We start from the raw sequence: 57671 nt of genomic DNA on the forward strand, positions 1-57671 counted from the left end.
GCATTGTGTCCTCTGGCCTGAGTAAACGCCAACGCGTTGAACTGGGGATTGCAACTTAAGCCGGTTTGCCCCGGGAAAACCAGGGACAAACTGATTGGTTTGTGCTGCGCAGCAACGGCGTGTTGACTTGTTTGCGGTAAGTTTCATGTCAGCGAGCAGGCATTGCCAGAGCGGGCAGCGGGAGTTGTATCACCGAACTGCTAAGCGGCTTACTGCGCATAAACGCCTGAATTGTTTGGGTAACAGCGGGTGAACTCATAAACAAATTATGACCCGCGTTTGCAACCGTAACAAACTGCGCCGCCGACATGCCACGCAAGGCTTCTCGCTGCGACGTGGGATAGGTACGGCCATCAAGTGTGCCAGATAAAACCAGTACTGGTATATCGCTTTGCGGAATGCGGCGAAAGTGCTCACCCAGATCCATTCTGGGGTCCAGGTTGGCCAACAGTGGCATCGGAAAATTAAGCTGTAACCCAAGCACGGCATCGTTAGCCTGTTGTTCTACCATGGCAAGACGCTGAGCGGAAATACCCGATGAAATATCCATAGCCGTTGGCATCAGATCAAACATTAAGGGGCGGTCAGCGTAGCCAAATTGTTGCAACAGACCCTGTAGCATCCTTGAGTCGCCATGGCCAAGCGATTGGTATAGCTGTATCAATGTTGCCAGATATGGCCCCGGATCGGCAATCATAAAACTGGCCGTGCGTTGCAGGTGAGTGGCATTGACCGGCACAGAGACAGCAGTGCCGTCCTGGCGGGTAAGCGTCAGTTCTAGGGGAGCATCATTAAGAGTCTGATGTACACGGCGCATTAATTTAAGTAAATCAGGAACCTGTTCTCCCAGAGCCTGGGCATTGAGGACATCCTGTACGCGCTGAAAATAGGCATCTGTGCGAGCGGGTAACTTTACCGTTTGAGACAGTCCTTCGACGCTGGCCAACACCAGTTTATCAATATGCTCAGCAAATTCCTTTACTGCTGCGAGGGCTAAGTGGGAGCCATAGGATATCCCCCACAACGAGACTTTCTCAGCACCCAAATGAAGGCGCAGATCGTTAATATCGAGGGCATTCTGGGTGGTATTGTAGCCATAAATATCGATGCCTTGTTGTTGCCAGTGTACAAAGCATTGTCGCACCGCTTCGCGATAAAGCAATCGCCAGCTGGCTTCGTCATACAACCGGGATATGTCTGGTTGGTTGGTAGCCATGCATTGCTCAGGCTTTTGTGACTGACCGGTACCACGTTGATCCAGGGCGATCACGTCACCAAATTCACGCATCGCCATAAACAGTTCAAAGCGCCGGCCTTGTGCGGTGCGAATACCCGAGCCCCCTGGCCCCCCGGCGAGATAAATTATCGGTGGTCCGGCGTTGTCCCTGGTTGCAGGAAAACGGACATAGTTAATCCGAATATGCCGCGATGAGGGATTGTCGCGATTTTCCTTTACCATTAGCTGCCCCTGGTAGGCATCCACTTGTGTACCGTTATTTGCGGTAAAGATCATCGGGGTTTCATTTTCAATATTGGCGGCCAGTGGGCGGCCAATGCTGGTTAGATAAAAAAGTAAAAATGCTATTAATACGTAAATGCTTCGCATAGAATTTTCATCGCTGTTGGTTGAAGACAGCAATATTCAAACGTAACCACTGCAATAAACCTATGATAATTCGGTAAACGGTGGCGCTAAGGCAGTTGATCCGGCTAAAAGGTAGCAAATGTTCGATAAACGGCTTACAGATTATCCCGTTGTGTTAACTCTCATTATCGCAATTTTACTGGGTACAGCCGGTGGCACGTTTTATTGGCTGACCAGTCAGTCTACTGAGCCCGTAAGCAGGTTGACAACATTTGACTTTTCACGCCCCGTAGCAGTGTGTGAATTAGCTTCGGTGCCAGTATCTGTTAAGCAAATCAATTCCGCACAATGCACGGAGCAGCGGTTAGGCAGTATTGACACGCAGGGAAGATTGCTTGCAGTTCGGCTCAGTTTTGATGCTGAACCTCGCTGGCTTAATGCGCAAGATCCGGTTGGTTTGTGGTTATTTGCTAAAGCGGCATCCAGCGTATTTTTAAATGGGCAACTGCTTGGTCATAATGGCAGACCTGCAGCTGATAGTGCTGAAATTCCGGGTCGAATTGATTCATCATTTTTTATTCCGGCCAACCTGTTGCAACCAAGCGCGAATGAACTGGTATTAGTTATGTCCGCGCAACATGGATTGCTGAAACTAGGCTTTCCGCTTTACTTTTTGGCATTGGGCGACTATTCATCTCCAGGCGGCTTTTACGCGCAAAAAACGGTCAGTGGTTTAATACTGGTAGGCATGTTTTTGGTCGGTATGCTGTTCTTTTTTGCTCTCGGGCTGGGCCGTCACTATCAGCGTGGGTATCGCTATATGGCTTTACTTAGTCTGATTGCCGGATTACATCAGTTTGCGGAAATTTATCGTGGTCTGTACGGGTATGACTACCCTGTACATGACTTACGCTTACTCCTGGTAACAGCCTGTGCAGTTGCCTTTGGTTTAGTGCTACTGGGCTACAGTGCATCGCTGTTTAACCCTAAAAATCGTGGGTATGGGTAGTGGCCGGTTCACTCATCACGCTGGCCAGTGTAATTGTGGTGCCGGGATTTGATTTGAAAACCACAGTGGGATTGAGCCTGCCGGTCAGCATGAGTTTATATTTAACCGCACGTCGCTGGTTAAAAGACCGGCCAAAAACTGCTGGTACCTGGACACTGGTGCAAAGCCTGTTTGTCTGTTCTGCTCTGCTAGCCAGATCGGCGTTTCATGACACGGTGTACTTTTTGCTGCTGGCGGGTTTGCTGATTTATTTGTTTTTTCAACAAGCCGCGCTTATGCGACAGCAAATGCGTAAAAGTGAGGAAGACCGCCAGGTTATAACCAAACTGGAGTATCGTCTGGCTGAGACGCAACAGAGAAAAAGTCCAACGAAGTTAGAAATTAGCACTAACGGTAAAACCGAATTCGTGCGCAGTGAACAACTCGCATTTTGTCAGGCCGCTGGCGACTATGTTGAGCTCAACCTGTTGGATGGCAGTCAGAAACTGTTTACCGGGACACTCAGGCAACTCGAGTCATTGTTGCCCGAAACCTTTGTGCGTGTTCATCGCTCGTATATGGTGAACCTGGACAAAGTGGCAGCATTATCTGCCCAGTCCGAGACCACCACCGCTATGCTGAAGCTCGAAAACGCACAGACTGTGCCGGTAAGCCGGCGGCTGTTACCTGTGGTACGAGCAACCCTGAAAGCACGTTAGTCACACAACCGGCCCACCGCCCAGGTTACTGTTGTTTAATCTTGCCAAACAAGGCGCAATAAGTGTTAACACCTCGACAACAGGTGAATCGCAAAGTGAAAACGCGCTGCTTAGCATCGTGTAAGCCTTCCCGTGACGGCTTGTAAAAAGCATCGATCCCCTCCGGTCTAAACTCTCCACTTACTCAATGCAAATGATAATAGATATCATTTGCATTGACATTTGTTTTTATGGCCCTATTATTAGCAACCCTCAACACACAGCAACACAACGCATTCGCAATAAAAAAGGACTATCATGATTTCTCGTTACGCATACTCTTGTCTGGCAATAGCAATCCAGTTTGGTTTAGCGCAAAACGCTGTCGCAACAGCCGTGCCTGGTAATGATGACATTGAGCACCTGGTTGTTACCGCTACGGGGTTTGAACAAAAAATTACCGAGGCACCGGCCAGTATCTCGGTGATCACAGCCGAAGACTTAAAAACCCGCTCGTTTACCTCACTGCTCGATGCCGTGAAATATCAGGAAGGCATTGATATCGGCACCTCACGCGATAAAACCGGCCAGGGGAGCGTGAGTATGCGTGGGCTAACGGGGGAGTACACGCTGCTACTGATAGACGGTCGCCGGCAAAACAATCATGGTAATATTTACCCGAATAACTTTGGTGGTAATGCCTTTAATCACATGCCGCCGCTCGATACCATCGAACGCATCGAAGTCATCCGTGGCCCGGCATCAACCTTGTACGGTGCCGATGCGCTGGGCGGGGTAATTAACGTCATCACTAAAAAGCATCGCAGCGAATGGGGCGGCAATATCAGCTTTGGTCGCAGTGTTCAAACCAACGATGATTTTGGTAACGACATTACCACCGACTTCTCAGTGACCGGCCCGTTAATCGATAACGTATTAAGCTTAGGTATTCGCGGTAGCCTCTACGAGCAGCAGGCGTCCACGCCGCAGCTGGCACCTGCGGTCGATCCCAATGGCGTTGTGCATGTGCGCTCGCTGGGGTTTGGAAGTGGTGGACGCACCGTCGATAACAACAGTGAACACTATGGTTTCAGCCTTAACTATACACCAGCTAAAGGCCATGAGATTGCCTTTGACTACGATGACTCACACCAGGAATACGACAACACCCCTGAGTATAATCTTGAAACCGGTGAAATCGTTTATCCGCTCGGCACGCGTGACAGTATCGAAAGTTTATGGCAGGCACGCCGGGGCCAGGTTAACCCGCGGGCGGGGTACGCTGCCGAGCAACAATTTGACCGCCAGTGGTGGTCGGTGGCTTACGACGGGCAATGGAGCTTTGGTACCGTGGCGACGTCATTGGCCTACGTCGATACCCAGAACAATGGTCGAACGCTGCCACTGAGCGTTGCTGAGCGGTTATTATTACAAGCAATGTATGATGGCACCGGTGAGTACGCGGATATGAGTGAAGACGAACGTCGCGATTTGGCCGAGCAAACCTTTTTGCCGCGCCCGGCGCGTCCCCTTGATAGCAGTCAGTATACCTTTGATCTACGCTTTGATATTCCGGTCGAAGATTTCGCAGGCGATCACAATATTGTGCTCGGCGCACAGGTTATCGATGGTGAGCTAAAAGACGGTGTGTTTGGTCTGGAATCAGGACAGGCCGGTGCAGTGCAGGAGCAGAATATGTACTCACTGTTTGCCGAAGACAACTGGGGCATACTGGATAATATGACCCTGACTGCCGGCTTTCGCTATGACGACCATGAAGTGTTTGGCAGCCAAACCTCGCCGCGTATTTATGCGGTGTACAACCTGAGCGACTACTGGACGGTTAAAGGTGGGGTAAGTACCGGCTATAAAACCCCGCAAACTACCGATCTGTATGATGGCATTATCGGTTTTGGTGGCCAGGGCACCAGCCCGTTTGCCGGTAATCCCGAGTTGCAGCCTGAAACCAGCGTCAACTCAGAGATTGCGCTGTACTGGAGCCGCGGTGAGCACAACTTTAACATTACCTACTTCAGTACTGAGTTTGAAGATAAGATTGCGCGGGGCGATACGGTACAAAGCTGTAACACCACCGGTGGTGTGCGCCCTTGTGTTAACTTAGGTGAGTACGACGAACTTGGCTACGATACTTACAGCCAGAGCATTAATATTGATAAAGTCGAACTGCAGGGCATTGAGATGGCCGGTCGCTATGCGTTAACAACTGACTGGTCGGTGTATGCTAACTATACTTGGACTGACAGCGAGCAAAAAAGTGGTGCCAACGCCGGCTTGCCGTTAACCAATACGGCTGAACATATGGCGAACGTTAACATTACCTGGGATATCAGCGCCGATCTGAACGTGTACCTGCAAGGTGAGTTTCGTTCGGACAGATATCGTGGCTATGACTCAGTGTTAGAGCGCGAGCTGTATTTTAAAAATTACTCGCTGCTTAATTTGGGCGCACGCTGGACACTCAACGATTACGTTGTGGTTAACTTACGCATCAACAACCTGCTTGACCGCGACTTTACGACGTACTCGGTAACCTATGACGATCTCAATGATGATGGTCAGTTTGAGTATTTAACGGGCCGTGGGGTAACCAGCGAAGTGAACTTTACCGATGATTACAATGTTAAGGATAAAGCCCGTAACTTATGGGCGGGCGTAACCGTCAGTTTTTAATCTCTGAGCGATACGACTCACACCCCGCCTTGTTTCATGCAGGCGGGGTGTTTTTTATTGTGGAGTCTGTTTTTAAAAAAACGCGCGTTAACCGTAATTGGCATCGGTTTGCTTGGCTAGCCTTATAAAGTCGCTAATGTATTCTATTTTGGTATCACCGTTACGAATGCCAACGTGAATTTGCTTCATGATGCCCTGTTCGCCAAAACGCAGGCTGGTGAGGGGCATCTGTTGTGCATGTTGCTCAATCAACCAACCAGGCAGCGCAGCGACACCACGACCTGCTGTTACCATTTGCAGCATTATCTCGGTGGCTTCAATACGCTTGTGTTGCTTAACACCACAGCCCGCCGGAGATAAAAACTGACTGAACACATCGAGTCGCTGGGGTTCAACCGGATAGGTAATAAGTATTTCATCGGCCAAATCGGCAGGCGTAATGTGCGCGCGCGTTGCCAGCGGGTGGTCAGCGGCTACCACCAGACGGTGCTCGTAAGCAAATACCGGAATAAACTCTACGCCGCTAATAAACAGTGGGTCGGGCGTGATGAGCATATCAATATCGTAATCGAACAAAGCGCGCATGCCGCCAAACTGAAATGCCTGTTTAACATCAACATCGACATTCGGCCAGCGCTCTAAATAAGGGGCCACAACCTTGAGTAACCATTGATAGCAAGGGTGGCACTCCATGCCAATGCGTAACGTGCCTAATTGGCCTTTGGCAATTTGTTTAAGCAGTGCTTCGGTGTGTTCAAACTGCGGCAATATGCGCTTAGCGAGCAACAAAATTTGCTTGCCTGCGCGGGTTAAGCGCAGTTTTCGGCCATCCTTTTCCCACAGCGGCGTACCTAATTGCTGCTCCAGTTTTTTCATGCTGTGGCTGAGTGCTGACTGACTGAGGTGCAGGGATTCCGCCGCCTGCGTCAGCGTGCCCTGTTGTTCAATTGCCGTTAGTACGGCGAGGTGAAAGCGTTCAATCATAGTGATGATTAATATTCATGGATTTGTTAAATAATACCATTATTTTTAATCATTAGTGCTGGTCCTGAGGTTATAAGCCCGGTTTTACGCCTGATTTGCGCAAGTTAAGCGTAAGGCGGCTAGCGAGCGTCTCGAATAAGGCGAACCGCTCGCTGTTTCACGCGTTTAAATAATGGCTGTAGAGACGGGCGGCCAGCGGTTGTTAGAAATAAATAGTGGGAGGTTAAATAATAAACTAGGACATTTGGATAAAGGGTGATACTATTCGTCCCGCCTCAAAAAGGTTCTATTTTTATTTGATCACTGCTTCTTCCGTTCGTCCATGTAAGTCTCCTAACGCGATTCACATTAAGACAATTCCGATTCAAGCCTGGTAGAAAACTGATAGCCCGCGAGTGCATGAATGGGTCGATGATTGTCGACTCGCAAAAATTTAAAATATTTAGGAGTTACCCATGTCTAAGACGACTGGTACAGTAAAATGGTTTGACGAAGCAAAAGGTTTTGGTTTTATTACACAGGAAAATGGCGGCAAAGACGTATTTGTACATTTCCGTGCGATTAAATCTGACGGTTTCCGTTCTTTGAACGAAGGTCAAGCCGTGGAATTTGTTGTAGAACAAGGCAACAAAGGCCCTCAGGCTGCTGACGTAGTAGTACTGTAAATTAGAAATTTATCTAAGATCGCAGGCGCCTGTCGCCTGCTTATCCACCCCCTGTTATCCGCATTCCGCGTCTCCAATACCGAGGTATCAATGTCATTTAGCCAACTTGGGCTTTGCGCACCACTTCTTAAAGCTGTTACCGAAAAAGGTTACAGTGAACCTTCACCTATACAGCAAGAAGCGATTCCCGCAATCCTGACCGGTAAAGATGTCCTGGCGGCCGCGCAAACCGGTACCGGTAAAACCGCAGGCTTTGCCTTACCTGTATTGCAGCGTTTAGCGGCAGGGCCAAAAGCTCAGTCAAACTCAATTCGAGCGTTGATTTTAACCCCCACCCGTGAGCTTGCTGCGCAAGTAGAAGCGAACGTGCGTGAATACAAAACCCATCTGCATTTAAAAAGCGCAGTGGTATTTGGTGGCGTGGGCATTAACCCACAAATGCGTGCATTACGTTCAGGCGTTGATGTGCTGGTAGCCACACCCGGTCGTTTGCTCGATTTATATCAGCAAAATGCCGTTAAGTTTAACCAACTTGAAATTTTAGTGCTGGATGAAGCGGACCGTATGCTGGATATGGGCTTTATTCACGACATTAAACGTATTTTAAAACTGTTGCCTAAACAGCGACAGTCGCTGCTCTTTTCTGCCACGTTTTCACCGACGGTGACTGAATTAGCAGAGAGCATCACCAATAACCCGTTAAAGCTCTCTACTGCACCGGCCAATACGGCAGTAGAAATCATTGAGCAGCATTTAGTTGCGGTAGATAAGTCGCGTAAAATCCCCGCGCTTATCAGTCTGATTAAACAGCAGAACTGGAAACAGGTACTGGTATTTAGCCGCACTAAACATGGCGCTAACCGGATTACCACCAAGCTGTGCGCTGCCGGTATTCCCAGCGCCGCGATTCATGGTAATAAAAGCCAGGGCGCGAGAACGAAAGCCCTTAAAGAATTTAAAGACGGTACTATCGATGTGATGGTGGCGACCGATATCGCCGCCCGTGGTATCGATATCAGCGCTTTACCGGTCGTGATTAATCTGGACCTGCCGAATACGCCGGCTGATTATGTTCACCGTATCGGTCGTACCGGACGTGCCGGCGCAAGCGGTCAGGCATGGTCACTGGTGAGTGCTGATGAATTGGATCAGTTAAAAGATATCGAGCGATTAACCCAGCAACTGATTCCGCGTCAGGACTTGGCGGGCTTTGAGCCAAGCCAAAAATTGGCCGAAACCACGCTGCAGGCACCGAAGAAAATTAAAAAGCCTAAGAAGCCAAAAGCTGCGCAAGCTGAGCGCGGCGCGCCAAGAGCGGCTGGCGGGCCATCGCATAATGCGGATAAGCCTCGTCAACAGCGTCGTCGCCGGGTGCATACTGGTCAGTCTAAAGGCAATATCGCCATTGCATAATGGTAACTAAATAAGCCGCGCGAAGCTGAATTGCTAAGCGATAAAAAAGCCCCGCCGGGCAACTGTCCGGCGGGGCTTTTTGTTGTTGTGCGGGTATTTTCCTACTTCAGTCTCACGCTCACTGTGTTGCTATAGCCTGATACTTCAGCATTGTTATACGCCTGTACCCGATAAGAGTAGTTGCCGCTTGCCAGTGCATCAGCGTTATCGGTTGTAAAGGTCGTATCCGCCCCTGCCACGGCGATACGTTGAAACGACACCTGACCTTTTTGCTTTAGGCCACGTTCCACATAAAAGCCTAATTCACTGGTGCTGTTATCCGTCCAACTGAGGGTAACCGTACTGCCGCTTTGGCTGACTGTTAAATTCCCCGGGGCTGCTAGCGCATCAGGTTGCGGTTCCGGGTCAGGATCAAGCAGTGTACTGAGAAATGTTAAAAAAGCGAAACATAACAGTCGGGGCACGTATTGATTAGCGCAATGACGGCGTGACATGGGGAGTCAGTCACAAAAATCAATATTTGTTATCCTAAAGTTGCAAGGAGGCTGATCCCTTCTTAAACAGACCGCGTAATTGTCTTTGTCACAACACAATCATGAGGATCTACCAAATGAAGAGGATCAGTTCACTCCTTGCAGCAGTAAGTTTACCATTATTTTTAACCGGTTGTCTGTTCGATAATGACGACGATGCACCAACGGTCGAACCGCCACCACCACCTGAATTTGCCAATGTCAGAGTGATTCATGCCGCATCTGACGCGCCGCTGGTAAATATTACCGCTAACGACGCAATTTTAAACGGGTTGGAATCAGTCGATTATCAGGTTGCTTCATCGCGTTTTGAAGTCGAAACAGGCACCTATGATATCGGTGTAACGGCTATATTGCCGGGTGAAAATGCCGAAGTGTTGCAAGCAGATGTCACCCTGGAAGCAGACATGAATTACGATGTATTCGCTGTGGGCAGTGTAGCAGACGATAGTTTAATGTTGCTGCCGGTAACCAGCGAAGAGACCGCCGTTGAAGCGGGCAATGCGCAGGTGCAAATTGTGCACGCAGCGTCTGATGCGCCGACGGTCGATATTTATGTGACTGCGCCGGGAGCCGCACTGGCTGATGAGCAGCCTCTGGCTACCGCGGCCTTTATGGATGCTACAGGTTTGGTACAAGTGCCAGCCGGTGACTATCAGATTAGAATTACCCCGGCAGGTAGTACCGATGTGGTGTTCGATTCGGGTACGGTAGCTCTTGCCGATGGTGCCGACTTACTGGTGGCTGCCACTAATAACGTGGGAAGCGGTGATTCACCTGTTACATTATTGGTTGCTGATGGCACCAGTGCGGTGAAGCTGTGGGATGCTGACGCAACCGCCGATATTCGCGTTGTTCATGGTATTAGTGATGCGCCTGCGGTCGATGTGATTGCCAATAATGCGGTCACTCTGGTAGATGCTCTGGCGTTTCCAGCGGCTACAGGTTATCTGTCGGTTGCTCCGGACGACTACCTGGTTGACGTGGTCGCGGATGCCGATAACAGCGTGGTTGCTATTGATGATGCGGCGATTACACTTGAAACGGGCATGAGTTACACGGCGATTGCCAACAACACACTTGCCGCGCCGGAGCTGGATCTATTAGCAGACATGCCGCGTCGAGTGGCCACCGAAGCTCGGGTCAGAATTGTGCACGCGTCTCCGGATGCGGGCAGTGTCGACATTTATGTTACAGCTGACGGTAACATCGACAGTGTCGACCCGGCGTTTGCTGGCGTTGATTATACAACCGATGCACTGGCGGAAACTGGTTATGTAGGTTTAGCTGCGGGTGAATACGTGGTCACCGTGACTGCCGCCGGAACCAAGCAGCCAGCGATTGAAACGGGGTTGCTGATGCTTGAGGCGGGTAGCCTGTACACGGCGATTGCTGTCAATGGCTCCATGGAAGCTGCGCCGCCACAACTTATTCTAATGGATGACTTTTAAGTCCTTCAGGTCACATTATTTGGAATAATTGAAACCACGGTGCAGCCAGCACCGTGGTTTTTTCTTTTTAGCAACAATGCTGAGAGCAATGTTGTGACAGTCACTTTTAACGGCTATTAATGTGCTTTGCCTGGTCTGCTCATTCCGCCTGCTCGCTTAGAGACTTATCTCGGATTTATCGCGGAACTTGCAAAGGATTAGTGGAAAACATTCAACACGACGCTAAATACTGCAGGTTTGACATCCATTAATCCTCGCTGGTTATTGTTAACGCGAGTATGGACTGCTTGCTGGTTGGGAGCTTTAGGCTGAGAATGAGTTTGCTATGCTGAACGACATCGACGATTTCTGTTGTGGATATTGCTTAATTTTTCGGTACTCACTGTGGTTTTAAATTCTGTCTCAATGCCGGATACCAGGGTATGCCAGTCAGCATCGTCTACCCCCATTCGGGTAAGAATTGGCAATGCTGAATCTGCGTTTTTGCCTAGTTTGGCAGGATGGAAATGGCGGCCTGTTAATTCGACAATTGCCAGATAGTCCTCAATACGAAACGGTAACCCATCGGGCATGTTGTGTCTTGGATTGCCAGCAAACCCAAGCAGCGAGCGTGGCTGTCGATTTGATTTCGCCGCCTCAATTCGTTTGTGAATACTGGTGTGGGCGGATGACTCCGGTGTTTTTGCTATTTGTGCGCGTACCGGATTTAAATCGACGTAAGCCATACATGCCGCCAGTGAGGCTTCATCCAACAATGCTTGAGACTTAAACCGGCCTTCCCAAAAATGTCCGGTACAGTCATCATCCTTATTTGCCTGCCTGGCAATGAATTCATTGAGCAAACGCATAAACCAACTGATATCGTATAGCCTGCGTCGGTACACTGCTGCGATAGCGTTTACGGTTTCAACTTCGGCATCGCTCATCATGTCGCATTCATCTGGTTGAATATAACGTCGACACAACAGCACGCCTTTGTAGAGCCTATGCCACCGCTTAATAACCTCATGAACCGACAAAGCATCGGCTTTTTGTTTGTTGATGCGCAACACCACGTGGGTGTGGTTGCTCATAACAGCATAGGCACACACGTCCACGCAGAACACATCAGCTAACAATAGCAAGCGGTCTTCCACCCACTGCCGGCGATGCTCGTAACTCTTGCCGGTAACGCTATCCTCACCACATAAATAGGCCCGGCGGACGCAGCGGGATATGCAATGGTAAAACGGGGTGTCTGACAGATTGATAAGGCATTTACGGGGTCTGGGCACTGTCTTGCACCTGCTTGAGTTAACGGTAAGTTTATTGTGCCGAAGTTTGAATATATTCCAACTGTCCTCAGGGATAGAGAGTGACTGTCCTAATCTTTGTTCGTATTAAGCCAACACAGAGGGATAGAGAGTGACTGTCCTAATCTTTGTTCGTATTAAGCCAACACAGAGTAAAATATCAGAGTGGCGCAATATAATATAATGTGCTCGGGAATTGGGTTGAGTTCTCATGAGCGCCAGGCCAGTATTACATTATTTCATTAACCTGCACATCCACTTCCATGGTGGTGCCCGGACTACCATAAAAGCCACCTGATATGGGAGGGGTGAGTTCTGCCCGGCGTGATACTGAGACGGCAATATGTGATGAGCCCGCGAGGTTTCCAAAGGTTGGATCAAAGCCTTTCCAGCCTGCGCCAGGAATAAATATTTCTGTCCAGGCATGGGTTGAGCCCTCCTGAATATTGTCTTCTCCGGTATGTACGTACCCACTTACAAATCGACTCGCGAAGCCAAGTTTACGTGCGGCTAACATCATTAGGTTGGCAAGATCACGACAGGAACCGGCTTGTGATGTCAGAGTGATACCCGGGGGCTGCACGCCTTCTTCTTCCCGTTTGATATAATCAAATGACTGATAAATTTTCTGGTTGAGTCGTAACAATAAGGCAAAGGTCTGGATTTGTTCAGCAGGTTGCCAAATGTCTGCCAGCCACCGTTTAAGGTCGTCTTTGTCAGTAGGACTTTGAATCTGAGTGTAGGGCGTTAGTGCAATCGCTTCCTCGGTAGTATAGGCAAACGGATAGTCAACCGCATGCTCGGCGACCAAAAAATTATGTGGTTCAATATCAAACTTCTGAATGGTAATGGTGCTGTTTATCACTAATTTTTGCGTTGCCTGGGTGAACGAGGCGACTGCAATGGTGTTCTCTTCGGCGTCGCGTTGCCAATGCAGCTCTGCTGGCGGCGTTATGATTAACTGCGATGATTCGATATGCTGATCGTGTCCTTCGCGAGGACGAAGTCGCAAGGTATGAGGCGTAAGTTCTACGGCGCCAGAAAACTGATAGGTAGTAATATGATTGATCTGCAGCCTTCTCATGATGCTAATCCTTGTCGTTTACGTCGAGTCGATGAAAATTACGCATTAACCTGAGTGTGTGCGGCTTCATGTCTTGTAAAATACGAAGCGCCAGGTCATCAATGCCAGGCAAGTAGGGTTCAACATGGAAAGCAGAGAAATTGTAAACCGCTACATCATTATGGAACCTGTAAAAGCAAGCGCGGTTAATGTTAAAGCTGGTGTTACGGGGCAGATTCACCGCTGCTGCATGTAACTCCCTGCACAACACTACTCTTAACCGGCGGGCCGTGCAACTCTAACTCTGGGTTAGCGTTCACGTTTCAGACGCTGACGAACAGCGTGCGAATGCCATGCGGCCGGCACGATGACCAGCACAGCAATCAGTGCTAATAACCAGTGATAATGCTGGGTAAAAAATGTCAGCCGGGTAATTTCAGCGGCGAGCTCTGTATTGGCCTGTTCGGCATAGGCCGGGGCGCCCAGCGCAGCCTCTTTAGCGATGGCAAATCCCCCACTTAAGGCGCTGTCCCAACCCAACGATGATAACGATGAATACGCTTTAAAACCAATTGCCGCAGCACCAAAAGCAACCAGGCCAATGGCCACTGTGCCCAGGCTTAATAATCCAAACCCGATTGCGCCAATTGTGACGATGCCAACCGATATAACCCCAACACTGATCGGTGCAATGGCCACGCAGCCCCAGGCAAATAAAAGACCCCGTGCATAGGCGCCACCTGCAATCCAGCCAAATGCGGGGCCTTCGCCGTGCTCGGGTGTGTCAAACTGAATATGGCAAAGTGGTACGCCGCAAAGTGTCAGTTTACTTTTGTATTCGCGCTGTTTAGCGCCTGGTTTATCGGCTTCACGACGAAATGCATCGGGGTAAAACAATCGCTCGCGCGCTCTTAGTACTTTTGAGCTTTCAAACATGTATTGTACTAATACAAAGTAGCTGATAATAAAAATTAGCAGCACTGTTTGCGACATGATGGTTAATAGCGCCGCATGGTCAGGGTAGGTTACTGCCAGTTGCTTTAGCAGCAGCATCGCCGCGGTGAAAATCAGTGCTGTACCGATAAACCCCACCACAATTTTTATCACCAGTTTGCGCTCATTGGCAGTTCTTGACTGAGCTAACCCAGTACGTAAACCAAAAAATGAACTGATAAATCCGGACGCGGCGGCCAGTACCGTTAGTACTGAGGCCAGTTTAAAAAATGAACCGGCTTTAGCGGCCCCGGCTCCCCATACGGCGGCTTTGGCGGGTGGTGCAATAGTACTGATCATGGTTAAAACACCGGTCGTAAAGGCAACACCTGGTTTGCTATTTTTAAGGGCGTCCTCAACCATGCCTTGCATGGCCTCCCTAAGCATTTTTCGACCGCGGGACAGTCGCTGCTTTACGGTATCTTCGGAGAGTTCAAGCTGGGCTGCGACCCGCTGCACGGATTGCTCTTCGCGGTAAAATAATACCAATGGCTCACGGTAGGTGGGTTCCATTTGGGCAAGGACTTTCCACAATAATGTTTGCTGCTGAGCAGCGATTAATCCGTCATCCAGAGCCGTTTCACTGCTTGGTGCGGTGTCGCTCAGTTCGCCACTTTCTGTTGCTGACTGTTTGGCGGTTTTGCGCCGGTAACGACTTACCTTAAAACGCAGAATGCCGCACAGCCATGCCTTTAACTTATGTGGATCGCTTAAGGTATCGAGCTTTTTCCAGGCATCCACAAAGGCCTCCTGGGCAATGTCTTCGCTGTATTTAAAATCGCCCACCGACGAATAAGCAATAGAACACAACAGGTTTTGATAACGGCTTACAATGGCGCAAAAAGCGTCACGATCGCCGCCTAACGATCGCATCACAAGGCCGGCATCGTTTTCATCTGTTATTGACGTGGGCTTACTAAATAGTTTCATAAGTATCTTTAGCTGGTGGATTTACGCCTAAGTGCCAGCCACTTAAAAAAAGGTGACACCACAGTTTAATTTATTTTTTTCACTTATGTTGTCACCTTTGATAAACCGCCGGGCACTTATAGGTTAAGCGCGCACGTTGGCCGTGTCGCAACAAACGTTCAGAGCATTGCTTAAGAACTTTATGTTAACTGCCTTACCGGAGTAAATCCTATTATGAAAACCTTTAATTATACTGTCCGTCATCTACTCAACAGCGCCGCATGTGCGATGTTACTGACTTTTACAGGCGCTGCATTGGCTGACACCTTGCCTGCAGTGGTAGACGATTTTAGCGCTGAGACCAACAACCTGGGCTTGCCCAGACAACACATGAACGACTCTGTCGCGGGTGGCAGTACAGTTAGCAACGCCAGTGTCAGTGAAGGGGTACTTTACTTAAGCGGCGACATTGCTCCACCACGTGGTCAGCCTGGCTGGGCCAGCACTGTATTACTGCTCGATGCTGCAGGCGAGCCGCAGGATGCCAGTGCCTACCAGGGGATTCGCATGCGGGTAAAAATAAACAGTGGCAATATGTCAGTCTCTGCTAACAGCACTGAAATCACAAATTTTGACTATCATGCGGCGCCCGTCGTGGTAAAACCCGATGGTGAATTTCATGTCGTGAAAATTCCGTTTGAGAAGCTGGCGCGGGCGTGGTCGGCGCCAACAGCGCTGAATACCCAGACCCTGGCCAGCCTCAGCATTACTGCATTTGAAATGCAAAAAGGCAGCTACGACTTTGCCATCGATGAAGTCGGCTTTTATTAATCAATGCCGTTGCTGAACTAAACAGGAAACCACCATGAAAACCACTACACCAATGCCGTTAACGGTATCCGATGGGATACCCGTTGCAACCTCGCTCGCTACGCGCACTGTACGACTGGATTATCTTGAAGCGGTGCGCGCCTTTGCCTTGCTTCTGGGGGTAGTGTTTCATGCCGGGTTATCCTTTATGCCGATGTTTATTGGCTGGGCTGTGATGGATATTTCAACCAGCCAATGGATCCCGCTTTTTACGTTGGTAAGTCACTCGTTCAGAATGGAATTGTTTTTTCTTGTCGCCGGCTTTTTCAGCCATATGGTGGTAACCCGTCAGGGCCTCAGGGCATTTTTAATCTCACGATTCTGGCGCATTGTCGTGCCGTTTGTGATTGGCTGGATAGTACTGCGGCCACTGCTAGTATCGGGATGGATTATGGGAGCGCAAAGCATGCGCGGAGACGCCGATGTGGGCGCAGCACTGCTAGGCGGTATTGAAAGTCTGAGTGCGCTGCCACAAGGGATATTTGTGGGTACACACCTGTGGTTTTTGTATTATTTACTGGTAATTACTGCGGGGCTGCTGATGGTGCGTTATGTGGTTAAAAAGTCCGGAGCCCCAGCCACCTGGTTATCCGGTTTAGCCGCTGCGACCGTAGCGTTTTTGTGCAGATCGAAACTTGGCATCATTGCCGCAGCTGTGCCTACCGCGTGTTGCTTATGGTTTATGCATCACTGGGGAGTGGATACCCCTGACAAATCCCTGCTGCCGCACCTACCGGTGACCTTAATTTATGCGGGCTTTTTTACCTGCGGCTGGTTAATGCAGCGTCATACCGCAATGATCGAACAATTTGCCCGCATTACCGGTTTTAAACTTGGCCTTTGCATTGTCGCGACTGCTGGCGCCGCTATCTTATCTCAATACGAAGCCCGGCCCGCGCACGAACAGTACCATTACCTGAAAGCAGCATATATGTTGTGTTATGCCGTGATGATGTGGTCACTCGTTGCGCTGATAATTGGCGCGTGTAAAAAATGGCTGAGCGGGCAGAGCGCAATTGTTCGCTACCTTGCTGATGGTGCCTATTGGCTGTACCTCATTCACCTGCCGATCGTGGTTTGGTTACAGGTTGCCTTTGCCGAGTTACCGCTGCACTGGCTAATAAAACTGTGCAGCATTAGTGGTCTCACCGTAGCCACCTCCTTTGCTTTGTACGAAGTCATGGTTCGGCGAACTGTCGTTGGCCGGGTATTAAATGGTCAACGACAAAAGGACAACCCCGGTGTGACGTTGGCTAGTCGTTAAGGGCAGTAATAGCATGACCACCTTTGTCACTGTCCCAGGTCACGGCGATGACGCACCAGCGACGACCATCGTTAAGTAGCTGAAACGTATTAATACCTTCAGAATAGGCTGGCGCATCGAGGGCATCACGGGATTCATAATGGCTAAGCACTGTTGCCATATGACCAACCTGATAAACCCTCGAGCTGACCTCCGTTTCGTAAAAATTAATGTCATTGAATATCTTTTTATTGAGCGCGGTAAACTCGTCGACGGTCAGTGCTTGTATTTGCGGTTGACCTTCTTCATCGTGAAATACCGGAATTATCTGACTAGTGGGAGCAAACAGATCAGCCATTAACTGCCAGTCCTTTGGCTCCCCGGCAGCCCCTGATACCACGTTGTAAAGGGCTGGGATGATGGATTCTAACTGCTGTGACTCAGCCGGCAGCGGATCGCCACAAAAATGCCCCGATTCCGCGTATGCGATATTTATCGAATATCCGAATACGAGTAATATAGTTGATATGTATACAATGATTTTGTAAGTGAATAAGCTGATAATCGTTTTCATAATAGCTCCAGTAATAATAATTAAAATAACAATTGGTGAAGCAATTTTCCGCTTTCTTCGGTTTTTATAAAATTGATAAGTCAGTCTTTTTACTTGAGGTAATATCAACTATGGGGCGTAAATTTACGCTTAAGCAATTAGAGTTACTGGCGTTGTTATATCGCCTGGGTAACCAGTCGGAGGTGGCAAAGTCACTGCATATCACGGTGAGTGCGGTGAGCCATCAGTTGCGCCGTATAGAAAAACTGTGCGGATTTCCGCTTACTTATAAGCAGGGTCGTCATTTGGTATTGAGCGAACAAGCCCGCCAGTTTGCCGAAGCATTGACCCACCATTTTGCTGACATTGATACCCTTGCCACGCAGTTTTTAAATCAGGCGCTGACAGCAATCAACATTGGTGTGGACAGTGCGTTAGCCATGAACCGCTTTACCCAGGCCCTGAGTTTCAGGGATATCTCCGGCACCGTCTCTGATTTACGGGTGCGTATGTTGCAATGCAATGATGATCCGGTGGCATTGGGTCTTGATATGGTGCTTGGTCAGCGCATTGTTGATCCCCGGTATCACAGCGAGTTGTTGCAAAGAGAGGAGTATATCGCGGTATGCAGCCCGGCTTACCTGGCTAAGATTGGCGGCGAAGCCGAGCATTGGACGACCCAAGCCACATTGCTCACACTGGAGGACGTTAACGAATGGGCGCTGTGGCAAATTCATGTGTATCCGGCGCTTACGATTAAACGCCAGACCTATTTTAGCCATACCATATTGTTACTCCAGGCAGTGTTGAATCATCAGGGCGTCGCCTTACTGGAAAAAGCCCTGGTGAAAGAGCAACTAGACAACGGCTTGCTGTGCAGAGTGGAGCGGAAGTCGTTAATTGTGCCCGAGCGAGGCTATTATTTGTCGGTGCGCCGGCAAATTGCCGGTCACGCATCAGTTAAACAGGAAGCGCGTTGGATTAAACACTGGTTATAAGCCCTACTGCGGCAATAACGCGGCGGCCGCAACCAGCGTCATAATGATCACCAACCAGCGATAATGCTGCTCGCTGATTTTCCTGACCAGCCAGATACCGGTGTAAACACCGGCTATAATCACAGGCAACGCCATCAGGTTAAGTTTAAAACTGTCCCAGGTAATGGTTTCCCACACAAACACATGGAAAGGCACTTTAAACAGGTTAATAACCAGAAAAAACCACGCCGCGGTGCCAATAAAGACGTTTTTGGGTAGGCGCATACTGAGTAAATACACTGCCATCACCGAGCCTGCCAGATTACCCACCATGGTGGTAAAACCGCCCAGTGTGCCGGTAGCGACAGCAAACCAGGTATAGTCAGGGACTTTGGTTTTATTGCGTTCCAGCCAAATCATCAGCGCCACGCTAACAAAAATTATGGCTGCCATGATTTGCACAAATAGTGCGTCGTCGATTTTCTCGCCCAGCCAGGTACCAAGCAACACGCCGACCACCGCGGCAGGGAAAAGCTTTATCAAAAATTGCCAGTTTGCATGGCGGTGATAATGATGGACGGCAAACACATCAGCCATAATTAACATCGGCAACATGAGCCCTGAAGACGCTTTACCACCAAACATCAGTGCCAACAGCGGTACCGACAATAACGTGGTGCCGTGGATGCCGGCTTTGGCCAAGCCCACCATAAAGCCAATGAGCAAAATTAAACTGATATCCAGCATAGAGAGGTTTTCTAGTATCACGATAATGCCTTGATTGTTGTAGTCGGTTGATTAGTAGCGCGCCGGGGTTATCCCTCTGACCAGTATTGTTTAAGCTTGTCTTTATAACGACGTGACAGGTTAACTTGCCGACCGTTGCTGAGCATTACATCGCCGTCGCCACTATTGTTATAACTGACCGACGTTATCTTGTGGCGATTAACCGCATAACTGCGGTGTACTCTTATAAAGCCTCGTTCAGCGAGGGTGTCGGTGAGCTTACTTAAGGTTGAGCGTAATGGGTAGACGCTGCCAGCCGCATGCAGGTTGACGTAATTGCCACTGGACTCCATCCATTCGATATCAGCAACGTTAACTAAAAATTCCTTGTCGAGTTTTTTGACCAGCAAATGTTCAGGGGGAGCGGATGAATGGTTATGGGATACATCATTTAAACCCGCAGCGTCTCTGTTCGGAGCGTTTTCGCCAATGAAATTAGCCTCACCTTTTATGCGGCTGTAGGCAAAGCGGCAGAGCTGAAAGAGCACCAAAAAGTTTACATAGCCAAGCAGATCCTTACGGTACTCGTAGACAAACTCCCGCAGCCAGGGGCCAAAGTTGTAGTCGCCGCCAACGCCGCTGTAGACAAGTTCGCGCATCCCTACCATTAAAACCACATGGCAAACGCTGAATACCAGTGACGCGAGCAGGTGCATGGCTAACTGTTTGCCGGGTCGGGCAAAACGCAGTGGGTAGCGACGCCAAAACCAAAACAGCGGCAGCAGGCACAGTAAGGTCGACAACGCGCTTGAATATTCCCATACAAACGGCTCCCACATGCTGAGCGAGGTTTCACCATGACGTGTTGATTCCATCCAGGTGGACGTAGCATTCACCGTATTGTTTAAAAACAAATAAAATGCAATCGCCAGCAGCGCGTAACGTTGTGGGTGGCGATCAATACGCCGGGTGATCGAGTGAATAACTGAAGTGCTGTGTGACATGCAACCCATCCTAATTTCGAAGCGCTTATCTTTGCGTTTTAAGCGCCTGATAGCAACCGTTTATCCCCCCGTTTAGCCCACGAACCTGCCGCTAGTCACTCATTGTACCCGCTTACACCTGTTGTGTGGTGTACGCCAGACTATTTTGCTCAACTGTTTTTGCACATTAACCACAAGGATTCTTCATGCACACACGACGACATGATATTGACTGGCTTCGCACGCTGGCGTTTGGACTGCTTATTTTATATCACGTGGGCATGTATTATGTTTACGAATGGGACTTTCACCTCAAAAGCGACGATCAGTACATCTGGTTGCAGGATGTTATGATCATGAGCAATCAGTGGCGCATGTCGTTGTTATTCTTTATTTCCGCTATGGCACTTGCGTTAGTCAGGCAGCGCTATTCGGGCTGGCGGCTGGCAGGTTTACGTACCAGGCGGCTGATGATCCCGTTATTGTTCGGGATGGCTGTAATCGTGCCACCCCAGCTGTATGTCGAATTGATATACGGGATAGGTTATGAAGGCAGCTATAGCGCCTTTATGCGCGAATACTTTAATCTGGATACGTCGCTGGCGCCGCATAAGCAGTCTGCCATCGGCTTGCTCACCTGGAATCACCTGTGGTTTTTACCCTACCTGTGGCTCTATTCTCTATTCGCGTTGCTCGCGTCAACCTGGCTTAGCCTTGTTGCCAAATGGCTTAATAAACTGCCCGCTACACTGCTGATGGTAGTGTTAGTGAGTGTTATGGCCGGTATATGGTTCGCCTTGCGTAACGATTATCCGTCTACCCACGCACTGATTGGCGACTGGTATAACCATGGCAAGTATTTACTCGCTTTCGTGGCCGGCTATCTGCTTGCCAGTATGCCTGCAATATGGGAAAAGGTTATACGTCACCGACGCTGGTTTGTCGCGTTTTCGGTAGTGGGTTACAGCTTAATTGTCCTCGACCGGCACGGCTATCTCGCCCTCGATGAGGCAACGTATCAACTCTGGTATGTACGTTATTTTATCGGCATTTTATTAGCCTTAAATTTATGGGGATGGATCTTAATGCTGGTGGGCTATGCCGGTCGCTACTTACGGTCTGGCAGTACATTATTGAGCTACTTCAACCGGGCTATTTTGCCCTACTATATTTTTCACCAGACATTGATTATTTTACTGGCCGTGGCTCTCATGCCGCTTAAGCTGCATGCTGGTATTGAAGCGCTGCTGATCATTGTACTGACCTGCGTTGGCTGTGCGCTGGGTTATGAAGTGATTAAACGAATTCCAATCGTGAGTGGCTTATTTGGACTCAGTTTTTGGCCGCGGCGAAAACCGACCAAGAACGCTGCAGAGTGCAAACATCAGCCATTAACCGATTCGGTGGCTAAATAGTTTATAACCTCGTGTTGTAGCCTTAAGGTGGGATAGGGCAAAGAAGACATTTGCCTGGAGATATCGATGTACCATGTCACTCCCCTGGAGTAGTATTTTGGTATGTATCTGTTAGGCAGAATAATTCACCAAAAATAACCTGGAGCAAGGAAGCTCTTGTTAGCCCGGTAACGGGCTACCTAACGCAAACAACCATTTGCACATGTTGTTTCCGGAAGTCGTCATTATAAGCCAAAATGAAGGTATAGCCTTTGGAGCACATACAGGGAAAAGGTATCTCCCTGCAAATCAATGGAAGTGATCGTCCGGCAGTGCCACCTGGCCTCACCACCGGACGATTACTATTATGCGGTATTACGCTTTTTACGGGCGACAAACAATCCGCCTAAACCGGCGAAGAAAAGTGCAAACAAGCTTGGCTCACTCACCGGATCAGCACTTACCAATTGTGCTGCTGTGGTAAAGCTGAATGTTGAACCTGTGGTCTGACGTTCCGCCTGGAAAATATCCAGCGTATAGTCCTCACCAATAGTAAGACCAAGACTATCAATATCTACGTCGCCGTTAGCGGTGCCGTGGATACCACCAAGGTCGATCACTAACTCACCATTGATGAATACCCACACATCGTCATCACCGCTGAAGAAAAAGTCGCTGCCAGCATCAAAACCAGTGTAGGTAAAAAGGGTGCGGATCTCAGTGGTAAAGTGATAATTATTGCCGAAGCCTTGGTCACCAAAACCTTCTGAACTGCTGAGTGGAAAGTATTGGTTATTCGAGTAGGTATAAATACCTGAGCCTGTGCTCGTTTCTGTGGCAGTAATACTTTTGGTAAATGTGTAATTTACGCCGCTGACGTCGTTGTACCATTGATCGAAATTTGCTTGTGTGGACATTGTGGTGCCACCCACGTAGACAGGCTTGCCATCAGCACCCAGCGTGTCTGCCACGAGCCCGGTAACTAATCCTGATCCATTCGCGCCGTTATTTTCAAAATCAGGGTGGGCTGATGAGAAATCGCGAATTGTCGCCTGGAAAGTAATGAATGCTGCATTTGCTGAGCTTGCGCTCGCTGCCAGCAAAATAGTTGCTGCGACTGCCTTGGTGGTAAGGTTTTTCATCGTTGCCTCAAAAAATAAATGGAATCTTTTGTCAGGATTAAGCATTTTTTGGGCCATTACTTATTCTTTTTGTTTTTATATCTTTTAAAACAATTATTTATGGCTTTCTCTATTTGCAGTTGTCGAGGTGTACCGTTTCCTTTTGTAAATAAAACTGACATTACGCAGAGGCGCATCGCATATAGTACTCTTCAAGCTGAACGTCGGGCAGGGCGGCAAAGCGGTGCGATGGCGCATTAAAACCTTGGCATCCAGCGTGAAAAAAATGTTATCTTTGCGTCCTAAATCAATTTGTAATACAAATGACGACAATTAATTCAGAGCAATAATCAGGTTAAAAGATGACAGTGAAAACCAATAAGCCACTAGTAGAACAACGCGCCGACCCTTTTGTTCATAAACACAGCGATGGTTATTATTATTTTACCGGCTCAGTGCCGACCTACGACCGCATCGAATTAAGAAAGGCAACAACCCTGGAAGGTCTTAAGGATGCCGAAACCTTCGACATCTGGTTTAAGCACGACAGCGGGCCAATGAGCCGTCATATCTGGGCACCGGAAATTCACTATCTTGATGGCAAGTGGTACATCTATTTTGCTGCCAGTGAGGAAGAGGATATTTGGGCGCTACGCCCTTATGTACTGGAATGTAAAGGCCAGGATCCCCTTAACGACGAGTGGGTTGAGCTTGGCATGATGCAGGCTGCAGAGGGGGATGATAAATCCTTCACCGATTTTTCTCTGGATGCCACCATTTTTGAAAATAACGGTAAACGGTATTTCTGTTGGGCTGAGAAAACCGGTGGCCAGTTTGCTGCGTCTAACTTGTATCTCGCTGAAATGGAATCGCCCATCAAGCTTAAAACCGTGCAGTTTATGTTAACCACGCCAGATTATGACTGGGAGCGGGTGGATTTTTGGGTTAACGAAGGACCTGCCGTGATTAAACACAACGGCAAAATCTTTATTGCGTTTTCGGCCAGTGCCACCGGTGCCTGCTATTGCATGGGCTACATGGAAGCCGATGAAAACGCAGATTTACTGGATCGTAACTCGTGGACCAAAACCCGTCATCCGGTACTTGAAACCGACTACGATAAAAAGATCTTCGGGCCCGGACACAACTGCTTCACGGTCGCTGAAGACGGTGAAACCCCGCTGTGTGTGTATCATGCTCGTGACTATGAAAATGCCGTGGGCGAACCATCGGTTGTACCTAAAACCGATACCCGCCCGCTGGAGGAAATCGTTAAGGATCCACTTTACGATCCAAATCGTCATGCGCGCGTGATGGAAGTAAAATTCGATGCCGACGGCAAACCCGTCTTTGAACTGTATTAATACCCCTTAGCACTGCCTGCGGCTGGCCGGATGGGCAGCCGCAGCGCACATCCACAAGAAAACGCAGCGTCGTCTCTGCACGCTGCTTAAACCCCTGGCGCCATGCTAGTCAGGCTGACTTGCAACGGCCGCATCGACATAGGCCTTGGTTCCCCACAGTGGTACGGTCGACAAGCTGTGCTTAAAACTGCCCGACGTTTCTTTCGTGGAGTAGGATAAGTACATCAGGGTTTGGCTGGACGGATCGAAAATGCGACGGATCTTCATATTCTTAAACAATACGCTTTTGGATTTAGAAAACACCACATCACCAGACTTTGACTTGTCTATGGCCGCAATCATGGCCGGGGTGATCTCGCCGGTCTGACGACAAGCAATTGAGCTGTCGGAAGGATCAGCCAGGCTTAGGTTGGCCTCGATGCTGGCGACATGGCAGGTTACTCCGGTCACCACCGGATCGGTAAACGTATCAATCTTTACGTCTTTGGTGGTAAACAAACCTAATGACACGTCTGCCACTTCATTGCGGCCACAGGCGCTAAGTAACAGTGCGCAGCTGGTAAGTAAAAGAAGTTGTTTTTTCATCGGTGAACCTGTTAACGGAATATACTGCAGTACAGACTACACCGTGTGGTGCATGCTTACCATGATGAGTGTATTTCAGCGATAGGTTATCGCCGACAGTTAATGTACAATGACGTTAATGAATCTGATTTGGTCTGCGTTACGTTAAACACTGTGTTAAGTAATGATGAAGGCCCAACAATGAAGGAATTTAATCATGCCATTACTCGATAGCTTTCGCGTTGATCATACCCGTATGCATGCTCCGGCCGTGCGCGTTGCAAAAAAAATGACGACCCCCAATGGCGATCCGATTACCGTCTATGACCTGCGCTTTTGTGTGCCCAATGAAGAAGCCTTGTCGGAAAAGGGCATTCATACCCTTGAGCATCTGTTCGCTGGCTTTATGCGCGAGCACTTAAATGCCAACGACGTAGAGATTATCGATATTTCCCCTATGGGTTGTCGTACCGGGTTTTATATGAGCCTGATTGGCACACCGGAAGAAGAGCGGGTGGCTAAAGCCTGGCTGGCAGCCATGAATGACGTACTAAAGGTACAAACGGAGTCGGATATTCCGGAATTAAACGAATATCAGTGCGGCACATACAAAATGCACTCTCTCAAAGAAGCCCAGGAAATTGCCCAAAACGTGTTAAACCGTAAAGTCGGCATTAACAGTAATGACGAGCTTTACTTAAGCGATGAGTTTTTAGAGCAATAGTTCTACCGGTAATATTTTGAAACCAAAAGCCCTGGCAAACCGCCGGGGCTTTTGCGTAATATGGACTGACTTTTTTGGCAAACGATAACGGTTTGCACGGTAAATACAAGGATAGAACTTTCATGTCTGTTTTGATGGGGGCGGCGTTATTGTCATTGTCCGCACTGGCAACCGATGCGCCAAAATGTACCGATGATTCAGTAGTCTTAAGCCAGTGGCAGACCTACAGGGCTGAGGAGTTTAGTGCAGTAGCAAACAATGATGGCCTGCTGGAACAACTGTATGCCTGTTTGGCAGACCCGGATCCCCGGTTACGTGACGGTATTGGCTATGAAGGCGTGATGGCGCTGTTTAGAAATTCACAGCTTGGCAAGGCGCAGCAACTGGCATTTTTTGAGCGCCTGACAACCGATCTGACTACTCTTACCAACGATGAACACGGTGTATTTTTACCTTTTGTGGTGTTGGCCTACAGCGAAGTGGTGCGTGCTGACCGAATAGTGTCGTACCTTAGCGAGTCCCAGCGCCAACGGGCATTGAATGCCATTGCCGGTTATATCACGCAGATGCAGGACTATCGCGGTTTTGATGCGGATACTGGCTGGCGACACGGTGTCGCCCACAGCGCCGATGTGCTGCTTCAGCTAGCCCTGAATCCGCAGCTTAGCGGTGCGCAACATGAGCAGATTGGCCAGATAATCGGCCAGGCACTGCAGCCAAATATACGCCAACACTTTTATATTTATGATGAACCGGGCAGGCTTGCCCGCGCCTTTGCCTATAATTTGTTAAGCCCAAAGGTGAACATTGAAACCTGGCAACAGTGGCTGGCGCAGCACAGCAGCGCTTATGGCTACCCCGGTTGGCAGGCAGTGTTTCAATCGCAAGACGGACTGGCGCAACGGCACAATAAAAAAGCGTTTTTCCAGGCGCTTTATGCCACCATTGCAGCAAGTGAGCAGGAAAGGCTGGTTGCGCTACTGCCGAGCCTGCAAGCAGCGCTTAAACGCATACCTTAGCCGCCACTGCCAGCGCCGGAAAGTAGTAAGCACTTCGCCCCGGGTTATAGCACTGGCGCGTCAAAATCTTCGGGTTCATCGGTATAAATACACACGTTCCAATCGGCGGCCAGGCCATCGTCTGCCTGACAATAAGTGGCAAAAAACTCAACAATTTCCTGGCGCTGACAATGGGCTTCAAAACTTGCCATATCAGCCCAGATTTCGTTAAACGCAATAGGAAAGCTCTTGCCCTCGGCGAACGGGCTGGTGAGGTGTCGGGTAACGATATACTGAAGACAGCCGTCTTCACGCAAGGTATTGGGCTCCAGGCCTTGCAATACCTTAAATAACGCTTTCTCTTTGCCCGGTTTAGGCAGAAACTGGGCGATACAATAGACTTTCTTCGACATAATGATTCCTTACTATTAACAGCCATGCATAGTAGAGGATGTCAGCCAATTTGTAACCTGTGAGCGCACGACAATAAGTGAAACTCTGTGTCAGTACCGTAAAGAGGCTGTCTCAGTTACTGGCAAATTCCTTAACAGAGGCCGGCAATACAACAGAGCGGTAGAGTGTTTATTTCTGCGAGTCCTGATGTTGTCGAATATCACCGGTAACCCAGAGCGACTCCGCTATATCAAAAACATAATGCTGTTATGATCGGCGCACACTATTGTACAACTTATTGCTCAACGATTTTTTTGGACGTGTTTAATGCAAGAGCCGAACGATAAAAAATTCCCCGCGTTTAAATACGAAAAACAGTTTGAACGCTTCTTATGGCGATCGAGACTGTTGGTATTGCTTGCGGTTGTTCCGAGCCTTGCCGGCGCCCTGGTATTATTGCTGGTTGGCACCGCCGACATCATTGGTGTCGTTGTTGCAGTGGGGCAGTATTACCTATTGGGTATGGGAACGAATATTCACGACTCGATCGTGCCTGACATCATCATGGCGGTTGATATTTATCTTATTGCGGTGGTGCTGCTGATATTTGGCACCGGTATTTACCGGCTGTTTGTGTCGCCAATTGACGAGGCTGAAAATTACCATCAGGCCCATCCTTTCAATGTTAACTCCTTCGATGAGCTTAAAGACAAGATAGCCCGGGTGGTGATCCTGGCGGTTATCATTGAATTTTTCAGAGCTGTTGTCGATATTCGCTTCCAAACGCCCTTAGACGCTATATTTCTTGCCGTATCGATTATGGCACTGGCGCTTGGCCTTTATTTAATGGCCAGAGCGCATGTGAAAGGCGATAGTCACCACTAGGCAAAATACCCGCGATAGGAAAAGTAACTGAGCAATAAAGGGCCCCTAAAAAGACCTTTCCGACTAACCCGTTATGCTGAAATTTACCACCTGTGGTGGGTTAATTACAAATTGATACAGAATTACTTTATCGCCGTGATAGGCTTTCGTTAATTAACGGTTTAGCAGATTATGAGGATAATCGTCACATTATGATAAAAACAATACTCACCATTAGTACTGCCGCACTGATGAGTTTTCACGCCGCCGCAACAGTTGTCGAAATTCGCACTAATATGGGCAACATTAGCGTCAATCTTTTCGATCAGGACACCCCTGAGACAGTCGAGAATTTTCTTGAATACGTTAATTCAGGCGCGTACGCCAATAATGTGATTCACCGTCTGGAGCCAGGTTTTGTCGTTCAGGGGGGCGGATTTACCTACAACAACGTATTGCCCCTGGACAATGTTGCAACCGGCACGCCGGTGACCAACGAGCCGGAATTGTCCAATGTGCGTGGCACGATCGCAATGGCTAAGCTGGCCAACGATCCGAACAGCGCCACCTCACAATGGTTTATCAACCTGGATGACAACAGTCAGAATTTAGATGTGCAAAATGGTGGTTTTACCGTGTTTGGTCAGGTTATCGATGACGGAATGACTATTGTTGATGAAATCAGTGAACTACCCAGGTTTAACCTTGGCGGTGCAGCGAGCTCGATCCCGCTGATTGATTATACCGCTGCGGATGCATCTAACGGTGTTGAACCTGACGAAAATAATTTTGTATTGATTACGGATATCGTCGTCACTGATGCCGCCGCTGAAACCAATCCTGATTTAAACCCGGTACCTAACACGCTGATCGACAGCAGTGGCGGTGGCGATCCAACGCCGCCTTCAAGCGGCGGTTCGTCAGGGGGATCGCTTAATCCACTTGCGTTACTGTTTGTCGCCTTATCAGTAGTGGCGTTCAGACGCCGGGTAAAAGCATAAACCTTTAGCTTTACGTTTACAGTAATCAGCCTCAAAGCCTGCCCATATGTGCTTTGAGGCTTTTCATCACAAGCCTCTCCCTACCTTCATTTTAAGTATCATGTGTTGCGTTAGCTTTACACAGCCCTCGGACGAGCAGTCTAAGCCGTCGATAGATAAATGAACTACACTAGGTGTATTGTCTATCAGGGTATATAAATAAATGCCTTGGTTTTGTTTGTTGGGAATTACACGGTCACATGCTCTCAAACCGGTTTGTTAAATGGTTGAGTAAACTCTCCTTTATTACGTCAGCAGCGCTGGCCACAACTTTCGTCGCGCCAGCATTTTGTGTTGAGCAGCCGCTTTCTTCCGCTCCTCAGCAATACAAAAAGCCTGACTCAGTGCTGCTAACCTATGCAGAGCATCCGCAAATTGAAACTTATAAAACGTTGCTCAGTGATGTATACAACGAGATGGGAATAGCCGTGCATTTTCAGCCTGTGCCGGCTGGGCGTGGATTATTATTAGTCGACAGCGGGTCTGTCGACGGCGATGTTGCCCGGGTGAGTGTGAATGCCAGGTCATTAAAAAATTCGATGGTTGTGCAGCCCTCTTTGTTAAAATGCGATCTGGTACTGGTTTGTACCAAAGGGGTGGCATGTAACCAGGATGTGTTAAAACAAAGATGGGCGGTGGTATTGTCAAACCTGGGTAATAATAAGCTGTTGGAAGAGTATGATATCGACGCGCGGGTAATTCTCAATGAACAAGTCTCTGGTACCATTGAGATGTTTAATAGTAAAAGAGTGTCGTATTTGTTTTATATACAGCCTGTCGGTATTCCCTTAAGTGACACTTTCGTTGATTTTAATTCACTTAAATTGCGGGAAGTTAGCGTAAATCATATTATTAGTGATAAACATGCTGCATTGTTACCTGAATTAGAGCGTGTGTTAGCAAAACGATTAGCTGAGACTGGCCACGATTAGCATACAAATAAAACGGTCAGCAAAGCAGATGAAGCTTGTATAAGTTGCAGCAATTAATTCTGGTTATAGGTGTTATTCTAATTCAATGCTGGGGACTGAAATTTTGCTATTTACGCGAGGCCCAGTTTTAAAAAGACTGTATAAATTATAGATTTATACTCATCAAGCGATAATTTTATAGTACTATAACGGATGGAAAGCGAACCCGGGAAGTAAGGGGGAAAGTGGGTGCTTGAAGTCTCTTTTTTCAACTTTCACGATATTATACTCATTACCGTAGTATTTGAATGCCTGCTCATGACGGGTATGTTGGCGTGGAAGGAAAAAGGTAAAAACATCAGTAATTTGCTGTTAGCCTCATTACTGCTGGCGAATGCCGGTTACCTGATTGATACGATCACGTACTGGAATCTCAATATCAATGCCTATGCGTCTCAAATATCGCCAAACCTGTTTTTTTGGCTGGGGTTTTGTTCGTTCCTGAAAGGGCCTTTGCTGTTATGGTATACACGTTCCTATATATTTCGTAACTTTGCCTTTAGTCGGCTTGATCTGCTGCATTTGTTACCAGCCCTGTGCTACCCCTTTTATATGTACCTGATTTACTATCAGCAAGATGATGCCTATAAACTGGCAATTGTTGGCAGTTATGACGTATTGATTAGCGATCCCTGGTTTCGAACACTGCGCTGGGCGCAGGATTTTGGCGTTATCTTTTACGGCTTTTATTGTTTATATCTTCTGTCAGAACACAAAAAGCAATTGGCCAGCATTTATACCAGCTTTAATCGGCGCGAGTACAAATGGCTGCAAATTTTAGTGTGTGGGTTTTTATCTATCTGGGTTTGGATCTTTTTGTCTTACCTGCAGGTGTGGGTAACGGATTGGACGATTCCCATTGGCACGATTAGTAACTATTTAAATTTTATTCTGGTTAATGTGTTATTGGTTTATGGGCTGAGTAATTCCAACGTGTTTGATGAATTGCCGCCGCAGTATTTGGTGAATAACAGCAAAACCCGCGAAGATACCCACTTTCCTCACGTTGATCTATTAAAGACCAAAATGGAGCAGGAAAAACTCTTTGCCCGTAAAGATCTGACCCTCGAGCGACTGGCTGATGAACTGTCGATTCCTGTTAAAACGTTGTCCCGTACCATTAATGGGCATTTTCAGAAAAACTTCTTTGAATTCTTAAGTTTTTATCGTGTTGAAGAAGCCAAGCGCTTGTTACAGCATGAGCCAGACTTAAGTATTCAGCAAGTCATGGATAAATCCGGATTTCGCAGTAAGTCGGCATTTAACCGTTTTTTCAGAAAGTACGCACTTGATACCCCCAGTGAGTACCGCCGCAAACACATGTCCGTATAATGTTTTAACGAAAAAAGCGCCAACAGGCGCTTTCGTTTAGCCGTTGATTAGGCGGTGCCACTAGCTACCGGCACTGTAACTGGCGATAAATAAAAATAGAAAATACACCACAAGTGCTGCGAGTAACGCTAACACTATAATACGTGGTATTTTGGTGAGTCCTTTATTCATGGTGAGTCCTTGAGTGTAGAGGTGTCAGCAAAGCGTTGAGTCGCGAGCATAGTATGCTTTATAGCGTTTTCATGCTTTGCCAGTTCGGCTGAAAATCGCTGCCACTTATGACTGTCAGGCTGAGACAAAGTGGTCGCTGACAGGGGCAGAGCATGCGCACGTAAACGTCGCGCAGAAGGGCGTAACCGTAACCCGCAGAATGATGCCAGTCTTTGTAATTGACTAACGGGTTCGTCAATAAGTTGCTCATAAGCAATCGCACACCAATGATGCTGCGGCAATTCGCTAAGCCGCGTGCGTATAGTCTGGTTGGTTTGCAGCCACTGAAAGGTCGCAATATCAGCAATGCTGGCATCTTTAACGGTGCGCCAGCCTGGCGGCAATAAAAAACACCAGTTGCGCTGCACAAACCCCGGCAGATCTGGAAATGTAACAAAGTGCCCGGTGCGTTGCCCAAACTGCCATCCCTCGATAAGACTGGCAATATTTTGCTGGCCATTGCGATACAAATAAATGAATCGGGCGTGGGGGAATACCTCTCTCAGGAACGGAATGTTCAGTGCATTGCGCGGTGTTTTTTCTATAAATACGGGTTGTTGTTTACCGCTGCAAACCGCTTCCCAATCTGGTGGTGAACCATCTTGGTAACTCAGCTGTGACGCAAAGGCCTGGCGCAAATGTTGGCTAATTTCTGCGGTGGCGTGATGACGGCTGAGACTGCCAGAATCATAGTTAGCGTTTTCTTTATGCAGCTCGGGAAAACGTCTGTAAATACTGTGGCTTTCGTTGCCGATACTCAGGCAGGGCAAATGCTGTGTGAGTAGTTCAAACAATAATGTACTGCCAGCGCGAGGCGCTGACAGGACAAATATCGGCCGGATGTTTTGCCAGACCTCTTTGCGTCCCGGTGATATCAGGTGGGCGGTATTGCTACTGTGCATTACCGCTCGCCACCAGTGAGGTAGAAACTAGCAAAGAACGCCCCGCCCGCAGGTTATCCGCTGATCGTGCTCGCACTTCAACAACCCCCTCTGGCACGTCTACCGGGCCTGAATAGGTTTGCCACACGCCGCCGTTTATCCGGTACTCTAATGGCAAACCCGGCAATAAAATATTGATATGGAGCTTGCCGTTGTCTATTTGGGCGCCCACGGTTGGAATGCGATAGCCAACATCCAGCGCATCTAACTTGAGTAACTCTTTTTGTGCCAACGTATTGGCGAAGCGGTTAAAGGCCTGATCTCGGGCCGTGCGTGCTGCCCGACTAAAATAGCCAGTGTTCTGATTATATGATTTGCCGTCCGGGGCGTAACCAGGCTCCCAATCAGCGCGATGCCACGCGCGTTCTGCCAGGGCTATTAAGCGCGGAAATATCATCGTTTGTGCCTGCCATTCATTGCGTATTGTTTCTGACCATAAGTGCCCCTGGATACCCAGAACCCGACGTCCTGGCTGTTTGACGGGGGTATCGCTAATGCTAAAAGGACGCTCATGCAGGTTGCGCCATACTTCGGCATGCATAGGCAGATTTTCCGGCATATAGGAAAACACTTTGCGGCTATTAATGTGTCGTGCGGCCCAGTCGTAGCCACGCTCTTTAGGATGCGCCTCATGGGGCATATCAAAGTAACTGACTTCCGGCAATGACAGCACCACATCCCAGCCCTGATTCAGATGCTTGTGGGTCAACTGGGTGGCATTGTCTGCAAGTAACGCCCATATATGCGACTGCACCCGGGCCGGCATATTGTCGAACTCGGTATGGTCAAGGCCATCATTCCAGCCTGCTGGTACGATATTTTTTTGTGCCAGCAGATTGGCGATCCGCTCAATAAAATAGCCGCCCAAATTAAGGTTTTGCGGGTTAGTTTTTTTGCGTTCGGCAAGTAGTGCCTGACAGGCAGGAGATGCTAACCAGGCGCCAGGGCTCTCATCACCGCCAAGGTGATACTTTTTCATGGTTAAGCCAGCCTGCTGATAGAGCTCGCTGAGCTCATCGACAACTTTCTCAACAAAGCGATAGGCGGATGGCATGCACACGTTAATGGTATTGTCGTTATAGTTTTGAATGCTGCGGTAGGCCGTTTTGTCGTTAAAATCGGTTAACAGGTACTCTTTGGCCAGGTCGGGTTGGCCCTCTGCCATATAACGACGGTAACGTGCTTCCATTGCTTTAATTGCAGCACGAGCATGTCCGGGCATGTCAAAGGACGGCAGAATTTCGATGTGTCGAGCGTCTGCGGCCCTGAGAATGTCGATAAAATCCGCCTTTGAATAGAAACCGTTGACCGGGGTATCACGAGAGGGGCCGCTGCCTAGCTGCGGTAACAGGCAGTGTTCTTCGGTAAGGTCATGACAACGAAAGCCGCCAATGTCAGTGAGCTCTGGCAAGCCGTCTATTTCTACCCGCCAGCCTTCGTCATCGGACAAGTGCAAATGCAATACATTGAGCTTATAGGCTGCCATCTGGTCGAGCAGCTCAATCACGCTGGATTTGGAATGAAAGTTACGCGCAACATCCAGATGCATGCCTCGATAAGTAAAACGGGGTTGGTCGGCAATAGACAACGCGGGCAATGTGCTATCACCGAGTTGCAGCAGCGCGGTGACAGATGCCAGCGCGTAGGCAGCACCTGCAGGTGTAGCGCTGTTAATGGTGATGCCGCTGGCTTCAATGCGTAATGAGTAGGCTTCATCAGGGAAGCGCTCTGCCGCGCTTCTGATAAGGGTGACCGGCAAGCCCTGAGCTGATGATGTTACGCCCAGTGCGCGAAGTCGCTCAATGGCTGGCTGCACGTCTTCACGACGAAAACCGTCAAAGATGAAATGCAAGCCATTACGTATATCGGCTGGTTGAGCGTTCAACAAGTTGTAACTGGCCGGAGTAGGAATAATAGCCTGGGCGATGTGCTCGTCAGTCTCACTGAGGTCGCGATTATTGGCATATAGCGTGGTCGCCGTGGCCCAGGGGGTCATGTCATCTGGGGTGGTACGAAACTGACGGTGTGGATCGGTAAAAGTGGCGACATGGCTGAGTGTGCCAATGCCAGTATGGGGGTCGGTGAGTTCACGGGTGGCGGTAATAATTTGTGGTGTGAGCCCGCTGGCCGTCGCGTAGTAGTTTGGCAGCGGTTTGTACTCAGTGTAGTGATTGCCTTTTAACTCAAGTGTAACAGTGTGAGGAATACTGGCTTTAAAACCGCTAAATTCGGGCGACGGTGTCAGGACTTTTAAATCACCGTTAACCAACTCAACATCAAGGTCATTTGCCGATACAAAGCTGAGTTTATCTAATTGGCTCAGGTATACTTGCCAGCCGGTCGGGCTGAAGTCGAAAGGCAGCGTTAAATCGAGTTGAATACGATAACAAGGCACTCCTGACTGGCACTGGTCGGCAGGGAGGTTGGCCAGCACACGGTATTTCACATCCAGGTGAGCAGCGAATAAATTAAGTTGTTCTTGTGTGATGGCGGCGGCAGCTTTGCTACTGGTTGGCAGTACAGCAAGCAGGATGATAATAATCAGCGAGTGCAAGCCACTAAAAGCTCGAAACATAAAGTTACCTTGTTGACGTTGTTAGCGATAGTAATGGGAAAATCCTAACAAAGGCGTTTTTTTTACTCTATACAGGGGCTTAATGTGGCACTCCTTTCTGCTTAAGCGACACCCGGGTGGCGGGTAGAAGCACTTTTTAAGGGTGCACAGGCCTGAAGTGGTACCACAATGACACAAAATGGCACCTGATCAGAGAGGCAATGTTTCCTCACTACGTTTGCTGTCTGTCCACGTGTTTGGCAATTATTGGCCGCTGGCAGTTTTACAAAAGGGCAGTATGCGAACCCAACATGGGGTGGCGTTCAGCACGTAAATAGCAGGTAATATGTGCAATGATGATTGGCTTTCAACCCGCTCAAAAAAAGTATACGTTTCGGAAAATGATGTGCCAGATTCAGACTTCAGAATATAAGTACCTGCCTGTAAGCTGCGAAATACCGGTGTTTTTGTACCACTTTGGGTAATTTTGTACCACCTTAGGTTTGTCGATTGTCCTTGTGTAAAGGCGTTGTTAGCTTACATCACGTTGCTGCGGTATGCAGTGATTGGACTGAGCAAAGCAAACACGTTTAAACGTGTAGTAATTATATAAAAATGATTTGCCAGTGACTCTATTGAAAACAACACTGAAGTGGTGGAAAGGTAAATGTTTACGAATCACAACAAAAAACAAGTGGAGCTTCGGCTGCCCTATGTGAATCGCACAAAGCAATATGCGGGTTTATTGCCGCTGGCGTTCTTTGTGTCAGTTCAGTCGATGGCAGCCACCACCGATGATAAAAAAGAAAAAGAAAAAATTGAAACCGTGCTGGTTACCGCTCAGAAGCGGGTCGAAAATATACAAAAAATTGCAGTAAGTGTTAACGCGGTATCGGGAGCAGTGATCCAGGATCATGCCCTGGACGATTTTAAAAGCCTGACCGATTTATTACCCGGCATTACCATCACGCAGCGAAACGACCCACGCTCGCTGGGCTTTAATATTCGGGGAATCGGTTCTCAGCAAACTCACATTGGGGTAGAGCCAAGCTCGGCGGTTGTGGTTGATGGTGAAGTCATGGCGCGTAATTCGTCTTTGCACGGCGATATTGGTGATGTAGAGCAAGCCATGGTCCTGAAGGGCCCGCAAGGGACTTTATTTGGTAAAAATACCGTGGCAGGTGCTTTGGTTATTAATACTAACAGGCCACAAATAGGCTTTAACGAAGGCTCGGTTAGTCTGCATACTGCTGAAGGTGAAGATAACTTCATCGGTGAGTATAAAATCAATGCTACTTATAATGCGACCATAAATGACAGCGTTGCCATTCGCTTAAATGCCTTTACTAAAGACCAGGACGGATGGATAGAAAATGTGTTTTCAACCGGTCCCAATGGTGGTGAGTCAGACGGCTCAGGCGCGCGTGTGCAAATGTTGTATCAACCGAGTGAGTCACTGGATATGTTGTTCAGGGCCGAATACTCTGATTCAAACTTTGGCCCGGGCATTCGTGTTTACCGCCAGTTAGATCGACCGATTATTCCTGAAGAAGATCTCGCCGGACTCACTGAGGCTGAACGCGAAGCGGCATTAACGACTCGTCTGCACGAGATCTCACGCACGCCGGAGGGCATGTGGAATGATAAAACATCGGCCTGGAATAACCGTAATTTTGGTGGCACCAATAACAAAGCGGCTTCCTTCGAACTAAATTACGATTTCGACAGTGACTATCAACTGACTTACACATTACATGGCCGTGACCATCATATGTATACCAATGAGTCGGTAGCTTCAGTTGCGGTAAATGTCTCTCCCTATTCCTGGGCAGGCCCGGTTGACACTGAAACCTTCCAAAACGAATTGCGAATAGCGTCCCCCCTCGGCGGTAAAGTCGATTATGTGATGGGATTATTCTATTACCATGCGCGGATAGAGCGTGAGCGTAAAACACTGTTTTGTAATGACCGCGGACTGGAAAATAGTACGGTTGATGAAAACTTTAATGTGCTCGAATGTGGTGACCAAAATGCCTGGGCTCCCGGCGAGGCCACGCTGTACCCGTTTGATTTTAATACTTCAAGTCCCGGTGTGTTTAACGACTGGATTGGTGGCATTACTAACCGTCACCTGAAAAATAATGTGATCACCCATGACAACGTTGCGATGTTTGGTCAGGCCAACATCCATTTTACAGATAAATTTGTCGGGGTGGCGGGTGCGCGTCTGTTAAATGAAAATCAGGATTACCGCATTGATACGCGTATCGAAGAACGCGATCCTGACAGTGCATTTCAAACATCGCAGAAAAGCTCTAATGATACCGCGTTGGTTTATAAGCTGGCCGCCCAGTATTTTGTTAATGATGACGTAATGGTGTATACCAGCTATACCACAGGGTATAAAGGCGTCGCATGGAATACTGAGAACGATCTTACACAAGAAAAAGTGGATGCCGAATACCCACTGGCGGCTGAAGAGTCGACCAACATCGAAGCGGGTATTCGTTCAGACTGGCTGGACGGCGATTTACGCGTAAATGCTACAGTGTTTTCGGCCGAGTTTGATCATTACCAGGATCGCATTCGCTATGTGAAAGACGACGGTCAAAGTGAATTCCCTATTCTCGATTTTAAACTGATTGATGCAGGAGTTCTGGATTCACGCGGACTCGATCTGGAAGTGCAGTATCAACTGTTCGATGACTTCAGATTTGAGTTTACCTACAACTATCTGGATGCAGCGTTTGGCGAAAGTGATGCCATGATTGCGTGTACCGATGCGGTAGCGGACCAATGTACCGAAGCGCGTACATTCCGTCGTTGGTTCGATACCAGTCGTACTCAAACCTTGTCGTTATACAGTCTCAGTGGTAAGCAACTGGCCAATGCGCCGGAAAATCAGTTTAAACTGCATTTGGTGTACGACTTCGAAATGGCGAGTGGCTGGGACGGTTATGTAAGGGCCAGCTATAACTGGCAGGATGATGTATCGCCACACCATGGCGGTTTGGAATCACACCCTGAGTTGACGACCGAAGCATTTGGTATCACCGATGTGTCGCTGACAATGTATTCACCTGACTCAAAGTGGAACTTCTCACTGTACGTGAAGAACCTGTTTGATGAGCATTATTACGTGAATCAGAGTAATTACGGTGATGGTCAGCAAGACCTTTCTATTGGTGGTTATTTTGTGGCGGTACCTGAGTTGCCGGGTGGCACAGCCTATGGGCTTGGCTATTGGCGCAGCGCGCCAAAGGCGGGCAACGTGCCGCGTAACTTTAATCGCTACTTTGGTGCCAGAGTTACCTATAACTTCTAAGTTACGCCGGCTCACTGTCAACAGGTGGTGAGCCGGATACGAGTGCGAATACAGGTGGTTTACGTAATGAATGTACCGACTGACAGTCAAATGACATCGCGGGACTCGCGTCAGTTAGCGCGCGCTCAGGAGTATGTATTTAATGAACCCAGGTATGCGCTGGCATTGCTTAACCGGTTGCTCAATAAAGGGCATCAGACGCAAAGTATTTATACTACCAGAGCAAAAGCATACCTTAATATGGGAGCACATTTACGCGCCTTTGACAGTGCTGAACAAGCGTTGCAGTTTGGCCCCCTGAACGCCTCTCTGGTGGCCTTGCAACTCGAAGCAGCCCTGGCTGTGGGCGATCATAAATCGGTGGTGAGACTCATTGCTCAGTCGCTTAACGACCCCTCACTAAGCCGCCTATTGCAACAAGATCTGGCCCAGGCAGCACATCTGAATAATCAGAATGAGCTGGCCGAAATGTTGTATTTACGTTTACTTAAAGAGGCACCAGATAACGCACTTTATCTCACGCGTTTAGGCGCGATAAAACAAAAGTTGGGCGATATGACCGCGGCGACAGAATGTTACGTCAAGGCGGTTAATTATCGGCCGGATTATGCGATCGCGTACAACCTGCTGGCTAATGTGGCACGCAGTAGCCACGGCGATAATCATCTGAGTTTACTCCAACGTGGTTTGTCAGAGTGCGGTAAGGAACCAGAGGGTGCCGCATTACTTAACTATGCGCTGGGTAAGGAGTACGAAGATCTGAATGACCCCGCGTTAGCCGCCAGGCACTATGCTCAGGGGGCGGCACAAATGCGTTCAATGTTTGAGTATAACTCCAGCGCGGTTGCCGACTCGTTTGCCATAACGCGAGAACATTTCACCCGGCATACCACAGTCAATTTACCCGCTGCTTCGTGTCTCGACGCAGATGATATGCCGACCCCGGTGTTTATTGTAGGGATGCCCCGAACCGGTTCAACGCTTATCGAACGTATCCTGTCGAGTCATGATGAGGTGGTGGCGATGGGCGAGCTTAGTAGTTTTAAAGCCAGTATGAAAGGTAGCGTTGAGTATCAGGGAGGCGATGGTTTTCACCGGAGCTTTTATCAATGTAACAGTGCGCACATAAATTACGCTGAAATCGGCCGACAGTATTTGGAGCTGGCTTGCCCGGCCGCCACATACGTGCGGTATTTTACCGACAAGTATCCATTAAACTTTATGGATCTTGGCACCATTGCCAGGGCGTTACCGAATGCCCGCTTTATTCACACAGTGCGCGATCCCGGTGCTATTTTATGGAGCAATTACAAGCAGATTTTTACCCACGGCATGTATCAGTACTCCTACGACTTAAACGAATGCGCACAGTACATCAGTCATTACCAGCAGCTTATGCAATTTTGGCATCAGCAGTTTCCGGGACGGATTTTAGATGTGAAGTATGAAGAGTTAGTTGGTGATATCCGCAGTGGCGTTAGTCGCTTGTTAACGTTTTTAGACTTACCCTGGCAAGACAAATGTTTGCAATTTCACCAGCAAAAAAGTGCGGTGGCTACGGCAAGTGTCAGTCAGGTGCGTGAGCCGGTTTACACTCGTTCAGTGTCGGCATGGAAACACTACAGTCGCTTCCTGTCACCAGGACTAGACCAGCTCGAAGCGATGGGCATTGCGCCAGAAAGAGAGCCTGTAAATGTATATTGAAGAAGATTTCAGACCGTTAGGTGAGGTCAATATTAAACCGCTGGCTGCCTACGTTAACGAACTCAGCGATACCGATTGGATGCAGGACAGTCATCGTCAGCAAACCTACGCGCCGCATAAACAAACCCAAACCATTCCGTTATTGTTTGATGAGGATTTGCGTCATCAACAGGCTACCGCCTATCCCCACATGACCGAACTGGCTCCGTTACTGGAACCGGTATATACGGCGATTGCCGGGTATTTTGCGTCATCGGTTCGCCAGCGAGCGCTCGCCAGGCGCTATGGTGAGCCTTATTTTCAGCGCATCATTCTGGTTCGCTTAGCTGCGGGCGGATGTATTGATTTACATGCAGATCATGGCTTTTCATTATCCCGGTGTCACCGTATCCATGTTCCTATTTTGAGTCATCCGCAGGTTTTGTTTCAGGTCGGCGACTCCGAGCGTTGTCTGTTACCAGGCGAAATATGGGAAATTAATAACCGACGCATTCATGGGGTAACAAACCGCGGTTGTGCGCCGCGAGTTCACCTTATTCTGGATTACGTGATGCCTGGTGAAAAAATTTTTGAACCCGATGCAGTATTACAGGCGTGACACTGCATCAATAATAATAAGAGGCATAACTATGCAAGCAACCAGTGGCGACAAGAGCTATATCCTGAAAAAAATCTTTATGAAAGACGTTGCCTGTGAGGCACCCAAAGGGGCAGAGGCAATGTTAATGCCCAAAGGGCCTCCGGCTGTCAGCGTGGATGTGGGTGGCAAGTCGGAGCGCGTCAGAGATAATCTCTGGGAAGTGGAATTGTCACTTAACATCACGCTGCAGATTAACCAAACCCCGGTCTTTGCAGTTGAAATCTATCAGGCCGGTTTGTTTGAGTGCGAAGGACTCAGTGAAGCTGAATTGCATCGCGTCTTAAATACCGATTGTATGGAAACCTTGTTCCCTTATGCACGGGAAACCATCGATTCGTTAATTGTAAAAGCGGGCTTTCCAGCGATTAGCTTGCAGCCAGTTAACTTTCATGGACTCTATGCCCAGGCCATGGCAGAGCAGGCTAAGTAAGGTGTGCCACTTGGCGACAGGTGGGTGCCAGGTTAGGAATGGACGTTGTGAGGGGCGGCAGCCCTTGCTAGGTTTTTTCGGCCATTAATGAAATGGCTCATGCGACGAAGCTGTCGCGTTAACGATGCAGGAGAAAACAATGAAAAGCGTCATTCCTATAGTAAGTGTTTGGCTGGTGCTGCTGAATTCCGCCTTGGCAGCGGTACCGTCGATAAGTCCTAATACCCCCACCTCAAACGTGGTGTCGGTAGCAATTGGCGAAACCGTCCAGTTTAGTATCAGTGCTACTGATAGTGACAGTAATTTAAGCGGGGCAGAGTGGTACGGCCACGGTGATAATCCGTTTGTTGGCTCTGTATATGATGCCAATGGCGATACCAGTAACGCCATATTTAGCCGCGCACATGCGTTTACATCGGCAGGCAATTATACTATTGCCGTTGTTGTTTACGATGCCGATTATGGGTATTCCCAGGCTGTTGAGTGGCAGGTTAGCGTTGTATCGCAGCCGCCGGATTTTTCGTCAACACCTGCAAGTCAGCTTGGCGGCAGAGGGCTTTATGTAAACGATTTTGATGACGTGTTAGCCAGTGCCAGTGCAACAAATAAGTTGCTGGCACATATTCAGGCACACCAGATTACCAAACTCACTTTGTATGATTTGCATACGCTGCTGCCGGCTGCGTCGTCGGCGATTTCTAATTTCATTTACAACGCGAAGCAACTGGGCGTGAATTCTGTTGGCGCTGCGGGCGGCAGCGAGGCGGATTTTGACCGCATCATGGTGTACCAAAACAGTGCTCAATATGCGAACAAGTTCGATACGCTGTATCTTGAATATGAGTACTGGAATAACAATCAGAGCTTTTCGTATTTTCTGAGTGTGCTCGACTACATGGATTCTGTTGGCGGTACGATGCCGGTGGAAACCTATCTGGGCTGGCCCGACAGTGCCGATTACGCTGCGATTGCCAGTCGCGTGGATAATTTGTTTTTACATTGCTATGTAACCGATGCAAGCATTGCAGTCAATTACTGCAAAACACGCTTACAAGCCTTTGGCGAACTGTATGACAATCTCAACATTTGGCCGATTTTTTCGGCTGAATGGCGCCCGGCTACCACCTGTGACAACCCACCATGGCCGGTTGAGTCGTTATGTTTCATGGGCGACTGGTTTTCCAACTATGGTATAGCTGCTGCAGAATCAGAGTTTCTTAATGATTACAATGCGCTACAGGAAAGCTGGCAATCGGGTATTCACCTGCCGGGCTTCTACTATTTTGCTTATTCATTTTTGGATGAGGCCGTCGGCTCGCCGAATACCCCTGACTACGGTGACGCGCCAGTATTGGGCCTGTTAAGCCCGTCTGCGACCACGGTGTCGCTTGGTCAGAGTGTAACGATTTCGGTAACCGCGACGGACAACTCAGGCAACCTCAGTGGCATAGAGTGGTACGGCAACGGCGATAATCCGTTGGTGCAGTATGTGGGTAATGTCGGTGGTAACGGCAGTAGCGCAACTTTTAGTCGTACTCATCAGTTTAATAGTGTGGGTACCTTTAATATTATTGGTGTTGCCTTTGATACTAATGGAAATTACAGCAACTCCATTGCCAGTTCGATTACCGTAACGCCCTGAGCAAATCTAATTACCTGATAGCGCCACATATAAGGTCATCAGGACATCGTCAAACTTCGCACAGCTAAGCGCGAAGTCGCGTTAAAGTTATCGATAAAAGGGGCTCTACGCAGTAATGAGTCCTTGTTGCGAGTAGACCTGTTGAGTGTGTTTCAGCAGGATTTACTCGCTTTTTTTATGGGTTACCGGGCTTGTGTCAAGCATGATAGCGTACCTTCCTGCAAGCGTTAGCCAATCCGGTCCTCGGGTATGCTTTTACTGAATAACCCCGGCATGATTAAACGTATATCGTAGCTCAGGCGTCGAATTGGCTGGTTTTCGTGCTTGCAACGGTGTTATCCCATGAAAAACTGACATATGATACGCTCGGAAGCAGGCGCGACGATTTTACGGCATTAGTAGTAGGGCCCGGGAACACTCCAGCTTCTTGGGTTGCGGTAAGGAATACCAGGTGCCAGTGTGACGCTCTGGCTTTACTCAATCGTACTTTCTGCCTTTATTTATGCAGTTGGCGTTTACATTATCAGTCCCGGAGAAGGTAGCAGTTACATATGACCCGCGTTTTTAAAATGATCGGTACCGGAAGTTCAGATTCATCAACCATGTTTAACACCAATGCGGCGGTGATGAATGATACCAAGGCGTTTCTGATTGACTGCGGTCTGACGGTAAAAAGTGCGCTGAATGAATGTGGTATCGGGTTTGATAACATTTCTGGCATTTTCATCAGTCATGTCCATGGCGATCACGTGTTCGGACTTGAGCGGGTTGGTTATGAATACCTGTTCAGGTTAAAAACCAAAGTGCCGCTTTACATTAAAGCAGACATTTATCATGAGTTGTGGGACCAAACACTGAAGGGATCGATGGGCAGGATTGGTGAAGGTGAGGCCACGCTTGAAGATTTTTTTGACGTCAGAATCATTCAGGATAACCGCTTCACCCACGAGGGTATTCACTACGAGGTATTCCCCGTCAGGCACACCCCCGGCAAACCCTGCTTTGGTGTGTGTATTAATGATAAAATCCTCTATACCGCAGATACGCTGACGATCCCTGATATTCTTAACGCTTATCGCTACACCTATTGTTTCCACGACGTGTCTTTACAGGAAGGTAATCCGGTTCATGCTAATTTAAGTGCGTTAATGGAATACCCACAAGCGGTAAAGCAAAAGATCTATTTGATGAGTTACAGTGATGATTGGAAGGAATATGAACATATCGTCTCAGAACACTTTGCCGGCTTCGCAGAGCAAGGAAAGTCAGTCGAGCTATAGCACCGTTCACTGCGTATACACCGATCTGAAACATGCCAGATTTTCCGTTATTCTGGACAGTCAAAGGGGTCTTCAGTTTGTCTATTGGTTGGAGCTGAAAAAGCTTGGCATCAGACATTTAAACGCCGATGACGAATTATGTGCCCGGTTTATTGTTAAAGACAAACGCACCATTGAACGCGGCCTGGCAGTGGTCTCTGCGGTGTGTTTTGACAAACCGGCTGATAAGCCCGGCGTAGAGTTGCACGAGGCAAAGCGATTTGATGAAAACGGTCTGAAAACACTGTTAGCAAAAGGCTCACCTTTGATCGTTTTCAGAGGGTGTCGTTTTGATCGTGTGAACCTGGAGGCGCTGGATGTTGCCACAACCGTCGCGTTCTTTGACTGCGATTTTGATGATGATTTCAGGTTGATTGCATGCCGTTTCCCTAACAGTTTATGGTTTTCCAATAGCCGGTTTCATAAACATTTCAGCTTAAAGTCGTCACAGATTGAGGACAGTATCCACATGGAATCGTGCGACTTTAGCGGTCCGGGTGGGGTATCTTTTCGTGGGGTGCAGGCAAACAATATTTATTTAGACTTCGGCGTGGTGGGGTGCGACGATATCGTTTGGTTGAATGAAATCACGGTACCTGGCGTTGTCTCCGTTGGCGGCACGTTTAACAATGATATTGAGTTGATTGGCAATCAGGATGAGGAAACCTCATTGACCCGCTGCACAGTCGGTGCGGTGTATATGGGCCATGAACTTTACGATTCGGAAAGCGCTAATACCACCCTCATTAATGCCCGGTTTAAATGTAAAGACTGTGACACTCAAGCACTCGCTGTTGCCAACACGACCATCAAAGACTGCGTTATTTCGAACTCGACCATGGGCAGTATTTCCTTTGTAGATGCGACCATTGAAAAAGATTTAACCCTATCGGACGTTGCAGCAGGGCAACCGGAGAATACATCATTGATGCTTGAGCGAAGCTCTGTTGAACGTCACCTTAAACTGTTCGACAACCGCTTGTCGGGCGATCTTTGCTTACAAAATTCGACCATCGGTGGCAATGCCTACTTAGAGGATAACCAGTTTGAGGGTGGCCAGATACAACTTAATCGACTGAGTGCGGCCAGACTGGTGTTTCTGCCTATTCACCATATCTACCAGAAGAAACGATACTTTCCATTGTCGTTAACCCCGCGACGTTTTATCGTCGATGAACCAACAGAGCCTCATAAATGCGCTGAAGTGTATTGCGCTCTGAAAAATTGGTTTAGTGACTCGGGGCAGTTAGATGCAGAGGATGATGCCTATTTTTATATGCGTCAGCGACAGCCACACCATGCGCTCACCCGACTCATTTTTGGTTATATTTTCGGTTGGGGAGTCAGGCTCAGAAACATTGCCATCTCTTCAATGGTGCTGATAGGTCTGTTTGTCATGATCTTTAAATACTACCGACCGGAGATGGATTTGTTGGTTGCGCTGGCATTAAGTGTACAAAGCTTCACGGGCAATTTTTTTGGCAAGTGGCCAGACTATGAGCCGAGCGGCCTGGTTGCTGGCTTTGCGGTGCTGGAGTCAATTTTTGGACTGGTGTTTATCACGGTGTTTATCGGTGCCTATATCCGAAAACTGCTAAGGTAAGACGTTGTTGTATTCTCAGACCTTTACAAATATTAACGTGTTAATTGGCACTATTGTGACTGTTTCAGCTATGCTTAAAGCGAAGTGTGCGGTGCGCCTCATCGGTTCGACAGGTTACGCTTTTTATTCCGACAGTTGCTACAAGCGGCCGTTCCCTAACGCAAGATACTCTACAGACGCCTGGTTATGTCAAAAGAACTAGAAACGTCCTTTGCGACGTTAAAACAAACGATTCCCCTGCTGCTTAAGCACAATATTCCGGCTATCCCGACAAACTATGCGATCTGGTATACCTATGTGAGTAATGACTCGCCGGAACTCAATGCAACGATAGATGCAACCATTGAAAATCAGCAGGTGATCTCAGAAGTAAAAGCCAAAGAATGGTATCGAAATTATCTGGCTGATTCACAAGAGGTTAATGCCTGGCAATTACGGCAAACGCTCGAGGCCATGCTGATTGAGCTGTCACAAAACGTTAGCGATACCCGTTCTGACACTCAGAGTTTTAACCGTTCTATGGACGGCTGCCTGGAAGATTTGAACAAAGTAGAAAAAGAGGGCTGGAGCCTGGAAGAAGTCATGGGGCTGGTGCGCAACATGGTAAAAGAAACCCAGCAAATCCGGCAAAGTACACTCGGGTTTAATGCGTCGCTGGCTACCGCTGAGAAAGAAATCTCCCGCTTACGCGTGCAGCTTCAGGAGACCGAAAAAGACGCCTATTATGATGCCCTCACCGGGCTGCGTAATCGTCGCTATTTTGATGCAGAGTTTGCCGCTAATCTCAAAAATGAGACGTTGTCGTTAATCATGGTCGATGTGGATCATTTTAAAAAGATTAACGATTGTTTTGGTCATCTTATGGGCGATATCGTACTAAAAGCGGTGGCAAAAAAATTAAAAGCGCACTGCCGCGAGGGCGCCGACGCCTTTCGGTTTGGCGGTGAAGAGTTCGTTATATTACTGCCTAACACCAATCTGGCTCAGGCAAGACATCGCGCTGATGTAATGCGCAGAGCCATCGAAAAAATCACCGTAGTGAATAAACGTACCAACGACAGCTTAAATGACATCACCGCAAGTTTTGGTGTGGCGCAATTGCAACCTAACCAAAGTGGCAAGCAACTGTTAGAAACGGCTGATAAGTTAATGTACGAAGCAAAACGATTGGGCCGTAACCGGGTCATGCCAGTTTGTTAGGGAGTGATTAACCACGTGCCTGACTGCATAATCACCTGAAATTGTGTCTCTGACACTGGCTCGCGCCGTCACAGCAGGTGGCTGGTGTGAGCCGCCGCTGTCAGGGCAATAATACAGGGCGTTGGATCAGTGGTTTCGTAACGCGTCGATAAGCTCTTGCTTATTCATCTTTGAACGCCCGTCAATGCCTATTTCTTTGGCTCGCTGGTACAGCGCCTGTTTGGTCCACTCCTCGTATTTTTTACTTTTACCGCCTTTTTCGGACGGGTGTTGCTGAGGATTCGCCTGTGCATTGGCAATGCGTGCGGCTTTTTCTTTGCTGTAGCCTTTATCACGTAATTCCTCATAGGCACTGTCGTTCTTAATTTGCTTGCCATGGTCTTTCGTCATAAAAAAGCCCCTGCGTAAAGTTGATTTTATTGCCATACTAAAATACCCGAGACCAAAGCATTTGGCTAAAATTGTTTTGTGCTCCCCTGATAAAGCCGCATGTTGATTATGCCTGCGTTGATATGTTGGGTAAGGAAGGGGATTGGTTGCGGCGGTTCAGGTGCGCAACGTTATGGCGTTTGAACATAGAATATCGAAGAGGCCTTTATTTGAACAAGAACGACATTGCATTAATTCTGCACTCACTACCTGTCTGTGCATTGTTTATGGGTACCAACGAGCAAGTTATTCAGCTTAACAATGAAATGGCCCGGGCCTTTGGGCTGGTCAACCGCAATGTACTTGAGCTGAACGAAGTGCGTATTTGTGATAGTGATACCCAGGATGAGTTAGTTGGCGTGCTTGCGCCGCTGGCAGATAGCGAAGCAGATGCAGTCATGTGCCGAAAAGTCATTGTTCACATTCGTGGCTGGTCGCAGCCTTGTATAATGAAACGCTCATTGTTTGAGTACAACGGCGATAGTTGGTTGGTAATGTGTCTGCACTTGCCTGGTGAGCAAGTAACATCCGGCGAAGAAGGCAATATAGAAGTAACAAGGCATATCGAATTTAATCAGCTGCTGACTCAGTTCTCCTCTAAGTTAATAAACGCCAGTGCCAACGAACTCGATGTCATCATTGACCAAAGCCTCGCGGCCTTCGGTGTATTCTGCGGTGTAGACAGGTGTTATTTATTTGAGTTTTCGGATGACTCGACCACCATGTCTAATACGCATGAATGGGTCGCGCCCCATGTGCAACCCTATATCGACAATTTACAGGACATGCCAACCAGTGATATGCCGTACTTAATGCAGCATATTGCGACAGGCATTTTTAAAGTTGATGATGTGAACAAGATACCGGATCACGCTCTTTCCGAGCGCAAGGAGTTTCAAAAAGAGGGGATTGGTTCCCTTTTGTGCGTAAGAATAATGGTCAGTGGTAAAACCTATGGCTTTATTGGTTGTGACATCATAGGACGCACCTACACCTGGAATGCCTTCGATATAGAATACTTAAAGCGTATTGGTGAAATGCTCGGGAATACCCTGCAAAACCTCTATAACCAAAGAGCACTCCAAGAGGTTCAGTCGGCGTTGTTGGAGGCCAACAGGCAACTTGAACAACTTGCTAATATCGACGGTTTAACCGGTATTGCTAACCGGCGACTTTTTAATTCCACCTTAGAGAAAGATATCGCTGAAGCGGCTCAACACAAAGCGTCTCTCAGTTTACTGCTTATTGATGTTGATGCGTTCAAACTCTTTAATGACAGGTACGGCCACGTTGCCGGTGATGAAGTATTAAAAGAAGTAACCGCCACACTGTGCGATAGCTGCCTTGGTAACGATGACCTGGTGGCGCGCTACGGGGGCGAAGAATTTGCCGTGATTCTGCCGAATACCAATGCAGAACAGGCGCTGAAAGTTGCCTCTCGTATTGTTCGAAAAGTGAGAGAGCAAAACATACCACACCTGGGCTCAACGCATGACAGCAGACTTACTGTCAGTGCTGGCTTGGTGACTGCAGCGTTAACCGCCCCTGTGAGCGGCTCCGTGCTGGTCGATAAAGCAGACAAAGCGCTTTATCGTGCCAAAGAGGCGGGTCGGAATTGCGTTCGGGTATCTGAGTTTAGCTGATTACGGGAGCACCCGTACCCGGGGTTAGTTTATGTCTCGCCAATACGCTAAATGCTTTTGTGAACATTACGCTGTGAATCAGCCGCAATGGGTTGAGCTGAACAGATGTTGGCCTTCTCAACAGCACAGACGCGACAGTATGTAAGTAAAACAGATTGATTATCCGCAATCACCTTGATTATTTACCGACACGATTTGTGTGCAAAGTTAAGGTAGTATGATGCAACGTTTTATATTCTCGTGTACTTAATGAAGGGAGATATCCATGCGCCTGCAACACTATCTTATAAGCGTTTGTGTGTTATTGATGACCGGCACCAACGCTTTGGGCGGCGATTCAAAAACGTCTGCAAAACCACCTGGTGATTTAAGTGCCGAGCGTTGTCTTGCGGCAGATTTAGTGCTGCATAACACCACAATCTATACGGCAAACGACCAGCAATGGACGGCGCAGGCCGTTGCTAGTTTAGGGGGTAAAATTGTCTTTGTGGGCAGTGAGCAGGATGCTAAAGCCTACATGTGCGGGAGTGCTGAGATCATCGACCTGGCCGGAAAAACGGTGTATGCAGGGCTAACAGACAGCCATCAACATTTGGAGGGGGTGGGGCGGCGCACAAAAACGTTAAGTTTGTTTGGTATTCCTACTCTTAAGGCAACCGTCAACAAAATAGCGTCCTGGTCGGCAACCGTACCTGATGGTGAATGGGTATTAGGCCGGGGCTGGATTGAGCGGGAATGGACCGACGAAAAGCGCTTTTTAACCAGACATGATGTAGATGCTTTTACCCAAACTAAGCCATTATTTATGCCCCGGGCGGATGGTGTGTCTGCGCTGGTTAACTCTAAAGCGCTGGAGCTCGCTGGCATTACCAAAGAAACGCCTGACCCTGAGGGCGGTAAGTTTGAGCGCGATCCCGACGGCACCCCTAACGGTTATGTTTTGGCCAATGCTATGAATGTGTTCAGAGCCATTATTCCTCAGGACACCGACGAGTATTTAAAAGATAATTTGTTGCGGGGCTTACACGCCAATGCGGCCATGGGCTGGACTCAAACACAAGATGCCGGCATGTCTTACCGGCTTGTAGACTTAATGAAAGAAATTCACCGCGAGGGCAAGATGTCGCACCGCGTGTATGCGTCAGTGCCCGTTTTGGAGGCGCAGGAAAGATTCCGCCGCGGCCGGGAACAAACCTCCGATAGCATGTTTGAGGTACGGGGCATAAAAGTCTTTATCGACGGCACGTTAGGCTCGCGGGGCGCGGCGTTAATCGAAAACTATGCCGATGCGCCTCACAATGGCTTCATGAACAGAATTACGCAGCAAGCCCTGATGCCCGTTTTGTACGATGCGCTGCGACATGGCGTACAGATCCAAACCCATGTTATCGGTGACAGAGCTGTGCGTTCGCTACTGGATTGGTACGAAGACGCTTACAACGCAGTGCCAACTGCTAAGTGGGCCAGCAAGGACTTGCGCTGGCGTATGGAACACGCGCAGGTCATTACGCCTGAGGATCAGCAGCGCTTTGTGGATTTAGCGGTACTGCCTTCTATGCAACCCAGCCATGGTATCGGCGATCTTAATTTTGCCGGTGACCGCTTAGGTCCAGAGCGTTTGGTGTATGCCTACCCGTGGCAATCACTGGTCGACAAAGGTTTAATGATATTAGCCGGCTCCGACGCGCCGGTAGAAATTGGCGATCCTCGCATTGAATTCTACGCCGCTGTGGCACGTAAACGACTCGATGGCACATCGGGGGCCGGCTGGCATCCTGAACAGGCGGTATCGCGAAAAACTGCGCTGAAAATGATGACAATCTGGCCGGCCTACGGTGCTTTTCAGGAATCGCTGAGGGGATCGGTAGAAGTGGGTAAATATGCCGACTTTAGCATTTTCGATAAAGACTGGTTATCAGTGCCTGAACAGGACATTTTAACCAGTCAGGCCATCATGACCATTGTGGGCGGCAAAATTACGTATCGTAAACCGGCGGTATCGGATTAACTCAGTAATCGGGTACACAATTTTCTTCAACGACATGTCACCACTGATAATCAGCGGCGAGGGGCTGGATTGTTAAATGATAATGTCGTATACCAATTTTTGGTTCATTTCCGCCTTTAAACGAACAGTGAATGATGTATTTGTAGCGCTGTTAAAATTTAGTTAATCGTTTGATAAATTACATAACGCCGTTCGTTTGACCCCACATGGTGAATTCCCTACTATCAGTGGCGTTACGGAAACGTTAATGTTTTTGAGTTTATGTTGTAAACCTGAACATTTTTGTTACTCGTGACCAATCGTTAAAGAAATAGTCTATTGCCACTAACTTTATCCGAGATGGCGACAGCGCAATCGTAAAAGAAGTAAAACGCAATGAAAGCGCTTACATGGCATTATTGATATGTTGAAGCTTTGCATACTAATAATCAGGGATAACGATAATTTTAACGGTATTAGCACACACTAATGTGGGATCTGGAGAAAGCACATGTCTAGAAGAAAGTTTGCCAAAACACAGCTGGCAACAAGTTTGTCATTAATTTTAGGAGTTTCAATTTCAGCTCCGGTATTCGCTCAGGAACAAAATGACGCCGAAACTGAAGTTATTGAAGTAACGGGTATTCGAGGTAGTTTACAAGAAGCCGCCTCAATTAAACGCTACTCAGCCGGTATTGTAGACGCGATTTCAGCTGAAGATATCGGTAAGTTCCCTGATACTAACCTTGCCGAGTCGTTACAACGTATTACGGGGGTTTCAATAAGCCGAACCAACGGTGAAGGTTCTGAAGTGACCGTACGGGGTTTCGCGGGCGGTAACAACATGATCACCCTTAACGGCCGAACCATGCCAGCTGCTATTACCTACGGTGCAGGCTCAGGCGCTGATGGCACAACACGAGGTGGTAACACTCGTTCATTTGATTTCCAGAACCTGGCTTCTGAGGCCGTTAGAGCGGTAGAAGTCTATAAAACAGGTAAAGCCAACATCGCTACTGGTGGTATTGGTGCAACCATTAACATCATTACCGCGAAGCCATTAGACAACGAAGGTTTTGTTGCTACCGCTGGCGTTAAAGCGGTTCATGATACGACTAACCGCACTGGCGATGATGTAACACCTGAAGCGTCTGCCATTCTGAGCTATGCCAATGATGATGCCACCTGGGGTATCAGTGTTGCTGCGATTCACCAGGAGCGTGACTCTGGTTACACTGGAGCAACGGTTAACGACTGGAATATTGATTATTGGGATGATATTGCCGATCCTGATAGATTGTGGAACACCACAGATGCCAACTACGTCAACGCGCCAGAGCAGGGCCAGTTGTACGCACGGCCAAACGACATTCGCTATGCGTTTTCTAACACCCAGCGAGTGCGTGACAACGTACAGTTAAACCTGCAATTTGCGCCAACGGATAACTTTACGGCGTCTGTTGATTACACGTTTGCAGAAAACGAAATCGTTGAACAACGCGGTGAAATTACTAACTGGGTACAAACCGGTAGCAACACGCAAGTCGTTGAGTTTGATAATTCTACAGTTAAAACACCCATCTATATGAGAGAAACGTATGCAGGTGGTGTGGATGAAGGGTTCGAGCAACAATGGCGTGAACAGACCAACACCCTTGATTCATTTGGTGTGAACTTTAAGTATTTGGTCAATAATGACCTTACCCTAACGTTTGATGCCCACGATTCAGAAATGCACAGCCGTGGTACCGGGCCGCGTGGTTCGGGCGAAATTGCCGTAGGTTTAGGTGCGCCGACGGTGGTGGAACGTGAATGGTTCTATGATACAGACTTACCGACTTACAAGAATGTTTACGATGACAGTATCCGTGGTGCAAACAACAACGGCATGGTCGATGCAGGCGATGTGGGTTCATCTATCGCGCGTATTCGTAACGCCTCGCAACGCTCAAATATTACCCAGTTTAAGTTGGACGGCGAATACTTGCTGGATAATGGCCGTTTTGATTTTGGTATTGAAGCCCGCGAAATGGAATCTCGTTCGTTCCAGACCGCAGGTAACAACATTGCCTTAGGTAACTGGGGTGTTGCTAATCCTGGTGAGTTTGGGGATTTGATTCAGCCATTTGATCTCCCGGGGGAGTTTGAGGATCACAGCGTAATGCCGGGTGGTTATGGTTTTATTGCTGATGCACGTGAACTGTATACGGCTGCTGAAGGCCTGTATCCGGGGATTCCATCACGTGTTGAAGATGCCTTGTCTTTCGACGATACCATTCAGGAAGATACCTTAGCTGCGTATGCGCAGATTTCATTAGACGGTGAAGTTGGCGATATGTATTTCAGCGTATTAACGGGTCTTCGTTACGAAGAAACAGATGTTACGTCCACCTCACTGGTAGGTGAAACCTTCTTCAGATGGGAAGATAACAACGATATCGTCGCTTATGTTGATGGTAACGTGCCACCATCTCCGGCTTCTGCTGAAAACAGCTATGACTATCTGTTGCCCAGCTTGGATTTGAAACTGGAAATCAGAGAAGACCTGATTGGTCGATTCTCTTACAGCAAGACCATTGCTCGCGCTGGTTTGGGTAGCCTGGGTGTATCAGCCAGTAACTTTGGTGGCGGCGGTGGTTCAACGCTGTTAGGTGCACAACCAACGGCAAGTGCATCAAACCCAGGTTTGTTGCCACTTGAATCATCTAACACCGATGTGTCACTTGAGTGGTACTACGATCCTACAAGCTATGTGTCAGCAGGTTTCTTCCAGAAAGACGTTTCAAACTTCCTTGGAAGTCGTCAGGTTGACCAAACCATACTGGGTATTCGTAACCCAACTGCGGGTCCACGTGCACAGGAAGCGGCAGCAGCATTACGTGATTTGGGTATATCGGTGGATGATACCTCCTTGTACGCAATGACCGTATTGTTGAGCCAGCCTGAAACCTTCCCGAATGGTGCAGCGGATTACACCGGTAGCCCAGAGCAAATCCAACAGCTTGCTGAAACGCAAGGGTGGGATATCGTGGCGAACGAGTCGGATCCAGAGTACGTGTTCAGAACCAGCACACCGGATAACAACCGTGCGGCGAAAATCTACGGTGCGGAATTTGCCGTACAGCATTTCTTCGGCGAGACAGGCTTTGGTGTTCAGGCTAACTACACCATCGTACGTGGTGATGTCGGCTTTGATAACGAAGCCGATCCGAATACGTCTCAGTTTGCTCTGATTGGTTTAAGTGATACCGCTAACATTGTTGGTTTGTACGAAGATGACAACTGGCAGGCGCGTATCGCCCTAAACTGGCGAGATGAGTATTTAGCGGAAGTTAACAAAGGTGGTTCAAACAACCCGCGCTATGTTGAAGCGTTTACGCAAATTGATGTTAACGTCAGTTACAACGTGAATGAACAGCTCAGTGTGTTCGTCGAAGGTTTGAACATTACCGGCGAAAATACACGGGACTACGCACGTAACCCAACGCAGTTATGGTATTTAACTGAGCTCGGCGCACGTTACAACCTTGGTGCTCGTTACAAGTTCTAAGGGACTGATCCTGATAAAAGCCGCTGTCTAAAGCGGCTTTTTTAATCCAAATCAAATAGTAGTATGCTTGTTACCATCGGGCTTAGCCATAAACGTTAACGGAAGGTGCTGGACTGCGGGTCTCCGATATGGCGATAGGAAGAGAAAAATGACAAAACATGTGATGTTAAACAATGTTTATCACAAAGATACAAAAGTAATAGCACGCTATGCCAAAGAGTATGGCGATAATCAGGCCAGCGTGCTGGCCTTTCCCTCGGAGTTTGTTGAATTACAAAAGCATTATCCTATTTTTCTGCGTCGGGACCATAATACAGAGGATTATCACTGTACGGTGTTACTGGGTCTGGAAAAAGATGAAAACTTGTTCCTGGATGCCTCTCACCCGTCTGGTTGGAATGCAGACTATGTGCCGGCGATCCTCAGTAAAGGCCCATTTTTGATTGGCTTTCAGCAACAACAGGACAGTGAAGAAAAGACAGCGGTTATTCATATTGATATGGATCACCCCAAGGTGAATGACGAGAAGGGACAATCGCTGTTTTTAACCCATGGCGGTAATAGTCCGTATTTAGAGCATGTTTCGACGTGCCTTCAACTGATTGATAATGGCATAAATTTACAAGGCAACATGCTTAAACGGTTTGCCCAGTTAGATCTCATTGAACCGGTGAACATTGAGTTTGAACTAAGTAATGGTGAACAACGTGCGCTGAGTGGCAATTATGCTATCCATGAAGAAAAGTTAGCGGCTCTCTCAGCCGAGGATTTGTACTCGTTAAATAAGGCGGGTTATTTACAGCTCGCGTTCGCAATGGTGGCGTCGATGACAAATGTGAGAAAACTCATTAATTTAAAAAACCTACAACTAGCCAGATAGTACATAACCACTATGTTACCCATAAATCGACAAGCTAAAGTCGTTCATAACTGCCAATCGGGAAATGTTCCCGATGACATACATACCTATGAAGAACCTGTCATTCTGAAGGGCCTGGTCGATCACTGGGAGCTGGTTAAGATAGGCCTTGAATCTGATAGTAAAACCGCTGAATATCTCAAGTCTTTTTACAATGGTAAGCCAACGCTGACGTATTTTGGTGAGCCAGGGCTTGATGGACGCTACGGTTATAATGAAACCGCTACAGACCTGAATTTCAAAAAAGAAAAAGCACAACTCGACCAAGTCATTGATCTCATTATCACGCATTTGAATGATGAGACGCCGCCAAGTCTTTACATTGCATCAAATGTAATTGATTTGAATTTTCCGGGGCTGCGCAAAAATAACGATCTGGATATGTCGTTCGCCACCCGAAACCCAAATTCCGAGCCCCCAATCCCAAGCATTTGGATTGGTAATAAGTCTATCGCCCGCTGCCATTATGATGCATCGGATAACATCGCATGTGTAGTAAAAGGTCGGCGCCGATTTATTATGTTTCCGCCCGATCAAATTGAAAATTTATATCCGGGGCCGTTGTCACCCACACCCGGCGGCCAGGCCATCACGATGGTCGATTTGCATAATCCGGACTACCAACAGTTTCCCAAATTTAAGCAGGCTGCAGAAAAAGGGATGATTGCAGAGTTAGAACCCGGTGATGGCATTTTTATTCCCAGCATGTGGTGGCACCAGGTAGAAGGGCTCAATAATTTTAATATTCTGGTCAACTATTGGTGGAGCAACGCAGAGCGTTTTATGGGCTCGGCAATGAATGTACTTCACCACGCTATGTTAAGCCTGCGGGATAAGCCTGCGCACGAAAAGGCCGCGTGGAAGCACGTGTTTGACTATTACATCTTCAACAATGAAAGTTTACCTACCCAGCATTTACCTGTTGCATCACAAGGCTTGCTTTCACCCATGGATGAACTCAAATCACGTCAGTTGCGAGCTATGCTGATCAATAAACTGAATCGATAAATTAAGAGGTAGGACATTGAATAAACGCGTGCAAAATATTGTTATTGCCGGCGGAGGTACCGCCGGTTGGACAGCTGCAGCGGCTATTGCCAAGCAAATGGGGCCTACGGTTAAAATCACACTGGTTGAATCTGACGAAGTCGGCACCGTGGGCGTCGGGGAAGCCACCATTCCGCCGATGCGGGTATTTCATAAATTACTGGGCATTAGCGAGCAAGAGTTCATGCGCGCGACTTCGGCTACCTTTAAGCTTGGCATACAGTTTGAAAACTGGGGGCAGCAAGACGATGCCTATATTCACTCTTTTGGCGTAACAGGGCGAGAGAGTTTTGTCGCACCTTTTCACCACTTTTGGCTTTACGGCAAAGAGCAGGGCGTGGCAAAAGAGTTTGGCAAATATTGCTTTGAGTTAGAAGCGGCAAAGCAAGACAAGTTTGCGACCTCGGATAAGGCAAATGTGCAGTACGCGTATCATTTGGATTCGAGTCAGTATGCGGTGTTACTGCGTAACTATAGTGAAAGCAAAGGCGTCATCCGCAAAGAAGGAAAAATCGAGCAGGTTCGTCAAAATAAGGACTCTGGGCATATCGAAAGCCTGGTCCTCGCTTCCGGTGACGTAATCCACGGTGACTTTTTTATTGACTGTACCGGGTTCAGAGGCTTACTGATTGAAGAAACTCTGCAAACTGGCTACGAGGACTGGTCTCACTGGCTGCCATGTGACAGTGCGGTAGCGGTGCAAACCGAATCTGATGGCGCGCCGCGTCCCATCACCAGAGCAACTGCACATGACAGCGGCTGGCAGTGGAAAATACCCTTACAACACAGAGTCGGTAATGGCTTAGTGTATTGCAGTAAATACTTGTCTGATGAGGATGCTACCCAGCGATTACTGGATAACGTGAGTGGTAACACCATTACCCAACCCAGGGTCATCAAATTTCGTACCGGTAGACGCTTAAAAGCGTGGAACAAAAACTGCCTGGCGTTGGGATTATCCAGCGGTTTTGTTGAGCCGCTGGAGTCAACCAGTATTCATCTCATCATGATGGGCGTTATCCGGTTTATAAAGCTTTTCCCCAATGCCGGGGTTAACGACCTTATTGCTGATGAGTATAACCGTCAAACCATTGATGAAATTGTGAAAATCAGAGATTTTATTATTCTGCATTACCATGCAACAAG

General features: G+C 48.2%; 47 protein-coding genes (2 of these 47 only partly in view). 32 read left to right on the top strand and 15 right to left on the bottom strand.

Going from position 1 to position 57671, the window contains the following annotated elements:
- Nucleotides 1-59, top strand: the final stretch of a protein-coding gene (locus OIK42_RS16875; protein WP_273642253.1) for an MmcQ/YjbR family DNA-binding protein. The gene continues 304 nt to the left of window position 1, outside the view; the window shows 59 of its 363 coding nt (coding positions 305-363); its start codon lies beyond the left edge, outside the window; it ends in the stop codon at nucleotides 57-59.
- 89 nt (nucleotides 60-148) lie between these two features.
- On the opposite strand, the gene OIK42_RS16880 is transcribed toward OIK42_RS16875, so the two are convergent.
- Nucleotides 149-1606, bottom strand: a complete 1458-nt coding sequence (locus tag OIK42_RS16880; protein ID WP_273642254.1) for an alpha/beta hydrolase — start codon at nucleotides 1604-1606, stop codon at nucleotides 149-151.
- A 118-nt stretch (nucleotides 1607-1724) separates the two neighbouring features.
- Between OIK42_RS16880 and OIK42_RS16885 the strand changes: the two genes are divergently transcribed.
- The 3 genes from OIK42_RS16885 to OIK42_RS16895 all read left to right on the top strand — a co-directional run bounded on the left by OIK42_RS16885 (nucleotide 1725) and on the right by OIK42_RS16895 (nucleotide 5962).
- Entirely contained in the window at nucleotides 1725-2594 is an 870-nt protein-coding gene (locus tag OIK42_RS16885; RefSeq protein ID WP_273642255.1) for a hypothetical protein, read from the top strand.
- Nucleotides 2594-3292 carry a LytR/AlgR family response regulator transcription factor gene (locus OIK42_RS16890; RefSeq protein WP_273642256.1) on the top strand — a complete coding sequence of 233 codons (699 nt, stop codon included), beginning with the start codon at nucleotides 2594-2596 and terminating at the stop codon, nucleotides 3290-3292. The genes OIK42_RS16885 and OIK42_RS16890 overlap by 1 nt, the downstream gene beginning before the upstream one ends.
- Nucleotides 3293-3589: 297 nt before the next feature.
- Nucleotides 3590-5962: a TonB-dependent receptor domain-containing protein gene (locus OIK42_RS16895; protein WP_273642257.1), complete on the top strand. Its 2373-nt coding sequence runs from the start codon at nucleotides 3590-3592 to the stop codon at nucleotides 5960-5962.
- A gap of 87 nt (nucleotides 5963-6049) precedes the next feature.
- Here OIK42_RS16895 and OIK42_RS16900 read toward each other — a convergent pair whose 3' ends face one another.
- Entirely contained in the window at nucleotides 6050-6946 is an 897-nt protein-coding gene (locus tag OIK42_RS16900; RefSeq protein WP_273642258.1) for a LysR family transcriptional regulator, read from the bottom strand.
- Nucleotides 6947-7401: 455 nt separating this feature from the next.
- On the opposite strand from OIK42_RS16900, the gene cspE reads away from it, so the two are divergent.
- On the top strand, nucleotides 7402-7611 hold the full coding sequence (cspE, locus tag OIK42_RS16905; RefSeq protein ID WP_273642259.1) for a transcription antiterminator/RNA stability regulator CspE: 210 nt from the start codon (nucleotides 7402-7404) through the stop codon (nucleotides 7609-7611).
- Nucleotides 7612-7701: 90 nt separating this feature from the next.
- On the top strand, nucleotides 7702-9024 hold the full coding sequence (locus tag OIK42_RS16910) for a DEAD/DEAH box helicase (RefSeq protein ID WP_273642261.1): 1323 nt from the start codon (nucleotides 7702-7704) through the stop codon (nucleotides 9022-9024).
- A gap of 101 nt (nucleotides 9025-9125) precedes the next feature.
- Here OIK42_RS16910 and OIK42_RS16915 read toward each other — a convergent pair whose 3' ends face one another.
- Nucleotides 9126-9518, bottom strand: coding sequence for a fibronectin type III domain-containing protein (locus OIK42_RS16915; RefSeq protein ID WP_273642262.1), 393 nt, complete (start codon nucleotides 9516-9518; stop codon nucleotides 9126-9128).
- Nucleotides 9519-9634: 116 nt separating this feature from the next.
- On the opposite strand from OIK42_RS16915, the gene OIK42_RS16920 reads away from it, so the two are divergent.
- Nucleotides 9635-11008, top strand: a complete 1374-nt coding sequence (locus tag OIK42_RS16920; RefSeq protein WP_273642264.1) for a DUF4397 domain-containing protein — start codon at nucleotides 9635-9637, stop codon at nucleotides 11006-11008.
- A 323-nt stretch (nucleotides 11009-11331) separates the two neighbouring features.
- Here the strand turns inward: OIK42_RS16920 and OIK42_RS16925 are convergent, their stop codons facing one another.
- The 3 genes from OIK42_RS16925 to OIK42_RS16935 form a co-directional block, all read right to left on the bottom strand.
- Nucleotides 11332-12282 carry a transposase gene (locus OIK42_RS16925; protein WP_273642266.1) on the bottom strand — a complete coding sequence of 317 codons (951 nt, stop codon included), beginning with the start codon at nucleotides 12280-12282 and terminating at the stop codon, nucleotides 11332-11334.
- 247 nt (nucleotides 12283-12529) lie between these two features.
- Nucleotides 12530-13384, bottom strand: a complete 855-nt coding sequence (locus OIK42_RS16930) for a transglutaminase family protein (protein ID WP_273642267.1) — start codon at nucleotides 13382-13384, stop codon at nucleotides 12530-12532.
- Between the two features lie 288 nt (nucleotides 13385-13672).
- Nucleotides 13673-15286 (bottom strand): RNA polymerase sigma factor, encoded by a 1614-nt coding sequence (locus tag OIK42_RS16935; RefSeq protein WP_273642269.1) that lies wholly within the window; start codon nucleotides 15284-15286, stop codon nucleotides 13673-13675.
- A 213-nt stretch (nucleotides 15287-15499) separates the two neighbouring features.
- Here OIK42_RS16935 and OIK42_RS16940 point away from each other — a divergent pair, with 213 nt between their 5' ends.
- Together OIK42_RS16940 and OIK42_RS16945 are read left to right on the top strand one after the other, a co-directional pair.
- Entirely contained in the window at nucleotides 15500-16096 is a 597-nt protein-coding gene (locus tag OIK42_RS16940; RefSeq protein WP_273642270.1) for a CIA30 family protein, read from the top strand.
- Nucleotides 16097-16130: 34 nt separating this feature from the next.
- The gene (locus tag OIK42_RS16945; RefSeq protein ID WP_273642271.1) at nucleotides 16131-17399 is read left to right on the top strand and encodes an acyltransferase family protein; all 1269 of its coding nucleotides are present in this window, start codon (nucleotides 16131-16133) and stop codon (nucleotides 17397-17399) included.
- Here the strand turns inward: OIK42_RS16945 and OIK42_RS16950 are convergent.
- Complete coding sequence (locus OIK42_RS16950) at nucleotides 17389-17952, bottom strand: hypothetical protein (RefSeq protein ID WP_273642272.1); 564 nt, start codon at nucleotides 17950-17952, stop codon at nucleotides 17389-17391. The genes OIK42_RS16945 and OIK42_RS16950 overlap by 11 nt on opposite strands.
- Before the next feature lie 110 nt (nucleotides 17953-18062).
- On the opposite strand from OIK42_RS16950, the gene OIK42_RS16955 reads away from it, so the two are divergent.
- Entirely contained in the window at nucleotides 18063-18929 is an 867-nt protein-coding gene (locus OIK42_RS16955) for a LysR family transcriptional regulator (protein ID WP_273642273.1), read from the top strand.
- Nucleotides 18930-18932: 3 nt separating this feature from the next.
- Here OIK42_RS16955 and OIK42_RS16960 read toward each other — a convergent pair whose 3' ends face one another.
- Complete coding sequence (locus OIK42_RS16960) at nucleotides 18933-19676, bottom strand: sulfite exporter TauE/SafE family protein (RefSeq protein WP_309568780.1); 744 nt, start codon at nucleotides 19674-19676, stop codon at nucleotides 18933-18935.
- Nucleotides 19677-19723: 47 nt separating this feature from the next.
- Nucleotides 19724-20638 carry a LytR/AlgR family response regulator transcription factor gene (locus tag OIK42_RS16965; protein ID WP_273642274.1) on the bottom strand — a complete coding sequence of 305 codons (915 nt, stop codon included), beginning with the start codon at nucleotides 20636-20638 and terminating at the stop codon, nucleotides 19724-19726.
- Nucleotides 20639-20823: 185 nt separating this feature from the next.
- On the opposite strand from OIK42_RS16965, the gene OIK42_RS16970 reads away from it, so the two are divergent.
- Complete coding sequence (locus OIK42_RS16970; protein ID WP_273642275.1) at nucleotides 20824-22032, top strand: acyltransferase family protein; 1209 nt, start codon at nucleotides 20824-20826, stop codon at nucleotides 22030-22032.
- Nucleotides 22033-22376: 344 nt separating this feature from the next.
- On the opposite strand, the gene OIK42_RS16975 is transcribed toward OIK42_RS16970, so the two are convergent.
- Entirely contained in the window at nucleotides 22377-23210 is an 834-nt protein-coding gene (locus tag OIK42_RS16975) for a fibro-slime domain-containing protein (RefSeq protein WP_273642276.1), read from the bottom strand.
- 284 nt (nucleotides 23211-23494) lie between these two features.
- Between OIK42_RS16975 and OIK42_RS16980 the strand changes: the two genes are divergently transcribed.
- Nucleotides 23495-24496: a glycoside hydrolase family 43 protein gene (locus tag OIK42_RS16980; protein WP_273642277.1), complete on the top strand. Its 1002-nt coding sequence runs from the start codon at nucleotides 23495-23497 to the stop codon at nucleotides 24494-24496.
- A gap of 105 nt (nucleotides 24497-24601) precedes the next feature.
- On the opposite strand, the gene OIK42_RS16985 is transcribed toward OIK42_RS16980, so the two are convergent.
- Nucleotides 24602-25081, bottom strand: coding sequence for a CreA family protein (locus OIK42_RS16985; protein WP_273642278.1), 480 nt, complete (start codon nucleotides 25079-25081; stop codon nucleotides 24602-24604).
- 196 nt (nucleotides 25082-25277) lie between these two features.
- Between OIK42_RS16985 and luxS the strand changes: the two genes are divergently transcribed.
- Nucleotides 25278-25784, top strand: coding sequence for an S-ribosylhomocysteine lyase (gene luxS, locus OIK42_RS16990; RefSeq protein WP_273642279.1), 507 nt, complete (start codon nucleotides 25278-25280; stop codon nucleotides 25782-25784).
- A gap of 122 nt (nucleotides 25785-25906) precedes the next feature.
- Nucleotides 25907-26803, top strand: coding sequence for a DUF2785 domain-containing protein (locus tag OIK42_RS16995; RefSeq protein ID WP_273642280.1), 897 nt, complete (start codon nucleotides 25907-25909; stop codon nucleotides 26801-26803).
- 44 nt (nucleotides 26804-26847) lie between these two features.
- Here OIK42_RS16995 and OIK42_RS17000 read toward each other — a convergent pair whose 3' ends face one another.
- Nucleotides 26848-27195: a putative quinol monooxygenase gene (locus tag OIK42_RS17000; RefSeq protein ID WP_273642281.1), complete on the bottom strand. Its 348-nt coding sequence runs from the start codon at nucleotides 27193-27195 to the stop codon at nucleotides 26848-26850.
- Between the two features lie 307 nt (nucleotides 27196-27502).
- On the opposite strand from OIK42_RS17000, the gene OIK42_RS17005 reads away from it, so the two are divergent.
- The 4 genes from OIK42_RS17005 (at nucleotide 27503) to OIK42_RS17020 (ending at nucleotide 31382) form a co-directional block, all read left to right on the top strand.
- Entirely contained in the window at nucleotides 27503-28060 is a 558-nt protein-coding gene (locus OIK42_RS17005) for a YqhA family protein (protein WP_273642282.1), read from the top strand.
- A 191-nt stretch (nucleotides 28061-28251) separates the two neighbouring features.
- A complete protein-coding gene (locus OIK42_RS17010) occupies nucleotides 28252-29040 on the top strand; it encodes a peptidylprolyl isomerase (RefSeq protein WP_273642283.1) in 789 nt (262 codons plus the stop codon).
- Nucleotides 29041-29279: 239 nt separating this feature from the next.
- Nucleotides 29280-30011 (top strand): hypothetical protein, encoded by a 732-nt coding sequence (locus OIK42_RS17015; RefSeq protein WP_273642285.1) that lies wholly within the window; start codon nucleotides 29280-29282, stop codon nucleotides 30009-30011.
- Nucleotides 30012-30239: 228 nt separating this feature from the next.
- A complete protein-coding gene (locus OIK42_RS17020) occupies nucleotides 30240-31382 on the top strand; it encodes an AraC family transcriptional regulator (protein WP_273642286.1) in 1143 nt (380 codons plus the stop codon).
- A 167-nt stretch (nucleotides 31383-31549) separates the two neighbouring features.
- On the opposite strand, the gene OIK42_RS17025 is transcribed toward OIK42_RS17020, so the two are convergent.
- Both OIK42_RS17025 and OIK42_RS17030 read right to left on the bottom strand, forming a co-directional pair.
- Complete coding sequence (locus OIK42_RS17025) at nucleotides 31550-32494, bottom strand: sulfotransferase family protein (RefSeq protein ID WP_273642287.1); 945 nt, start codon at nucleotides 32492-32494, stop codon at nucleotides 31550-31552.
- Entirely contained in the window at nucleotides 32484-35108 is a 2625-nt protein-coding gene (locus OIK42_RS17030) for a beta-N-acetylhexosaminidase (protein WP_273642288.1), read from the bottom strand. Before OIK42_RS17030 ends, OIK42_RS17025 begins: the two co-directional genes overlap by 11 nt.
- Nucleotides 35109-35754: 646 nt before the next feature.
- Here OIK42_RS17030 and OIK42_RS17035 point away from each other — a divergent pair.
- From OIK42_RS17035 to OIK42_RS17070, 8 genes are all read left to right on the top strand, one after another.
- Complete coding sequence (locus tag OIK42_RS17035; protein ID WP_273642289.1) at nucleotides 35755-38412, top strand: TonB-dependent receptor; 2658 nt, start codon at nucleotides 35755-35757, stop codon at nucleotides 38410-38412.
- A 66-nt stretch (nucleotides 38413-38478) separates the two neighbouring features.
- A complete protein-coding gene (locus tag OIK42_RS17040) occupies nucleotides 38479-40116 on the top strand; it encodes a tetratricopeptide repeat-containing sulfotransferase family protein (protein ID WP_273642290.1) in 1638 nt (545 codons plus the stop codon).
- Complete coding sequence (locus tag OIK42_RS17045; RefSeq protein ID WP_273642291.1) at nucleotides 40106-40714, top strand: aspartyl/asparaginyl beta-hydroxylase domain-containing protein; 609 nt, start codon at nucleotides 40106-40108, stop codon at nucleotides 40712-40714. The genes OIK42_RS17040 and OIK42_RS17045 overlap by 11 nt, the downstream gene beginning before the upstream one ends.
- Nucleotides 40715-40745: 31 nt before the next feature.
- A complete protein-coding gene (gene secB, locus OIK42_RS17050; protein WP_273642292.1) occupies nucleotides 40746-41186 on the top strand; it encodes a protein-export chaperone SecB in 441 nt (146 codons plus the stop codon).
- A gap of 139 nt (nucleotides 41187-41325) precedes the next feature.
- Nucleotides 41326-42828, top strand: coding sequence for an Ig-like domain-containing protein (locus tag OIK42_RS17055; RefSeq protein WP_273642293.1), 1503 nt, complete (start codon nucleotides 41326-41328; stop codon nucleotides 42826-42828).
- Between the two features lie 551 nt (nucleotides 42829-43379).
- On the top strand, nucleotides 43380-44108 hold the full coding sequence (locus OIK42_RS17060; RefSeq protein WP_273642294.1) for an MBL fold metallo-hydrolase: 729 nt from the start codon (nucleotides 43380-43382) through the stop codon (nucleotides 44106-44108).
- Entirely contained in the window at nucleotides 44044-45750 is a 1707-nt protein-coding gene (locus OIK42_RS17065) for a hypothetical protein (protein ID WP_273642295.1), read from the top strand. Before OIK42_RS17060 ends, OIK42_RS17065 begins: the two co-directional genes overlap by 65 nt.
- Nucleotides 45751-45936: 186 nt before the next feature.
- Nucleotides 45937-46950 carry a GGDEF domain-containing protein gene (locus OIK42_RS17070; RefSeq protein WP_273642296.1) on the top strand — a complete coding sequence of 338 codons (1014 nt, stop codon included), beginning with the start codon at nucleotides 45937-45939 and terminating at the stop codon, nucleotides 46948-46950.
- Between the two features lie 126 nt (nucleotides 46951-47076).
- Here the strand turns inward: OIK42_RS17070 and OIK42_RS17075 are convergent, their stop codons facing one another.
- Complete coding sequence (locus tag OIK42_RS17075) at nucleotides 47077-47340, bottom strand: DUF7218 family protein (RefSeq protein WP_273642297.1); 264 nt, start codon at nucleotides 47338-47340, stop codon at nucleotides 47077-47079.
- A gap of 209 nt (nucleotides 47341-47549) precedes the next feature.
- Between OIK42_RS17075 and OIK42_RS17080 the strand changes: the two genes are divergently transcribed.
- The 6 genes from OIK42_RS17080 to OIK42_RS17105 form a co-directional block, all read left to right on the top strand.
- Entirely contained in the window at nucleotides 47550-49022 is a 1473-nt protein-coding gene (locus OIK42_RS17080) for a sensor domain-containing diguanylate cyclase (RefSeq protein WP_273642299.1), read from the top strand.
- Nucleotides 49023-49287: 265 nt separating this feature from the next.
- Entirely contained in the window at nucleotides 49288-51030 is a 1743-nt protein-coding gene (locus tag OIK42_RS17085) for an amidohydrolase (protein WP_273642300.1), read from the top strand.
- A 490-nt stretch (nucleotides 51031-51520) separates the two neighbouring features.
- A complete protein-coding gene (locus OIK42_RS17090; protein ID WP_273642301.1) occupies nucleotides 51521-54559 on the top strand; it encodes a TonB-dependent receptor in 3039 nt (1012 codons plus the stop codon).
- Between the two features lie 148 nt (nucleotides 54560-54707).
- Nucleotides 54708-55439: a SapC family protein gene (locus tag OIK42_RS17095; RefSeq protein WP_273642302.1), complete on the top strand. Its 732-nt coding sequence runs from the start codon at nucleotides 54708-54710 to the stop codon at nucleotides 55437-55439.
- Nucleotides 55440-55451: 12 nt separating this feature from the next.
- Entirely contained in the window at nucleotides 55452-56486 is a 1035-nt protein-coding gene (locus tag OIK42_RS17100) for a cupin-like domain-containing protein (protein ID WP_273642303.1), read from the top strand.
- A gap of 16 nt (nucleotides 56487-56502) precedes the next feature.
- A protein-coding gene (locus OIK42_RS17105) for a tryptophan halogenase family protein (protein ID WP_273642304.1) crosses the window boundary here: on the top strand, nucleotides 56503-57671 show its 5' portion. It continues 313 nt past the right edge of the window; the window shows 1169 of its 1482 coding nt (coding positions 1-1169); the start codon lies at nucleotides 56503-56505; its stop codon lies beyond the right edge, outside the window.

The organism is Alteromonas gilva, assembly GCF_028595265.1.
GTDB classification, from domain to species: Bacteria; Pseudomonadota; Gammaproteobacteria; order Enterobacterales; family Alteromonadaceae; genus Alteromonas; species Alteromonas gilva.

Excerpts from the sequence above, each read along its gene's own strand:
- OIK42_RS16970 (WP_273642275.1), top strand. The coding sequence starts at position 20,824 with ATGCACACACGACGACATGATATTGACTGGCTTCGCACGCTGGCGTTT.
- OIK42_RS16920 (WP_273642264.1), top strand. The coding sequence starts at position 9,635 with ATGAAGAGGATCAGTTCACTCCTTGCAGCAGTAAGTTTACCATTATTT.
- OIK42_RS17005 (WP_273642282.1), top strand. The coding sequence starts at position 27,503 with ATGCAAGAGCCGAACGATAAAAAATTCCCCGCGTTTAAATACGAAAAA.
- OIK42_RS16950 (WP_273642272.1), bottom strand. The coding sequence starts at position 17,952 with ATGAAAACGATTATCAGCTTATTCACTTACAAAATCATTGTATACATA.
- OIK42_RS16965 (WP_273642274.1), bottom strand. The coding sequence starts at position 20,638 with ATGTCACACAGCACTTCAGTTATTCACTCGATCACCCGGCGTATTGAT.
- OIK42_RS17000 (WP_273642281.1), bottom strand. The coding sequence starts at position 27,195 with ATGTCGAAGAAAGTCTATTGTATCGCCCAGTTTCTGCCTAAACCGGGC.
- OIK42_RS16930 (WP_273642267.1), bottom strand. The coding sequence starts at position 13,384 with ATGAGAAGGCTGCAGATCAATCATATTACTACCTATCAGTTTTCTGGC.
- OIK42_RS17090 (WP_273642301.1), top strand. The coding sequence starts at position 51,521 with ATGTCTAGAAGAAAGTTTGCCAAAACACAGCTGGCAACAAGTTTGTCA.
- OIK42_RS17045 (WP_273642291.1), top strand. The coding sequence starts at position 40,106 with ATGTATATTGAAGAAGATTTCAGACCGTTAGGTGAGGTCAATATTAAA.
- OIK42_RS17035 (WP_273642289.1), top strand. The coding sequence starts at position 35,755 with ATGTTTACGAATCACAACAAAAAACAAGTGGAGCTTCGGCTGCCCTAT.
- OIK42_RS16940 (WP_273642270.1), top strand. The coding sequence starts at position 15,500 with ATGAAAACCTTTAATTATACTGTCCGTCATCTACTCAACAGCGCCGCA.
- OIK42_RS16995 (WP_273642280.1), top strand. The coding sequence starts at position 25,907 with ATGTCTGTTTTGATGGGGGCGGCGTTATTGTCATTGTCCGCACTGGCA.
- OIK42_RS17015 (WP_273642285.1), top strand. The coding sequence starts at position 29,280 with ATGCTCTCAAACCGGTTTGTTAAATGGTTGAGTAAACTCTCCTTTATT.
- OIK42_RS17075 (WP_273642297.1), bottom strand. The coding sequence starts at position 47,340 with ATGACGAAAGACCATGGCAAGCAAATTAAGAACGACAGTGCCTATGAG.
- OIK42_RS16945 (WP_273642271.1), top strand. The coding sequence starts at position 16,131 with ATGAAAACCACTACACCAATGCCGTTAACGGTATCCGATGGGATACCC.
- OIK42_RS17065 (WP_273642295.1), top strand. The coding sequence starts at position 44,044 with ATGAACATATCGTCTCAGAACACTTTGCCGGCTTCGCAGAGCAAGGAA.
- OIK42_RS17010 (WP_273642283.1), top strand. The coding sequence starts at position 28,252 with ATGATAAAAACAATACTCACCATTAGTACTGCCGCACTGATGAGTTTT.
- cspE (WP_273642259.1), top strand. The coding sequence starts at position 7,402 with ATGTCTAAGACGACTGGTACAGTAAAATGGTTTGACGAAGCAAAAGGT.
- OIK42_RS16935 (WP_273642269.1), bottom strand. The coding sequence starts at position 15,286 with ATGAAACTATTTAGTAAGCCCACGTCAATAACAGATGAAAACGATGCC.
- OIK42_RS17025 (WP_273642287.1), bottom strand. The coding sequence starts at position 32,494 with ATGCACAGTAGCAATACCGCCCACCTGATATCACCGGGACGCAAAGAG.
- OIK42_RS16955 (WP_273642273.1), top strand. The coding sequence starts at position 18,063 with ATGGGGCGTAAATTTACGCTTAAGCAATTAGAGTTACTGGCGTTGTTA.
- OIK42_RS17085 (WP_273642300.1), top strand. The coding sequence starts at position 49,288 with ATGCGCCTGCAACACTATCTTATAAGCGTTTGTGTGTTATTGATGACC.
- OIK42_RS16885 (WP_273642255.1), top strand. The coding sequence starts at position 1,725 with ATGTTCGATAAACGGCTTACAGATTATCCCGTTGTGTTAACTCTCATT.
- OIK42_RS16880 (WP_273642254.1), bottom strand. The coding sequence starts at position 1,606 with ATGCGAAGCATTTACGTATTAATAGCATTTTTACTTTTTTATCTAACC.
- OIK42_RS17040 (WP_273642290.1), top strand. The coding sequence starts at position 38,479 with ATGAATGTACCGACTGACAGTCAAATGACATCGCGGGACTCGCGTCAG.
- OIK42_RS17100 (WP_273642303.1), top strand. The coding sequence starts at position 55,452 with ATGTTACCCATAAATCGACAAGCTAAAGTCGTTCATAACTGCCAATCG.
- OIK42_RS16915 (WP_273642262.1), bottom strand. The coding sequence starts at position 9,518 with ATGTCACGCCGTCATTGCGCTAATCAATACGTGCCCCGACTGTTATGT.
- OIK42_RS17055 (WP_273642293.1), top strand. The coding sequence starts at position 41,326 with ATGAAAAGCGTCATTCCTATAGTAAGTGTTTGGCTGGTGCTGCTGAAT.
- luxS (WP_273642279.1), top strand. The coding sequence starts at position 25,278 with ATGCCATTACTCGATAGCTTTCGCGTTGATCATACCCGTATGCATGCT.
- OIK42_RS16985 (WP_273642278.1), bottom strand. The coding sequence starts at position 25,081 with ATGAAAAAACAACTTCTTTTACTTACCAGCTGCGCACTGTTACTTAGC.
- OIK42_RS17060 (WP_273642294.1), top strand. The coding sequence starts at position 43,380 with ATGACCCGCGTTTTTAAAATGATCGGTACCGGAAGTTCAGATTCATCA.
- OIK42_RS17030 (WP_273642288.1), bottom strand. The coding sequence starts at position 35,108 with ATGTTTCGAGCTTTTAGTGGCTTGCACTCGCTGATTATTATCATCCTG.
- OIK42_RS17095 (WP_273642302.1), top strand. The coding sequence starts at position 54,708 with ATGACAAAACATGTGATGTTAAACAATGTTTATCACAAAGATACAAAA.
- OIK42_RS16895 (WP_273642257.1), top strand. The coding sequence starts at position 3,590 with ATGATTTCTCGTTACGCATACTCTTGTCTGGCAATAGCAATCCAGTTT.
- secB (WP_273642292.1), top strand. The coding sequence starts at position 40,746 with ATGCAAGCAACCAGTGGCGACAAGAGCTATATCCTGAAAAAAATCTTT.
- OIK42_RS16975 (WP_273642276.1), bottom strand. The coding sequence starts at position 23,210 with ATGGCCCAAAAAATGCTTAATCCTGACAAAAGATTCCATTTATTTTTT.
- OIK42_RS16910 (WP_273642261.1), top strand. The coding sequence starts at position 7,702 with ATGTCATTTAGCCAACTTGGGCTTTGCGCACCACTTCTTAAAGCTGTT.
- OIK42_RS16900 (WP_273642258.1), bottom strand. The coding sequence starts at position 6,946 with ATGATTGAACGCTTTCACCTCGCCGTACTAACGGCAATTGAACAACAG.
- OIK42_RS17070 (WP_273642296.1), top strand. The coding sequence starts at position 45,937 with ATGTCAAAAGAACTAGAAACGTCCTTTGCGACGTTAAAACAAACGATT.
- OIK42_RS16980 (WP_273642277.1), top strand. The coding sequence starts at position 23,495 with ATGACAGTGAAAACCAATAAGCCACTAGTAGAACAACGCGCCGACCCT.